General features: G+C 62.9%; 55 protein-coding genes, 1 tRNA gene and 1 pseudogene (1 of these 57 cut by a window edge). 24 read left to right on the top strand and 33 right to left on the bottom strand.

Translation table 11 applies throughout. From position 1 onward, the window contains the following. Positions 1 to 102 precede the first annotated feature (102 nt). Positions 103 to 1059 (bottom strand): hypothetical protein, encoded by a 957-nt coding sequence (locus MB818_RS15250; protein WP_238905647.1) that lies wholly within the window; start codon positions 1057 to 1059, stop codon positions 103 to 105. A gap of 825 nt (positions 1060 to 1884) precedes the next feature. Here MB818_RS15250 and MB818_RS15255 point away from each other — a divergent pair. Beyond that, positions 1885 to 2283 (top strand): annotated as a pseudogene (locus MB818_RS15255) (integrase core domain-containing protein); the annotation flags it as partial. A 9-nt stretch (positions 2284 to 2292) separates the two neighbouring features. Here the strand turns inward: MB818_RS15255 and MB818_RS15260 are convergent. The 3 genes from MB818_RS15260 to MB818_RS22020 all read right to left on the bottom strand — a co-directional run bounded on the left by MB818_RS15260 (position 2293) and on the right by MB818_RS22020 (position 7836). Next, entirely contained in the window at positions 2293 to 4119 is a 1827-nt protein-coding gene (locus tag MB818_RS15260; protein ID WP_238905648.1) for a glycosyltransferase, read from the bottom strand. Positions 4120 to 4624: 505 nt separating this feature from the next. Next, positions 4625 to 7204: a calcium-binding protein gene (locus MB818_RS15265; protein WP_234163307.1), complete on the bottom strand. Its 2580-nt coding sequence runs from the start codon at positions 7202 to 7204 to the stop codon at positions 4625 to 4627. A 380-nt stretch (positions 7205 to 7584) separates the two neighbouring features. Further along, on the bottom strand, positions 7585 to 7836 hold the full coding sequence (locus MB818_RS22020) for an HGGxSTG domain-containing protein (RefSeq protein ID WP_369426333.1): 252 nt from the start codon (positions 7834 to 7836) through the stop codon (positions 7585 to 7587). Here MB818_RS22020 and MB818_RS15270 point away from each other — a divergent pair. Together MB818_RS15270 and MB818_RS15275 are read left to right on the top strand one after the other, a co-directional pair. Next, positions 7817 to 7996 (top strand): hypothetical protein, encoded by a 180-nt coding sequence (locus MB818_RS15270; protein WP_238905649.1) that lies wholly within the window; start codon positions 7817 to 7819, stop codon positions 7994 to 7996. The genes MB818_RS22020 and MB818_RS15270 overlap by 20 nt on opposite strands. Positions 7997 to 8102: 106 nt before the next feature. Beyond that, the gene (locus MB818_RS15275) at positions 8103 to 9038 is read left to right on the top strand and encodes a tyrosine-type recombinase/integrase (RefSeq protein WP_238905650.1); all 936 of its coding nucleotides are present in this window, start codon (positions 8103 to 8105) and stop codon (positions 9036 to 9038) included. Between the two features lie 66 nt (positions 9039 to 9104). Here the strand turns inward: MB818_RS15275 and MB818_RS15280 are convergent. From MB818_RS15280 to MB818_RS15345, 14 genes are all read right to left on the bottom strand, one after another. Beyond that, positions 9105 to 9179, bottom strand: a tRNA-Phe gene (locus MB818_RS15280). Between the two features lie 79 nt (positions 9180 to 9258). Next, positions 9259 to 9441, bottom strand: coding sequence for a DNA gyrase inhibitor YacG (locus tag MB818_RS15285; protein WP_234140119.1), 183 nt, complete (start codon positions 9439 to 9441; stop codon positions 9259 to 9261). Further along, a complete protein-coding gene (locus MB818_RS15290; protein WP_238905651.1) occupies positions 9438 to 10460 on the bottom strand; it encodes a ribonuclease E/G in 1023 nt (340 codons plus the stop codon). Before MB818_RS15290 ends, MB818_RS15285 begins: the two co-directional genes overlap by 4 nt. Next, positions 10457 to 11035 (bottom strand): Maf family protein, encoded by a 579-nt coding sequence (locus tag MB818_RS15295; RefSeq protein ID WP_238905652.1) that lies wholly within the window; start codon positions 11033 to 11035, stop codon positions 10457 to 10459. Before MB818_RS15295 ends, MB818_RS15290 begins: the two co-directional genes overlap by 4 nt. A gap of 10 nt (positions 11036 to 11045) precedes the next feature. Further along, positions 11046 to 11264 carry a translation initiation factor IF-1 gene (gene infA, locus MB818_RS15300; RefSeq protein ID WP_005978431.1) on the bottom strand — a complete coding sequence of 73 codons (219 nt, stop codon included), beginning with the start codon at positions 11262 to 11264 and terminating at the stop codon, positions 11046 to 11048. A gap of 70 nt (positions 11265 to 11334) precedes the next feature. Continuing rightward, complete coding sequence (locus MB818_RS15305) at positions 11335 to 12231, bottom strand: carbon-nitrogen hydrolase family protein (RefSeq protein WP_234163303.1); 897 nt, start codon at positions 12229 to 12231, stop codon at positions 11335 to 11337. A 23-nt stretch (positions 12232 to 12254) separates the two neighbouring features. Further along, a complete protein-coding gene (locus MB818_RS15310) occupies positions 12255 to 12848 on the bottom strand; it encodes a GNAT family N-acetyltransferase (protein WP_234140123.1) in 594 nt (197 codons plus the stop codon). Further along, positions 12841 to 13239, bottom strand: coding sequence for a ketosteroid isomerase-related protein (locus tag MB818_RS15315; RefSeq protein WP_234140124.1), 399 nt, complete (start codon positions 13237 to 13239; stop codon positions 12841 to 12843). The genes MB818_RS15310 and MB818_RS15315 overlap by 8 nt, the downstream gene beginning before the upstream one ends. Then, the gene (locus MB818_RS15320; RefSeq protein WP_144084117.1) at positions 13236 to 13694 is read right to left on the bottom strand and encodes an arsenate-mycothiol transferase ArsC; all 459 of its coding nucleotides are present in this window, start codon (positions 13692 to 13694) and stop codon (positions 13236 to 13238) included. Before MB818_RS15320 ends, MB818_RS15315 begins: the two co-directional genes overlap by 4 nt. A gap of 3 nt (positions 13695 to 13697) precedes the next feature. Beyond that, the gene (locus MB818_RS15325; RefSeq protein ID WP_234140125.1) at positions 13698 to 14177 is read right to left on the bottom strand and encodes a UPF0262 family protein; all 480 of its coding nucleotides are present in this window, start codon (positions 14175 to 14177) and stop codon (positions 13698 to 13700) included. Positions 14178 to 14255: 78 nt separating this feature from the next. Further along, on the bottom strand, positions 14256 to 15044 hold the full coding sequence (locus tag MB818_RS15330) for an ABC transporter permease (RefSeq protein WP_439653292.1): 789 nt from the start codon (positions 15042 to 15044) through the stop codon (positions 14256 to 14258). Next, a complete protein-coding gene (locus tag MB818_RS15335) occupies positions 15041 to 15793 on the bottom strand; it encodes an ABC transporter permease (protein WP_234140126.1) in 753 nt (250 codons plus the stop codon). Before MB818_RS15335 ends, MB818_RS15330 begins: the two co-directional genes overlap by 4 nt. Positions 15794 to 15802: 9 nt before the next feature. Beyond that, complete coding sequence (locus MB818_RS15340; RefSeq protein ID WP_234177050.1) at positions 15803 to 16573, bottom strand: transporter substrate-binding domain-containing protein; 771 nt, start codon at positions 16571 to 16573, stop codon at positions 15803 to 15805. A 32-nt stretch (positions 16574 to 16605) separates the two neighbouring features. Further along, complete coding sequence (locus tag MB818_RS15345; RefSeq protein WP_304622098.1) at positions 16606 to 17388, bottom strand: ABC transporter ATP-binding protein; 783 nt, start codon at positions 17386 to 17388, stop codon at positions 16606 to 16608. A gap of 138 nt (positions 17389 to 17526) precedes the next feature. Between MB818_RS15345 and MB818_RS15350 the strand changes: the two genes are divergently transcribed. From MB818_RS15350 to MB818_RS15365, 4 genes are read left to right on the top strand one after another with little or no spacing between them, the layout of a single operon-like run. Then, the gene (locus MB818_RS15350) at positions 17527 to 18174 is read left to right on the top strand and encodes a TetR/AcrR family transcriptional regulator (RefSeq protein WP_234140128.1); all 648 of its coding nucleotides are present in this window, start codon (positions 17527 to 17529) and stop codon (positions 18172 to 18174) included. Further along, complete coding sequence (locus tag MB818_RS15355) at positions 18171 to 19358, top strand: pyridoxal phosphate-dependent aminotransferase (RefSeq protein ID WP_234163302.1); 1188 nt, start codon at positions 18171 to 18173, stop codon at positions 19356 to 19358. Before MB818_RS15350 ends, MB818_RS15355 begins: the two co-directional genes overlap by 4 nt. Further along, positions 19358 to 20959, top strand: coding sequence for a 5-guanidino-2-oxopentanoate decarboxylase (locus MB818_RS15360; RefSeq protein WP_238905653.1), 1602 nt, complete (start codon positions 19358 to 19360; stop codon positions 20957 to 20959). Before MB818_RS15355 ends, MB818_RS15360 begins: the two co-directional genes overlap by 1 nt. Before the next feature lie 6 nt (positions 20960 to 20965). Next, complete coding sequence (locus tag MB818_RS15365; RefSeq protein ID WP_234217194.1) at positions 20966 to 21748, top strand: dimethylarginine dimethylaminohydrolase family protein; 783 nt, start codon at positions 20966 to 20968, stop codon at positions 21746 to 21748. Between the two features lie 33 nt (positions 21749 to 21781). On the opposite strand, the gene MB818_RS15370 is transcribed toward MB818_RS15365, so the two are convergent. Both MB818_RS15370 and cuyA read right to left on the bottom strand, forming a co-directional pair. After that, positions 21782 to 22768, bottom strand: coding sequence for a YeiH family protein (locus tag MB818_RS15370; protein WP_238905654.1), 987 nt, complete (start codon positions 22766 to 22768; stop codon positions 21782 to 21784). 38 nt (positions 22769 to 22806) lie between these two features. Beyond that, on the bottom strand, positions 22807 to 23826 hold the full coding sequence (gene cuyA, locus MB818_RS15375) for a D-cysteate sulfo-lyase (protein ID WP_234177047.1): 1020 nt from the start codon (positions 23824 to 23826) through the stop codon (positions 22807 to 22809). Positions 23827 to 23937: 111 nt separating this feature from the next. Between cuyA and MB818_RS15380 the strand changes: the two genes are divergently transcribed. After that, the gene (locus tag MB818_RS15380; protein WP_238905655.1) at positions 23938 to 24825 is read left to right on the top strand and encodes a LysR family transcriptional regulator; all 888 of its coding nucleotides are present in this window, start codon (positions 23938 to 23940) and stop codon (positions 24823 to 24825) included. Here the strand turns inward: MB818_RS15380 and MB818_RS15385 are convergent. Continuing rightward, complete coding sequence (locus tag MB818_RS15385) at positions 24820 to 25704, bottom strand: LysR family transcriptional regulator (protein ID WP_234145738.1); 885 nt, start codon at positions 25702 to 25704, stop codon at positions 24820 to 24822. The two genes, MB818_RS15380 and MB818_RS15385, sit on opposite strands and share 6 nt — an antisense overlap. Before the next feature lie 216 nt (positions 25705 to 25920). Here MB818_RS15385 and dctP point away from each other — a divergent pair, with 216 nt between their 5' ends. The 9 genes from dctP to MB818_RS15430 all read left to right on the top strand — a co-directional run bounded on the left by dctP (position 25921) and on the right by MB818_RS15430 (position 37404). Beyond that, a complete protein-coding gene (dctP, locus tag MB818_RS15390) occupies positions 25921 to 26916 on the top strand; it encodes a TRAP transporter substrate-binding protein DctP (protein WP_238905656.1) in 996 nt (331 codons plus the stop codon). A gap of 74 nt (positions 26917 to 26990) precedes the next feature. Further along, positions 26991 to 27500, top strand: a complete 510-nt coding sequence (locus MB818_RS15395) for a TRAP transporter small permease (protein WP_234145736.1) — start codon at positions 26991 to 26993, stop codon at positions 27498 to 27500. Continuing rightward, entirely contained in the window at positions 27500 to 28801 is a 1302-nt protein-coding gene (locus MB818_RS15400; RefSeq protein WP_234140138.1) for a TRAP transporter large permease, read from the top strand. The genes MB818_RS15395 and MB818_RS15400 overlap by 1 nt, the downstream gene beginning before the upstream one ends. After that, entirely contained in the window at positions 28777 to 29559 is a 783-nt protein-coding gene (locus tag MB818_RS15405) for an alpha/beta fold hydrolase (protein ID WP_369426334.1), read from the top strand. Before MB818_RS15400 ends, MB818_RS15405 begins: the two co-directional genes overlap by 25 nt. A 65-nt stretch (positions 29560 to 29624) precedes the next feature. Continuing rightward, positions 29625 to 30566 (top strand): carbohydrate kinase family protein, encoded by a 942-nt coding sequence (locus MB818_RS15410; protein WP_238905702.1) that lies wholly within the window; start codon positions 29625 to 29627, stop codon positions 30564 to 30566. Between the two features lie 195 nt (positions 30567 to 30761). After that, complete coding sequence (locus MB818_RS15415; protein WP_234163298.1) at positions 30762 to 33197, top strand: GcvT family protein; 2436 nt, start codon at positions 30762 to 30764, stop codon at positions 33195 to 33197. Between the two features lie 112 nt (positions 33198 to 33309). After that, positions 33310 to 34005, top strand: a complete 696-nt coding sequence (cuyB, locus tag MB818_RS15420) for a cysteate racemase (RefSeq protein ID WP_234140140.1) — start codon at positions 33310 to 33312, stop codon at positions 34003 to 34005. A 151-nt stretch (positions 34006 to 34156) separates the two neighbouring features. Further along, positions 34157 to 36352, top strand: a complete 2196-nt coding sequence (katG, locus tag MB818_RS15425) for a catalase/peroxidase HPI (protein ID WP_255700163.1) — start codon at positions 34157 to 34159, stop codon at positions 36350 to 36352. Between the two features lie 137 nt (positions 36353 to 36489). Then, positions 36490 to 37404: a LysR substrate-binding domain-containing protein gene (locus MB818_RS15430; protein WP_234140141.1), complete on the top strand. Its 915-nt coding sequence runs from the start codon at positions 36490 to 36492 to the stop codon at positions 37402 to 37404. An 86-nt stretch (positions 37405 to 37490) separates the two neighbouring features. Here the strand turns inward: MB818_RS15430 and gcvP are convergent, their stop codons facing one another. The 3 genes from gcvP to gcvT form a co-directional block, all read right to left on the bottom strand. Next, complete coding sequence (gene gcvP / locus MB818_RS15435; RefSeq protein WP_238905658.1) at positions 37491 to 40349, bottom strand: aminomethyl-transferring glycine dehydrogenase; 2859 nt, start codon at positions 40347 to 40349, stop codon at positions 37491 to 37493. A 56-nt stretch (positions 40350 to 40405) separates the two neighbouring features. Next, positions 40406 to 40771: a glycine cleavage system protein GcvH gene (gene gcvH / locus MB818_RS15440; protein WP_234143734.1), complete on the bottom strand. Its 366-nt coding sequence runs from the start codon at positions 40769 to 40771 to the stop codon at positions 40406 to 40408. Positions 40772 to 40889: 118 nt separating this feature from the next. Further along, positions 40890 to 41987 carry a glycine cleavage system aminomethyltransferase GcvT gene (gene gcvT, locus MB818_RS15445; RefSeq protein WP_234143733.1) on the bottom strand — a complete coding sequence of 366 codons (1098 nt, stop codon included), beginning with the start codon at positions 41985 to 41987 and terminating at the stop codon, positions 40890 to 40892. 379 nt (positions 41988 to 42366) lie between these two features. Between gcvT and MB818_RS15450 the strand changes: the two genes are divergently transcribed. Further along, positions 42367 to 42981: a helix-turn-helix domain-containing protein gene (locus tag MB818_RS15450; protein ID WP_234140145.1), complete on the top strand. Its 615-nt coding sequence runs from the start codon at positions 42367 to 42369 to the stop codon at positions 42979 to 42981. Between the two features lie 45 nt (positions 42982 to 43026). On the opposite strand, the gene MB818_RS15455 is transcribed toward MB818_RS15450, so the two are convergent. The 9 genes from MB818_RS15455 to pcaQ all read right to left on the bottom strand — a co-directional run bounded on the left by MB818_RS15455 (position 43027) and on the right by pcaQ (position 52394). Then, positions 43027 to 43404, bottom strand: coding sequence for a c-type cytochrome (locus MB818_RS15455; RefSeq protein ID WP_234140146.1), 378 nt, complete (start codon positions 43402 to 43404; stop codon positions 43027 to 43029). A 35-nt stretch (positions 43405 to 43439) separates the two neighbouring features. Continuing rightward, the gene (locus MB818_RS15460) at positions 43440 to 43961 is read right to left on the bottom strand and encodes a nitrous oxide reductase accessory protein NosL (protein WP_238905660.1); all 522 of its coding nucleotides are present in this window, start codon (positions 43959 to 43961) and stop codon (positions 43440 to 43442) included. Next, complete coding sequence (locus MB818_RS15465) at positions 43958 to 44779, bottom strand: ABC transporter permease (RefSeq protein WP_234143730.1); 822 nt, start codon at positions 44777 to 44779, stop codon at positions 43958 to 43960. The genes MB818_RS15460 and MB818_RS15465 overlap by 4 nt, the downstream gene beginning before the upstream one ends. Then, positions 44776 to 45669, bottom strand: a complete 894-nt coding sequence (locus MB818_RS15470; protein ID WP_234177034.1) for an ABC transporter ATP-binding protein — start codon at positions 45667 to 45669, stop codon at positions 44776 to 44778. The genes MB818_RS15465 and MB818_RS15470 overlap by 4 nt, the downstream gene beginning before the upstream one ends. After that, a complete protein-coding gene (locus MB818_RS15475) occupies positions 45659 to 46915 on the bottom strand; it encodes a nitrous oxide reductase family maturation protein NosD (protein WP_234177033.1) in 1257 nt (418 codons plus the stop codon). The genes MB818_RS15470 and MB818_RS15475 overlap by 11 nt, the downstream gene beginning before the upstream one ends. Before the next feature lie 3 nt (positions 46916 to 46918). Next, complete coding sequence (gene nosZ / locus MB818_RS15480) at positions 46919 to 48826, bottom strand: TAT-dependent nitrous-oxide reductase (RefSeq protein WP_238905663.1); 1908 nt, start codon at positions 48824 to 48826, stop codon at positions 46919 to 46921. A 14-nt stretch (positions 48827 to 48840) separates the two neighbouring features. Further along, positions 48841 to 51012, bottom strand: coding sequence for a 4Fe-4S binding protein (locus MB818_RS15485; RefSeq protein WP_238905665.1), 2172 nt, complete (start codon positions 51010 to 51012; stop codon positions 48841 to 48843). Beyond that, the gene (locus tag MB818_RS15490; RefSeq protein WP_238905667.1) at positions 51006 to 51404 is read right to left on the bottom strand and encodes a DUF2946 family protein; all 399 of its coding nucleotides are present in this window, start codon (positions 51402 to 51404) and stop codon (positions 51006 to 51008) included. The genes MB818_RS15485 and MB818_RS15490 overlap by 7 nt, the downstream gene beginning before the upstream one ends. A gap of 72 nt (positions 51405 to 51476) precedes the next feature. After that, a complete protein-coding gene (gene pcaQ, locus MB818_RS15495) occupies positions 51477 to 52394 on the bottom strand; it encodes a pca operon transcription factor PcaQ (protein ID WP_238905668.1) in 918 nt (305 codons plus the stop codon). Between the two features lie 92 nt (positions 52395 to 52486). On the opposite strand from pcaQ, the gene pobA reads away from it, so the two are divergent. The 6 genes from pobA to MB818_RS15525 form a co-directional block, all read left to right on the top strand. Next, positions 52487 to 53656, top strand: coding sequence for a 4-hydroxybenzoate 3-monooxygenase (gene pobA / locus MB818_RS15500; RefSeq protein WP_234140155.1), 1170 nt, complete (start codon positions 52487 to 52489; stop codon positions 53654 to 53656). 22 nt (positions 53657 to 53678) lie between these two features. Then, positions 53679 to 54056: a 4-carboxymuconolactone decarboxylase gene (pcaC, locus tag MB818_RS15505; RefSeq protein ID WP_234140156.1), complete on the top strand. Its 378-nt coding sequence runs from the start codon at positions 53679 to 53681 to the stop codon at positions 54054 to 54056. A gap of 44 nt (positions 54057 to 54100) precedes the next feature. Then, a complete protein-coding gene (pcaH, locus tag MB818_RS15510) occupies positions 54101 to 54829 on the top strand; it encodes a protocatechuate 3,4-dioxygenase subunit beta (RefSeq protein ID WP_234143722.1) in 729 nt (242 codons plus the stop codon). Between the two features lie 64 nt (positions 54830 to 54893). After that, positions 54894 to 55514 carry a protocatechuate 3,4-dioxygenase subunit alpha gene (gene pcaG, locus MB818_RS15515; RefSeq protein WP_238905671.1) on the top strand — a complete coding sequence of 207 codons (621 nt, stop codon included), beginning with the start codon at positions 54894 to 54896 and terminating at the stop codon, positions 55512 to 55514. 15 nt (positions 55515 to 55529) lie between these two features. Continuing rightward, positions 55530 to 56369, top strand: a complete 840-nt coding sequence (locus MB818_RS15520) for a 3-oxoadipate:acetyl-CoA acetyltransferase (RefSeq protein ID WP_238905673.1) — start codon at positions 55530 to 55532, stop codon at positions 56367 to 56369. A gap of 31 nt (positions 56370 to 56400) precedes the next feature. Then, positions 56401 to 56638, top strand: partial view of a FluC/FEX family fluoride channel gene (locus MB818_RS15525; protein WP_234177018.1) — the 5' portion only. It continues 143 nt past the right edge of the window; only the first 238 of its 381 coding nucleotides appear in the window; it begins with the start codon at positions 56401 to 56403; its stop codon lies off the right edge, out of view.

Genomic DNA, 56638 nt, shown 5'->3' on the forward strand with positions numbered 1-56638 from the left:
GCGCGGTCGTCTTGTCATGGTCTTCTCCTCGCTCGCAGCATCATGCTGCTGTTGCGCGGAAAATCCACTTATCCCGGATGTTCAGTTTTCCGGAACCGTCTCTCAATGGCGAGGTTCGGAAACAGCGAAGGCCTTCTCGATCTCGTCTTCTTCCGAGCAGACAAAGACGCCCGCCCATTCGAAACGCTTGTCCGCGAAGGACTCGCCGGGCAGATATCGGACAACCAGTTCCACGGGCCGCATCAGTGCAATGGCATGCGCCTGCTGGCGCATCGGGCTCTCCTCGCGCAGCGCCATAAGGTTGCGCGGCGCGTTCAGTCCCCGGACAATCGAGAGACGGCCAAGATCCGCAATCGGTTTGCGACTTCGGATCGTGGTGACTTCCCCGTCACCTTCGCCACGGACGTTTCGCAATGCTTCGGCATAAAGATCGAGTGGCGGGCAAGACTCGGGCTCCGGGATCTCGACTTGTTCGCCTTCGAACTCGATACTTACCTCAATCTTGCGCTCAGGCGACGTGAAGCTGCACATCCTGGGCCAGAAGTTCCAGAGAACAGTTTCCACGAGTTCAGCGCGCAAGTCCTCGCCGCGATCCACGTGGGGAGCAATGATCGCGATGGTCGTACCAGGTCGACTCTCGTCTCGCGATGGAAGCCCAAGGAGTTTGGAGAGTTCAACCGCTTCGGCACCCTGGAGTGGTTCCACACCACCTTCTGCATCGTGACGTCCCCACCAATGCCGCCCGGTGAAGCGGCGACGCACCCCGTCTGTGTCAGCTTCAAAGGCATCGCCCAGGTGGCATCCCATGATCCGGCGAACGGGGCTCCCATCGCACGTGGTCTGGCTGTCTGCGATAATGGTCGAGACGCGGCTCAATGAATAAAGCGAAGTTTTCCCGTAACCATAGGTCCCGCCACCGTGGGGCGTGTCATGCGCTACGCCTACATTGCGCAGGAAATTCACGAAATCGAGGTCTTCTTCACCAATCGCCACATCCGCGCGGGTATCACTACCACTACCTAGACTCGCAACGCCGCCGCTCAGACACGCTCCTGACATTCGAACAGCAACTCCGAAAGCTACCCTGCGGGCAACAAGCCAAGGTCCTGACCTGGGAGAGGCATTCGGAGAAGAGCCCTTTCTCAGCACGGGCAGCAAGCTGGGGCGAAAAAAGAGAGAGAGCGTCTACCAATCATGCATAGGTGACAGCGCCAAACGAAGCCTGAGCGACTTCAAGACGCCCGGCAAGGACGCCGAGGTTGTATGGCCGATTTGAAGGCGAAGTAGTCAGTCAAGCAGGTGGAAGGTCGGTAAAGCTTCGAGACCGAACCGCGAACAAAAAAGTCCCACTTTTGCCCGGACGCGAAAACGGTGGGACGATTTTGCCCCGTAACCCATTGATATCATTAATACTTGGAGGCACTTTGGTGCCCGGGGGCGGAATCGAACCACCGACACGAGGATTTTCAATTTTCGTTCTGGCTTGGAGATGGTATCCGCGGCCGGTAGGAATCGTATGGAATCTCGATAAAAATTCAAGTTTAGACGTTGGTTTCCGATCGATCTGCGTCCGAACAGACCCGGTACATTCCGGTCTGCATTACACACAAATTACACCGCGATGTTCTCCGCGAACTTGTTTTCAAGTGTAGCAGCGTAATCAATCGCTCGCCAACCGCTACGCGAGATAGACAAGTTCCTTCACGTCGAACCTGTCGTCGGGAACGATCTTGTGCGGTCCTGCGGCGTATCGTGCGCGTATCCAGGTCCCATCAGAACGGTAGGTCCAGAAGACATTGCGATACTCACGATGCTGGACCCGGATTTTCTCTATGTTCCGATCCAATTGTAAACGTCCGGTTTCGCCGTCATCCTTGATTTTAATACCGGAGACACAGGATCCTGACCGACAACGGCATCCAGTTCGCCGATCAGCCACGGAACTGCAACACCATCTATTCACGGCAGATGCGCTTCGACATGATCTGCGAAGCCAACGGGATCGAGCATCGCCTGACCAAGTCCAACCATCTGCGGACCAACGGCGAGGTCGAACGAATAAACCGGACAATCAAGGACGCGACCGTCAAACGCTTCCACTACTACAGCCGCGATCAGCTTCGTGGCCATCTCGCCGATTTCATGGCTGCCTATAATTTCGCCCGCCGCCTCGAGACGCTCAGCGGGCTCAGGTCAATCGAGTACACCTGCAAAGTCTGGACTTCAAAGCCAGACAGATTCAATGTCGATCCGGTCCACCAGATGTCGGGACTGAACACCTAACACTACTTGCTATTCGGTGAATTTTGAAAGTTTGGATTCGAAAAATTCCAAGGAGCCAGGGAAGAAAGGCTGGTTTTTATTGCGCGGCTGAAAAAATGCCATGTCTCCTGGGCTCCACGTGTGAAGCGAGTTAGAGGCACGCCTGACGACGATATGGTCGAAGGGGGGGGCCCAGACAATCTGAAAACCAGAAGCGTGCGCGCGAAAGTAGAAATCGCGGTCTTCCCCGAGCAGCAGGTTTTCATCGAAACCAATTTTTTTCGCCATGGATGCCGACGCGAAAAGTGATGAACCGCCGCAAGCAATGTTGGCGGTTTTGGGACGGGGTTGATACGCTTTATTGTACCCTTTCGACACAACAGTGCCTTGGAATTTTTCAAGGTGGATAAAAAGGTCCGGTTTCCCACAGAAATCTGCCCCGAAGGCCTCCATCAGCCGAATTGTCCGCGAAAGATAGCTTTCGAGATATATGTCATCTGCGTCGAAACGCGCCAGATATTCGCCTTCTGCAGCTTCAATAGCTAAATTGAGCGCGGTCGAAACAGTGGTATCTTCTGGTAGCTCGGCAACGGTGACTTTTGCAAAGCGATCGACCTCTTCTAATTCTTGTTTAAGCCGCGCCTTGTTAATGCCCGGTCCATTTGCGATGATGATGATTTCTAGAGATGGATAATCTTGCCTAAGAATCTGTTTCAGCAGGTTTTCTTCGTCAACAGCCCGGTGAATCGGCGCAAGGATGGTTATGAGAGGCATAACCCGGGAAGACGATTTGGCTGATGGGTGAAAATAGGCGTCTGCAATTGCGTAGTCCCTTGCAACCTGCCTCAGCCGGATGGAAATATCTTCATTGTCGTCGCCCCTAGGCACAACTTCAGTAATCTTCAAATATTCATTTAGCGCAAGATAGGCACTATCTTTGGCCAAACCTCTATCTTGGTGCAGTTGCAAGGCGTCATGCTTGGGGACCTTCCCTTTCAGAACATCCTGAAACAGCTTGATCGCTCCAAAGTCCCCAAGCGCGTTCATGCTTTCGTAGCACGCATCTGCCAAGTCGATCCGGCCAATTCTTTCGTAATAGGTTACAAGTCTGAATAGCTCATTATCATCACATGAATGCAGCCTGATCTTTTCGAGAGCGGTCAGTGCATCCATTTTACGCCCCAAGGCAAGCAGACCCTCCGCCAATTTTGTCGTCAGGGCAAAGTCCTGGATCGTGGCCGGCGCAAGAACCTCGAATAATGCAACCTTTTCGGCATATCCTTTTTCAAGATGCGCGCAATCGGCAAGCAATTTGACCGGCCCGATCCGGCTGGGATCCATAAGGTTCGATTTCCGCGCGGCCACCTTTGCTTTTTCGATATTCCCCTCAGCCAGATAGCTCTTGGCAATGATGAGATGATCCCGGAATGTCCCGCTCCCACTCGAAACGATTGTGTCGATCTGTTCTCTGCAAGCTTGATGGTTGCCGATGGAATTCAGGAACTCTGCAAGGTTTCGCCGTACTTCGTGGTTGTTCTTGAACTTGTCGAGATGGCGCGTCAGTAATTTTATCTTTTCCTCCGGCCCCGAAAGCTGCCGGGCAATATCGGAAAGAAAGACTGTCGGAAATGGTAGGCTCGGCTGCAACTTCTGGGCTTCTTCGGCGGAGCGGCGGGCGTTTTCAAGGTCTCCTTCCTTGAGGAAAGCACGGGCATTCACCATGAGTTCCTTGGGAGTCAAAGCAAGTCTTCTGCCGATCTCAACTATTTGCTGGCGCGCTTCAGCGGAGTACCCCTGTTTCAACAATGTCGTTGCCAGATCAAGTCTGGCTGCATCGTTCGTATCTGGATTTTTCAACCGCGTCCTCCTAATGCATTTTTCGCTGACCTAGTCTTCAAAAGGGATCCGGGGGTGTGTCTTGACCGATCATGGCCTGCCTGCCCCTCCGTGCCCTCCGGCTGCGGCCTGCCCGCCGCCTTGGTCATTACCCGGACCAGAGCTGCCTCGTCCCGACGCTACACTAGCCGCCTGAGAGCTCGTTTGACCGGCGACGCCTGCGCCCAGCAGGGTCTCGAGTTTCCCGCGCGCGGTGCGGGACATGACCCCTTTCATCTCATCGTCGCCAGTTGTGTCGATGCTTTGTTCCTGATTGGTATCGTGGTCCTTCGAGAGCGGAGAATCGTCGTCACCCGCCCACGGGTTGGCATGCGCCGCCCAGACGCCCGTCGCAGCCATCTGAAAAAGAGCCAGAATGACCACTGTCATTGGCATTGTCTTCGTCATTGCCTGACCTTCTTTAGGTTTAAAATGAAGAAACTGGCCGACTGCGGGATCACAGCGGCCAGTTCGCAGAGCTCAGCAATCAAGCGAGCAGATCGTACTCGGTCCCGCCGATGGACAGGTTAATGCTGTCCTGTGCAGCCCCGTCGACAAGTGCCCAGAGCACTTGGTTGCCAGGCACATAGGTGATGAATGCTTCATCCACAGTGGCATCGCCCGACCCGGAGGAGGCGAAGCTCACCAAGAAGTCAGACACGTCGGCGGTGCTGTCACCAAAGAGCAGAACATCCCCTTCCGCCGCGTCGTAGTCTTGGACCCAATCGCTCCCGTGGCCTGCGGCTCCCGCATGGTAGAACCGATCCGCACCGTCGCCACCGTTCAAGCGGTCGTTCGCAAACCCACCATTTAGGAAGTCGTTGCCGTCACCGCCAAAGAGCAAGTCGCTGCCTGCCGAACCGGCGAGAACGTCATCCCCACTGTTACCGGCAAGCGTGTCTTCCTGGTAATTGCCGGTCACCGTGTCATTGCCGGCGCCTCCATTCACCAAATCGTTGCCCGAGCCAGCATCAATCATGTCGTTGCCCGAACCACCTTCAATCGAGTCATCGCCGTTGCCGCCATAGATCGTGTCGTCACCGTCAACGCCCTGCAGGGTGTCATTTCCGTCAAAGCCATAGATGCCGTTTTTGCCTGCATCTCCGACGAGCAGATCATCTCCATCGGTGCCCACGATGCCGCCACCACCAAGCGTGGTGTTGCTGAACAGGAAGTCCGTCAACTCAAGCTCTTCGGTCACACCGGTCAGCGATGCAATCTTCTGGCCATCCAGGCTGATCAGCAGGTTTCCATCAGAGACGGTCTGGGTGATTTTGGTATCAAAGGTGACATCGTTAACACCATGGTTGATCAGACCAAGCATATCTTCTCCAGCGGTGAAGTCGGCAATCGTGCTCGAGGCAAAACTGCGGCTTTCAGCTCCATAGGCCAATACAAACAGGTCATTTCCAGCTCCACCCGTGAAGTCGTTCCCGCCTTGGCCGACAAGGTAGTCTTCTCCAGCCGTGCCAACAATCGTCTCACCGGCGTCGAAGATTTCAATCTCTTCGTAGTTCATCAGCAACTCGGTGCTGTAGAGCTCTGCCGGCTTGATGTCCCCTTTGACATAGAACGCCACGTCGAAATTTGTCGTCATGTTGACGCCGTTCCCCGAAACAGTACCGGGGTTATTCATCCAGCCCGCGCTGATCGAAAGCGGCGAGAATGGAAGCTTCCAATCCAGAAGATTGATCACGGTTTGCGTTTCAGCGCCGGTTTCATACTTGATTTCGTCGCGCGTCGGCGGCGGCGGTGCGCTGGGGTCGACCGGAATTTCCACGCCCGGCAGATCCTGCCCGTACTTGTTGGGCTTCAGGCGCCAGCGCGGACCCGAATCCGCGTATTCCGTGCCATTGTCGTTCAACACTGGCTCGAACGGCTCACGATTCATGGTCGTGAACCATGCGTTTGTGAAACCTTCCAGTACATCCTCGGATGCGCCACCAATCGCTGCAAGCGCGGACGCCTGGCCTACACTTGCCAAGAAGTCGTCGCGCAGGATCGTTCCGGCCTCGTAGAGCGTACCATCACCCGCATAGTAGGGATCCGTCGTGACCCAGACCTCGCGCGAACCGTTCCCATCGAGATTGTAGTCGGCGATAATCTCGTAGGTTGGCAACTGACCAATGGCCGCCTCGTTTTCGTAGTCTTCGGGACGGATCTGGTCATTGGGGTTGTTGGTGATCGTGTGGTGGGTCACCAACTCGGCCGCCGTGATCTTGTAAAGCGGCATCAAGCTCGGATTGTCCTCCGAGGGAGTGCTCCACTCATCCGGAAGTTCCATCTCCACCTCGAGACGGACGTCGTTAGGCCGCTTGATCGTATTGCCCCAGCGATACAGGAGCTTGCCGTCATCCTTCAGCGTAACCGAGTAATCGTCGCCATACGCGATGTCGTACTCAATCGTCGACTCGTTCGGATTCATCACGTCACGAATGTCCAGGACACCGTCTTCGTTCCTGTCGGTGACGCCGTACTCTTCTGGATCAGCCAGCAGATCAGCGACATACTGACCGTTCCAGGCCTCGTTCTGGCTCAGCAGGATAAGATTGTCGTCCAACTGATAAACCGCATCTGGATCGTCAGGATACTGCTGGTCGGAAAGCACATTCTGCATCACGCTGTAATGTTCGGTCGATGCCTTTACCGAGTTACCGCCAAGACCCGACAGCCAGGTGCCAAGCACTGCGGGCGTCTTGAAGGTGTCGGTCGGTGCATCGGAGATAACGATGCCGCTCTGAACCCCTGCAATCTCAAGGTTTCCGGCCCAGCCTTCGGCGTAGTCCCCATCAAGTTCTTTCCCTTCAGCGCCGACGAAATCGGTCACGTGAAAACCGAATTCGCTGTCGATAGGATAGAGTGTGACACCTGATTGCGTGGTTTTCGTTCCGTTCGCACCACTTGTATCGAAGACCGATAGAGGATCAGTCATCGACCCGACAGTATCCCCATCAAACGAAACGGTAATGTCGTCTGTACTGAAAACGTGAGTGACACTGTAGGTTGGATCGGTAATCAGGGGCTGGTCGAAATCCTGAACTTCTAAGGGGTTAATTTGTGTCGCCATTGCATTGCTCCCTTTTTTTGGAATGGCATTCGCTTCCAACTGCCCAATGCGTCGCTTTTGGCGCGCACATCGGGAATGTCATATAAGAACACATTCCGATTTCACTATACACACGTTTAGCTATCAGGTAGGGGGCTGCATTGATCTGCGTCAATTCGTCTTCACCAAGGGACAGGACGGGGAATTGAGGAGCGCCAGATTGCGGACCTGCTGGGGCAGAAAACCCCGTCGATGGGAGGCGTCATCGGTCGGCCTCTACGGTAATCCCCCCTTTTTGTGGGGGCTTAGGCATCCTTCATCCGACATTCTCCACGTGAAACGCCGTTTGACGTGGAGATCGCGTGAAGCGGACCGTTGGACAAGCATTACTTGCGCCGTTTTCATCGGTCCACCTCCTCGATAAGCCCGCGCATGAAGCGGATGAGCGTCGCCAGTTCTCTGCGTTCCGCGATCGCGTTAGCAGTGTAGTGACCGTGCTTGCGGACATGGTCATTCCCGATCGGCGCGCCTGGAGACTTGCCCCCGTGCATTCGGCAGCGACCGTTCGCCGTCGCGGGCGACCGGCACGGGGTCCCGCTCCGCGTCCGCGCCCCGCAGCGCGGGCTCAGGTGCATGGGTAATCTGCTTTGCATGGGGTTGTTCCTCCATTTTGCTCTGATCCCTTCCCCCCGGTCGTTCGACCGTGCCGACCAAGGCCTGGCCGTCGGCATGGACGTGGACATGCTCGACGGTCACCTTCTGCTGACCCTTCCCGCGATGCTTGTTCAGCGCGTCCAGCAGCGTCGCCCATGACCGCCAGCGTATTCATCGAGTGATCGGTCGCGAGTCCGAAGGAGTAACGAGGCAGCAGGCGGAAGACTTCGTTGCTCAAGCAAGAACCGATGCCAGGCGTCATCGCTTGGAGTTACCCGAGGGGCGAAAGACGCCATTGAGCTTTGAGGAAGCGGCAGACCGCTATATTCAAAGGCTTCGTGATAGTGATGGTAAGAACATCGACATCAAAGAGCGTCAGCTAAGACAGCACTTAGTTCCGTTCCTTGCAGCCAAGCCCCTGAGCGCTGTCGAATCCTTCGACGTTGAACGTTACAAGAAGGCCCGCTGCTCTGCGGGCGCAGCAAAGGCCACTGTAAATCGGGAACTGGCCACGCTTTCCCACCTACTAAATCAAGCCGTCGAGTGGAAGTGGATCAAGAGCAAGTCGGTTAGGATCAATCGTTTCAAAGAAGATAACCAGCGGATCGTGTACCTTACGGATGACCAGTGCGTTGCGTTGCTAGATGCAGCGGCGTCAGATCACAACGAAAACGTCCATGCTTTCGTGATGGTAGGATTGCACACAGGGATGCGTCATGCGGAGATGCTTGCAATCCGTCGAGAAGACGTCGACCTCGGGAAACGAGTGATATGGGTTCCGCAGGCCAAGGCGGGATCTCGCGAGCAACCGATCACGCGCGAACTAGCCGAGTATTTAGGAAGGCGGATGAAAATGCTGCCGCCGGGCTGCGAATGGATATTCCCCTCTCCGGGCAGCGCCACCGGTCACGTCCACACAATCCGCAAGGCTTTTCGTAGATCCGCTGAACGAGCAGGTCTCGATCCCGATCAAATCACGCCTCATACACTTCGCCATACAGCGGTGACACATCTGGTACAGGCGGGTGTTGACTTGCCCACGGTCCAGCGAATTTCCGGTCACAAGACGTTGTCAATGGTGGCGCGTTACGCGCACCAAAGCGGGTCGCACATCGAAGCAGCAATGGAGCGGCTGGAAGGGCGGGTCAGCGGCACCCAGGAAAACACCATCCGCAAGCTTAAACCGAAAAGTTCGGCCTGATTACACACGAATTACACGTGCAGTTGGCGGTACCGAGCCATAGATCGTACAAGTTATTGATTTTTATGGTGCCCGGGGGCGGAATCGAACCACCGACACGAGGATTTTCAATCCACTGCTCTACCCCTGAGCTACCCGGGCACGGGAACGGCTTCTGCCGCTGGGTGGAGGCCTTCTAGGACGTGGCTGAGGCGGTGTCCAGAGGCTTTTTCAAGTTTTTTCAGTGCCGCAGCTTGGCCTGAGTTTCGGCCTCATCATCAAGGGCTTCGTCTTCCTCTTCAGACGAAGACGGGATCGCATAGGAGCCATTCAACCACTTGGCCAGATCAAGATCGGCGCAGCGTTTCGAGCAGAAGGGACGATAGGCGGGAACGGTTTCGGACCCGCAGATCGGGCAACTCATGACAGCGCCTCCGACACCGGCACCCGACCGCGCTTGCGTTGCAGTTCGTAATGACCCAACGGGGTCCAGCCCGCCAGGGTCGTCTCTTCGCTATCGGCCTTCAACGCGGCCCGCAGGGCGGCTTCGAACCCGCGCCTGTCCTTCTTGGCCATGGGCGCCAGATCCAGCGTGATCTGGCCGCCCAGGCCCCGCACGCGCAGGGCGCGCGGCAGCAGTTTCGCGCAGGCGAAATTGGCCTTTTGACCCGCCGCAAGCGAGGTATCGCTGCCGGTATTCACATCCACCGCCACCAGCGCGCGGGTGGGCTGGATATAGAGGTGGCCGCCGCCCGGCAGTGGCTCGGCAATGCCGCGCACCCGCTCCAGCGCGTCGAGCACGCCACGATCCTCGAACCCGCCCGCCTCGGTCACAACTTCGGCCGGATCGGTCCAGTCGCGCCAGGCCAGAACATGCGGGCCGTCACCTTCGATCAGGGTCTCGCAACCCTTGCCTTTGTCCTCCAGCACCTGCCGGGCCTGAGAGATCATCGCCTCGATATCCTCGGCAATCACCTCGGCCGCGACCTCGGCACAAGACGAGCGCAGGATCAGGCCAAAGCCATGGCCCTCCATCACATCATGCGCGATTTCCAACAGGCGGTCACGCTCGGCCTCGTCGCGGATGCTGCGCGACAGGTTCAGCCCCGGCGCATCGGGCGTGACGATGGCATGGCGACTCTTGAACAACAGCTTGGATGTGACCGGGAGTGCCTTGCCCGGCTCGGGATACCCGGTCACCTGCACAAGCAGCTGCGTGCCGGGGGCCAGCCCCTTGACCTGGCGCAGAAAGGCCGGGCCATCGGGGGTGGTCAGGAACATGCCGCCCTGCCCCTTGACCGGTCGATCGGCGCGGGCGCGATAGATGGTGCCGGGTGGTGGCGCGTCGCCAGCGATCAGGAAATCGTCCAGCTGGCCATCGACCATCAGCGCCGCAGCCTCACGTCCGGCGATATGATCAAGTACGATGGTGCGGCCTTTCATGTGTCACCTTTGAACTTGGGGTGCCCCGCAGCGGCCAGAAGGGCGGCGGTTTCCGCCAGCGGCAGGCCGACGATGGCGCTGAACGAACCCGAGATCCAGGGAATGAACGCGCCAGCCGGGCCCTGAATGGCATAAGCCCCGGCCTTGCCCTTCCAATCGTCAGTGGCGAGATACCGGTTCACTTCGGGATCCGAGAGCCGCTTGACCTTGACCTGGCTTACCACGTCCCGCTCCCACAGGCGGTCACCGCGTCGCACCGCCACAGCGGTGATCACGCGATGCCGGCGCCCGGACAGCGCATGCAGGAACTCGGCCGCCTCTCCCGCGTCTGCCGGTTTGCCCAGGATACGACGGCCAAGCGCCACGGTGGTATCGGCGCACAGCACGATATCGTCCGGCCCGGCCTCGACGGCGGCCACCTTCTCACGACTGATGCGGGTGCAATAGGCGCGGGGCAGTTCGCCCTTGGCCGGGGTCTCGTCGATCTCGGGTGGGCGCACCGCATCCGGCGTGATGCCAAGCTGCGCCAGCAGGTCCAGCCGCCTTGGGCTGCCCGATCCGAGAATGAACGCCATGCGAAAAGCGTTACTTGAAGCGGTAGTTGATCCGACCCTTGGTCAGATCATAGGGGGTCATCTCGACCTGCACCTTGTCGCCAGCCAGAACACGGATGCGGTTCTTGCGCATCTTGCCTGCCGTATGCGCGATGATCTCATGGCCGTTTTCAAGCTCGACCCGGAACGTCGCATTGGGCAGGAGTTCCTTCACGACACCGGGAAATTCGAGCGTATCTTCCTTGGCCATGTTGTCTCCATCATTGCGTTTAGCCCGCGGAATCCGCAGGCACTGGCGCTTAAATGCGCTCATTTCCCCCCTAATTCAAGGGTGCTTTTGCGCGCAGGCAAGAGTTTGTGACCGAACCGACCCGCCCGTCCTGTTCGACCCAATGGCTACGGTTCAGGACACCGCCATCGGCGCGCACATGGGCGATGGCCGACAAGTCGACCTCGGCATAGGTCCAGCCAGGCCGGTTCATCTGTCCTTCGGCCAGAATACCGGTACCGGGAAAGCCCTTGTCAGGCGGGCCGAATATACCGCCCATGCCGGTATTGCGGTCCACCGCCTCGGACCAGTCGTTGTCACCCACAAGCGAGGCCATGGCGGTGACGCACTGGTTTTCCAGCGCCCGTGCCATGGCGCCGATCCGCACGCGGCTGTATCCCGCCAATGCCTCGGTGCAGGACGGGACAAGCAGGATATCGGCCTCGGACAGAGCCCGACCCAAGAGCGGGAATTCGCTGTCATAACAGATCAAAACGCCGATCCTGCCCAGAGCGGTGTTGAACAGTTTCAGCGGCCCGCCCGGCACGATATCCCAATCCTCGCGCTCGAACCGGGTCATGATCTGCTTGTCCTGATGGTCACGTCCTCCGGCGGGCGTGTAAAGCTCCGCCCGGTTCACCGGACGACCTGCACCGGGATCAACCGGCGCTGACGCACCCAGGATATGCACGCCATGTTCCGCGGCCAGCTTCAGGTGCACGGTCGCCGCCTCTTCCATCCGCTCGCTGACCGCGCGGATCGACCCTTCGAGATCGGCAGCGACCGCAGGCCCGGCCAACGTGCTCAGCTCCATGGCGCCGTATTCGGGAAAGACCAGCAGATCGGCCCCTTGTCCGGCGGCCTCGGATACCCAATGGGCCAGCTTGTCCTCGTATTGCGCCCAGCTGTCGAGCCAGTCGAGCGGATAGGCGGCGGTGGCGATTTTCATCTGCGGTCTCTCCAAGGGCGGGATCAGAGATCCCTGAGCCAGAATTGCAGCGGCTTGTCGGTCTCGTGGTCCTGATCCAGATCTTTCCAGCTGAAATGCGCCACGGCTCCGGGCAGTTTCTCGTACCCCCGCGCGCGCCAGAACGCATCGAGCGGGCGATAGCTGTCGGGCTTCAGCGGGTGATCGGCGGGGCGCTGCACGCCGCAAAAGGCGCATTTGGCGAAACCCAGCGCGCGGGCATGGCCCTCGCGCAGGTCAAAGAACCGGTGCCCGACACCATGGCCGCGATACTCGGGCAACAGCACGGATTCGGCGCAATAAAACACCTCCTCCAGTGTCAGGCCGGTACCCTCAAAGGCAGCACCAAAATCATCGGCATGATCGGCCAGCGGCATGCCGGTCGAGGCGCCGATCAACCGATCACCGTCAAAGGCGCCAACCACGATGGCCCGATCACTGTTGCGATAGGCTTGCAGATACTTCCGCTCATAGTCCAGGTCACCGTCGTAAAGATAGGGCCATGCCCGGAACACCGCGATCCGCAGCCGGGCCACATCGTCCAGCGCGGCGTCCAGCGCCGCGCCGGTCAGCGCCCGGACCTCGGTCACCTCAGCCATTCGAGACCTGTTTCACCCAATCGGCCAGGTTGTAGAACGTCGTCACGCGCGAGATCTTGTCACCCGTCAGCGTAAAAAACGACCCCGCCGGCAGGCGATAGGTCTGGCCATGCGCCTCGGGCAGGCCGGAATCGGTTTGCAGATAGGTCCCGTTGACGATGAACTCCGCCGCCGCGCGGGTGCCGCCCTCGGCCTCGAACACGACGATGTCGGTCAACAGCTCTTTGTAGCAGCGGTTCATGTGGGCACAGAAATCGGCGAATTTCTCTTTGCCGACACGGATTTGGCCCTCGTTCACGTGATGGGCCACGTCCTCGGACAGGCAGTCCAGCATGCCCTGCACATCGCCCGCGTTGAAGGCGTCGAAATAGCGTTTGACGGTCTCGCTCATGATCTCTCCGTTGGCTCTCCCCAGCGCTCTTTCAGATGTTTGATGATCTGATCGCGGGTCTGACGATAGTGGTGTAGCTTCTCCGCCCGCGTCTCGCCCAGTCCGGTAGGGTCCATAATTGGCCAATATTCGACATCAAGGTGAAAAAAACGGGTCAGTTCCAGCGCCCGGCGCTGGCTGGCGGGCGACAGCGCCACCACCAGATCGAAAGAGCTGAGGTCGTCACCCCATTCCTGCATCATATCGAAGGATCGCGACCGGTGACGCGCCAGTTCGACGTCGATCTCCTGACAGACGGCGATACAGAACCCGTCGATTTCCATGTCGTTATGAACACCGGCGGATTGCACATAGGTGCCGGTGCCATAGAATTTCTTCATGATGCCTTCCGCCATGGGCGAGCGGACCGCGTTGTGGTCGCAGCAAAACAGGACCGACTGCGGAAGCGGGTGCACCATTCAGCCCCCGAAATGCAGAACGCAGATCAGGGTGAACAGGCGACGCGCGGTGTCGGTGTCGATCTCGGCCTTGCCGTCCAGCCGTTCCTGCAACACCCGGCTGCCCTCGTTGTGGATGCCGCGCCGGGCCATGTCGATGGTCTCGATCTGGCTGGGCGGCAGGGTCTTGACCGCGTTGAAATAGCTTTCGCAGATCTGGAAGTAATCCTTGACCACCTGCCGGAACGGGCCCAGCGACAGGTGGAATTCGGCCGCCTTCTCTTCGTCCTCGGTCTGGATGTCAAAGACCAGCCGCTTGTCGCGGATAGACAGGTTTACCCGGTAGGGCCCGTCTGGCACCGCGCGGTCGTCGCGTGCCGGCAGGGCAAAGCTGTTTTCCTCCAGCAGATCATAGATCGCGACTTTGCGCTCCTGCTCGATCTCGGGCGTGGGCGGGGGAAGGTTGCTGTCATCCAGCTCGATATGAGAAATACGGCTCATCGTCACGGGTGCCTGTTCGATAGATCGGGACAGACCTACACCATGGGTTTGCGATGGGCAACGTGTCGCGATGCGCGATCAGCTGCCGGGGCGCCGCGTGGGTACCCGGTTCTCCAGCCAGCGAAACGCCAGCGCGATCAGCCCCGCGATGACCATATAGACCAGCGCCAGCAACAGGAGCGGTTCGTAGATCACGAACGTGTCCTGCCGCACCCGCGAGGAGACAGCGAAGATCTCGACCACCGTGATCGTCGCCACCAGCGGCGTTGCCTTCAGTTGCAGGATGGTCTCGCCACCCAGCGTCGGCAGCACGTTGTTGATCGCCTGCGGCAGCCAGATGCGGCGGAACAGGGTGAAACGAGGCATCCCGAACGAGCGCGCGGCCTCAAGCTGGCCGCGATTGACCCCCGCGAATGCTCCACGCATCACCTCACCCTCGTACCCGGCAAAGGACAGCGTCAGCGCCAGCAGCGCATAGGGCCAGGCCTGCCGCAGATAGGGCCACAGAACGCTGTCTCGGATACCGTCGATCTGGGGAAAGACCGAACCCAACCCGTAATAAAGCAGCCAGATCTGCAACAGCAGCGGCGTGCCCCGGATCAGGGTGCAGAACACCCGCGCGGGCGTCGACAGGTACCAGGGCCCCACCGCCTGGGCAAAACCCAGCGGCACCGCCAGCAGGAAGCCCAGGAATGTACTCGCTGCGAGCAGCCAGACGGTGCGCCACAGCCCCTCCATCGCCAGCGGCATGTACTTCGGCAACCAGTCCCAGCGCAGCGTCAGCGCGCACCAGACCACCAGCGCCACAGCCAGCCCGATCAGCACCAGCCGGTGCGGCATCAGCATCGGACGGATCATCCGCATCATCGGCCCGCCCCCTTGAGAGAGGGCTGCCCGCGCCGCGACCGCCGCTCGAGCAGCTGGAACAGCGCGGACGACATCAGCGTCACCATCAGATAGAGCGCGCCCGCGGCGAGGAAAAAGGTGAAATAGGCCCGCGTGCTCGACGCCGCCTGCCGGGTTTCCAGTGTCAGCTCGCTAAAGCCCACAACCGCCAGCAGCGCGGTATCCTTGGTGGCGATCAGCCACAGGTTCGCCAGCCCCGGCAGGGCAAAGGACAGCATCGCCGGAATGGTCACCCGCCGCATCAGCATCACCGGCGGCATGCCAAAGGCGCGCGCCGCCTCGATCTGGCCCTGCGGCACCGCCAGAATGGCGCCGCGCAGCACCTCGGTCGAATAGGCGCCCTGCACCACGCCCAGCACCCAGATGCCGGCGGCAACGCCGCTGATCTCAACCCGGCCATATCCCAGCGCCTCGGACGCGCGGTTGATCAGGTCGGTGCCAACAAAATAGAGAATGAGGATCAGCACCAGTTCGGGCACGGCCCGGACAACGGTGGTGTAAATGGCGAGCAGGTCACGGATGACCGGCCCGCCATAAAGCTTGCCATAGGCTCCGAACAGCCCGATCACCAGACCGAAGCCGAAGGCCCCGAACGCGATCTGAAGCGATTTGCCCAGACCGCGCAGCAGGTTCATCCCCCAGCCCGGCGGTGACAGCGACAACAGCTCGGCGCTTTTCGCCAGGCCGAGCAGGTCCAGAAGCCCCTCCATCTAAAGCGGTTATTCGCTGTAGATGGGCGCGGTGAAGTAACGCGCGGTGATCGCCTCGTGCGTGCCATCGGCCAGGATCGCGGCGATGCCCTTGTTCAACGCCTCGCGCAGCGCATCGTCACCCTTGCGCACTCCGGCGCCAACGCCCTTGCCCAGGATCGCTTCGTCATTGGCCACGTTGCCCTTGATCTCGCAGCACTGGCCCGCATCGGTGGCAACGAAATCGGCCATGGCGATGCTGTCGGCCTGGGTGGCGTCGATACGACCGGCATAAAGGTCCTGATTGGCCTCGTCCTGGGTCTGATAGACACGGATCTCGGCATCACCGAAATACGCGTTGGCATAGGCCTGGTGAATGGTCGAAGCCTGCACCCCGATGATCTTGCCGGCCAGCGAGGCGGGCGATGCATCAATATCCAGCGACTTGTCGGCCACGATCACGGCGGGCGTGTTGTAATAGGGGTTCGAGAAGTCGATGGTCTGCATCCGCTCTTCGGTGATCGACATCGAGGCCATGATGGCGTCGATCTGTTTGCCGGTCAGCGAGGGGATGATGCCGTCCCATGCGACGGGGGTCAGCACGCAATCCAGTGCGGCGGCCTTGCAGACGGCGTCGATCACCTCGACCTCCCAGCCGACCCAGTTGCCGGCGGAATCGGGCGAGGCGAAGGGCGGGTAAGGCTCGGCCGCGATGCCGATCTTGACCTCTTCGGCGGCCGCGGCGCCCGCGCCCAGGGCCATTGCGGCCAGACCGGCCAGCAGCGATGTCTTGAAGCTCATATGTTGGTCTCCCTGTTTTTCATTCTTGAGTTTCAGTTGATGGATTTCAGAAACTGTTTCAGCCGCTCGGATTGCGGGTTGCCAAAGATCTGGTCGGGTGGCCCCTGTTCCTCGATCCGGCCTTGATAAAGATACACCACATGGTCTGCGACCTCGCGGGCAAAGTTCATCTCATGCGTGACCACCAGCATGGTGCGCCCCTCTGCGGCAAGGTCGCGCATCACGCCCAGCACCTCGCCAACCAGTTCGGGGTCCAGCGCCGAGGTCGGTTCGTCAAACAGCATCACCGCCGGGTCCACCGCCAGCGCGCGCGCGATGGCTGCGCGTTGCTGCTGACCACCGGACAGGAACAGCGGATAGGTGTCCTCCTTCTCGGCCAGGCCCACCCGCGCAAGCAGGGCGCGCGCCTTTTCGATCGCCTGCGCGCGCGGCACCTTCAGCACATGCACCGGCACTTCGATCACGTTTTCCAGCAGGGTGCGGTGGGTCCACAGGTTGAACGACTGGAACACCATCGCCAGCCGGGTGCGCACCCGCTCCAGCTGCTTGCGGTCGGCAGCGGTGCCATCGGCGCGCATGCGGATTTCCTCGCCGCCGATCACGATCCGGCCCGAGCTGGGGGTTTCCAGAAAGTTGATGCAGCGCAGCATGGTCGACTTGCCCGAGCCCGAGCCACCGATGATCGCGATCACATCGCCTCGGTTCGCGGTCAGCGACACGCCCTTGAGCACTTCGAGATCGCCAAAGGATTTATGCAGATCCTCGATCAGCAATGTCCCCGCCAAACCGCTGGCGGCCCCCGCGTCGGGCGTCAGTTCCTGCGTTGCTGTCACGCCATCCCCCTGACTTTCCGGTTGCCTTTTCGGCCCGGCTCTGTTTATATTTATACAACTGTATAACAACATGAGCGACGCAAATCAAGCCCGCTTTTCACCCCGCAGGAGGCCCCGCCCTTGGACAGCCCACGCCGCAGCTTTACCCGCGAATCCGCCGAACACCGGCGCGAGGCGCTGATCCGGGCGACGCTGACCCTGATCGGGCGCAAGGGTGTGCAGGCAGCGACCGTGCGCGGCATCGCGGACGAGGCGGGCGTGACGCTGGGTCTGATCCGGCACTATTTCGATGGCAAGGACGAACTGATCTATGCCGCCTATCAGGCACATATGAGCCAGCTGACCGATGCCACGATGGAAGGCCCCCGCCGGGCGGGCGAACCGGCGGCGCACCAATTGGCGCGCATTGTGCGCGCCAGCCTGACCCCCCCGGTCAGCAGCCCACAGGCAGTGGGTCTGTGGGCCGGGTTCCTCAACATGGTGCAGCGCGACCCGCGCATGGCCGAGGTGCACAGCCGCACCTATTACGACTTTCGCGACCGCTTGCAGGCACTGATCGCCCCTGCGCTGGAAGAGGCAGGTGAAACCCCCACGCCCGAGCGGCTGCGCGCGCTGGCCATCGCCTGTAACGCCGTCATCGACGGGCTCTGGCTGGAGGGCGGCGCTCTGCCCGATGCCTTTGATCCGGGCGAACTTGTGAACATCGGCCTGACCTCGGTCGGCGCCATTCTGGGACTGACCCTGAACGATCCGGGAGAAGAGGCATGAAAACAACCGCCATTACCCGCCGCCTGGCCGATCTGGGCGGCGCCAAATGGGGCATCTACCTGCGCGCCAAGGCGATGATCGCCCAGGGCGCCGATGTGATCAGCCTGACCATCGGCGAGCCGGACGTGCCGCCACCGACCGAGTTGATGGATGTGGCCGAGGCCGCGATGCGCGCCGGGCGCACTACCTATTCCGACGGCGCGGGCGAGCCGGGCCTGCGCGCGGCGCTCGCCGAACGCTACAGCGCCAACACCGGGCGGGCGATTTCGGACGCGCAGGTCATGTGCTTTCCGGGCACCCAGACCGCGCTCTACGCGGTGTTGATGGGCGTGGCCGAGGAAGGCGACGAGGTGCTGGTGGGCGATCCCATGTATGCCACCTATGCCGGGGTGATCCGCGCCACCGGCGCCGATCTGGTGCCGGTGCCGCTGCGGCCCGAAAACGGGTTTCGCATTTCAGCCGACGATATCGCCGCGCGCATCACGCCGCGCAGCCGCGCCATCCTGCTTACGACGCCCCACAACCCCACTGGCGCCATCCTGACGCCCGAGGATATCGCCGCAATTGGCGACCTCGCCCGCAAGCATGATCTGTGGATCATCTCGGACGAGGTTTACGAGCAGCTGGTTTTCGACGGGCAACGCTTTACGTCGCCGCTTGCCCAACCCGATCTGGCCGACCGGGTGATCGTGGTCTCGTCGATCTCGAAATCCCACGCCGCGCCGGGGTTCCGCAGTGGCTGGTGCATCGGGCCTGAGACGTTTACCGCCGCGCTGCTGCCGTTGTCGGAAACCATGCTCTTCGGCAACCAGCCCTTTATCGCCGACATGACCGAGGCGGCGGTGCGCAACGGCTCCTCTGTTGCACCGGGCATGCGGGCACGGTTCGCCGCGCGGGCGGACCGGCTGGCCGCGCGGCTGAACGGGCAGACCTGCCTGCGCGTGCTGAAACCGCAGGCCGGCATGTTCGCGATGATAGATGTCACCGGCACCGGCATGACGGGCGAGGCCTATGCCGAACACCTGCTGGATCATGCCGGAGTGGCGGTGATGCCGGGCGCCTCGTTCGGCGACACGATCGACGGCTGGGTCCGGGTGGCGCTGACCGCCGGGGACGCGGCCTTTGACACCGCCTGCGAGCGCATCGCCGCCCATGCGGCGCAATTCCAGAGCGAGGACGCCTGATGACAACTGTGGGAGAGGCGCTGGTGGCAGGTCTTGCCGCACGCGGGGTGACCTGTGTGTTCGGCATTCCCGGTGTGCACACGATCGAGATGTATCGCGGTCTGGCTGCTTCGGGCATCCGTCATGTCACCCCGCGCCACGAGCAGGGCGCCGGGTTCATGGCCGATGGCTATGCCCGGGCCTCGGGGCGGCCCGGCGTGGCCTTTGTCATAACCGGACCGGGGGTGACCAACACGCTGACCGCGATGGGACAGGCTCGCGCAGACAGCGTGCCGATGCTGGTGGTTTCGGGCGTGAACACCCGCGCCAGCCTGGGGCGCGGCATGGGGCATCTGCACGAATTGCCCGACCAGTTTGGGCTGGTCTCGCAGGTGGCGCTGGAGGTGTATCGCATCTCGCAGACGGATCAGTTGGCCCCGGCATTGGGATCGGTGTTTGACCGGCTCGCAACAGGTCGCGGTGGTCCCTGTCATATCGAGGTACCGCTGGACGTGGCCGGGATCGATTTCGACGGTGCCCTGCCCGCCGCTGCCCCCGCAAAGCCCGATGAAGCAGAGGCCACGTTGCTCGACACTGCCGCCGCGCGGCTCGACGCCGCGCGACGCCCGGTGGTCCTGATCGGAGGCGGGGCAAAGGGCATTGAAGCGGCTGTTCTGGCGCTGGCCGAACGGTTGGATGCGCCGGTGGTGGAGACGGTGAACGCGCGCGGGTTGATGCATGGCCATCCCCTGACCGTTGCCGCCAGCCCCAGCCTTGATGCGGTGCGCAACCTGATCGCAAGCGCCGACCGGGTGCTGGCCATCGGGACCGAGCTGGGCCCGACCGATTACGACATGTATGCCACCGGCACCATGCCACAGATGGCGGGGCTGATCCGCATCGACATCTGCGACGCTCAGCTTGCCCGCCACCCCGCCGACCTGACGATCCGGGGAGACGCGGGTACCGCTGTGGCGGGGCTGTTGGCGCGGCTGCCCGAGGGTGCGCGCAACCACGACGGCGCCGCCCGCGCCAGCGCCGCCCGGCACGCGGCGCGTGAGGAAATCGGCCCCTATATGCGCAGCATGGTCGAGATGCTGGAAGCCGCGCGCGATGCGGTGCCCGGCGCGCTTATGGTGGGGGATTCGACGCAGCCGATCTATGCCGGCAACCTTGTTTACGACCACGACCGCCCCGGTGCCTGGTTCAACGCCGCCACCGGGTTCGGTGCCCTGGGCTATGGTATCCCTGCCGCCATCGGCGCCGCCATTGCCGCCCCCGAAACGCCGGTGATCTGTATCGCGGGCGATGGCGGAGCGCAGTTCAGCCTGACCGAGCTGATGGTCGCCCGCGACGAGGCGCTGCCCATCACATTCGTGATCTGGAACAGTCGCGGCTATCGCGAAATCGACATGTCGATGCGCGCGGTGGGTGTCGAGGTGGTCGGTTGCGACCCGACCCCGCCCGATTTTGCCGCCATCGCCGCCGCCTGCGGCATGCCCTACAGCATTTGCGCCGCCGACAATCCGGCGGGCTTTGCCTCCGCCCTTGCCAAAGCCCGGCGCCATGCCGGTCCCACGCTCATCGAAATCGACGCACCTTATGCGCCGGAACAGGATTGATCCGCCATGACCGACCCGACCTATGAATTCACCCGCGCCATCACCCGCCGCCCGGCCCCCAGCGTGATCGATGGGCTCAGGGCCCAGGATATCGGCACCCCCGATCTGGCCCGCATGCAAAAGGCGCATGACCACTATGTCGCCACCCTGAAAAGCACCGGTGCCGAGGTGATCGAACTGCCGCCGCTCGATGCCTATCCCGACGCGCTGTTTGTCGAGGATACCGCGCTTTGCCTGCCCAAGGGCGCAGTGCTGATGCGCCCGGGCGCCCCCAGCCGCATGGGCGAGGTGGCCGAAATGGCCCCGGCCCTGCGCGTCTGTTACGCCGAGCTGCGCGAAATCACCGGTCCCGGCCATATCGAGGGCGGCGATATCCTGGTCACCGGGCGCGAGATCCTGGTGGGTCGCTCGGACCGGACCGATGCCGCCGGTGTGGCCGAACTGGCCGATATCGTCGCCGACTGGGGCCATACCCTGCGCGAGGTCTTTACCCCGCCCGGCGTTCTGCATTTCAAGACCGACTGCTCGCTCCTGGATGGCGAGACCATTCTGGCGACCGAGCGGCTGGATGCCTCGGGCTGTTTCGAAGGTTACCGGGTGATCCACACCGCCCCGGGAGAAGAGGCCGCCGCCAACTCGATCCGCTTTAACAATCTAGTGCTGATGCCTGCCGGGTTTCCGAAAACAGCCGAGACCCTCGACAAGGCCGGATTTGAGGTTGTGGAAATCGACAACAGTGAATGCGCCAAGCTGGATGGCGGCATGTCCTGCCTATCGCTGCGGTTCTGACCTTGGAGAAGAGAGGCGCAGAGCGCGCCTCTCTCAAAGCTCGGTCAACAGGACAAAACCGATGGCGATGGCCAGCAGAAACAAGGTTTCAACCACCAGGATCACGCCATAGCTCGGCTTGACATGGGCAATGGTGGCGAGGCTTGTCTTGACCCCCAGGGCCGAGATGGCAATCACAAGGCACCAGCGCGACAGGGTGCCGATGGCGTCGATCACCGCTTGCGGGATCACGCCGGTATTGGCCAGCACCGCCAACACGATGAACATCACCAGGAACCAGGGCAGGGTGACCCGCTGGCTCTGCGCGCCGCGAAAGCTGAACATCACGACCAGCATCACCACCGGCAGCAGCGCCACCCGCACCATCTTGACGAATGTGGCGATGACGCCCGCCTCGTCGCTGATGGAATAGCCCGCGCCGACCACCTGCGCCACGTCATGGATGGTCGCCCCGATCAGGAACCCCGATTGCAGATCGCTCATGCCCAGGCTGGCGAACAGGATCGGATAGGCGATCATCGCGATGGTCGACAGCGCGGTCACCCCGATCACCACGAACAGCGTGTCCTGCTCGCGATCGGCCCGCGCCGGCAGGACCGAGGCGATGGCCAGCGCCGCCGACGCCCCGCAGATTGCCACCGAACCGCCCGCCAGCAGGCCAAAGGCCATGCGGCGGCCAAAGAGATAGGACAGCATGGCGCCACAGGCGAGCGTGGCCAGCACAAAGCCCCCCACCGCCGCCACGGCGCCCAACCCGATGCTTTCCACATCGCCGATGCTCAGCCGCAGACCCAGCAACCCGACCCCGAACCGCAACAGTGTCTTGGCCGAGAAATCGAGGCCGGGGGCAAAGGCGGCATCGCGATGCAGAAAGTGAAAGGCCATGCCGATCAGCAGCGCGAACAGCATGGCCGGCGCCCCGTAATGCTCGGACAGAAAGGTAGCGGCGGCGGCCACAACGCAGACCAGAAGAATGCCACCAAAGTGGGTGTCCCAACGGGACTTGAGCGCCGATACCATCGGTTATGTCCTTGGCAGGAAGGGGGGTAGGGGTGGCCTTAGGCCACCCAGCGTCCCGAATAGTCAAACGCGTTGTCATAGCCGAACAGCGCCACCGCGCCGCCGGTATGCAGGAACACAACCCGCTCGCCCTTCTTGAAATGCCCCTTGCGGATCAGGTCGATGAAGCCCGCCGCCCCCTTGGCCGAATAGACCGGATCAAGCAGGATCGCCTCAAGCTCGGCAAACATGCGGATCGCCTCCAGCCCGCTTTCGGTGGGAATGCCATAGCCTTCGCCGACATAGTCGGTATTGGCGACCACGTCCTCGCGCGAGACGACACCGGGGCAGCCCAGCTTCTCGGCGGTGGCGCAGGCCAGGTTATAGACATTCTCTTCCTGCTTGGGCTTGGGCGCACGCACGCCGATGCCCAACAGCGGGATCTGTGCGTTCATCGCCTGAAGCCCGGTGATCAGACCGGCCTGGGTGCCCGCGCTGCCGGTGGCGTGCACGATATGATCCACCTTCAGCCCGCGCTCGTTGAACTGGTTCAGCATCTCGAAGGCACAGTTCACATATCCCAGCGCGCCGGTCGGGTTCGAGCCGCCACCGGGGATGGTATAGACCTTGCGGCCGTCGGCGCGGAACTTCTCGGCGACCTGTTCCATCTCGGCATTCATGTCCAGACCGCTGCCCGGACGCTTTTCGGTGGTGGCGCCATGCAGATGGTCCAGCAGCACGTTGCCGTTGTTGTTGTAGTTGGCGTTGTTCGAGCCGGTCCGGTCCTCAAGCAGGATATGGCAATCCATGCCCAGCTTGGCGGCGAATGCGGCGGTCTGGCGAGCATGGTTCGACTGGGTCGCGCCCTGCGTCATCACCATGTCGGCGCCCTGCAACTCGGCCTCGGCCATCAGGAATTCCAGCTTGCGGGTCTTGTTGCCGCCGGTGGACAGGCCGGTGCAATCGTCGCGCTTGATCCAGATCTCGGGCCCGCCCAGTTCGGCGGTCAGCCGGTCCAGCCGTTCCAGCGGCGTCGGCAGATGGGCGATGAAGCGGCGGGGATAGCGGGCAAGATGCATGGTGTTAACTCCTGAATTGGGTTTAAGGCAACTTACCCTCGAATTTCCGGGCAATCTAATGCAAACTGCGCGGGATAACATGCATGATCGGCATATTAGAGGGGCAGGGCGATGCAACTGGACTGGATCGACGATATCCTGGCGGTGATCGACACCGGGTCGCTTGCGGCGGCGGCGGAACGCCGGCTGTTGACCCAGCCCGCCTTTACCCGCCGGGTGCGCGGGATCGAGGAGCGGATCGGCGCGGCGCTGTTCGACCGCAGCCGCAAGCCGGTGGCGGTGCTGCCCGGCGTACTGACACTGGAACCCGAACTGCGCGAGTTGAGCGGCCGCTTGCGACGATTGCAGCAGGATCTGCGGGTCTCGGCCGAGGATGCCCGGCGCGGGGTCACCCTGGTCTGTCAGCATGCGATCACCACCACCATCTCGCCCCGGATCGTGCGGGATCTGACCGCGTCTCAGGACATCTCGGTCCGGGTGCGCTCGGGCAACCGGGACGAATGCCTGATGCTGCTGTTGTCGGGCGAGGCCGATTTCGCGGTCGCCTACGAGGTGCCGGGCGAGCGTGATCCGATGCTGCCACAAGCCTTTGACCGGGCCGAGCTGGAAACAGACCTGTTGGTGCCCGTGCACGCATCGGGGCTTGAGACGGCAGAGGCCCGCACCGAGATGCCGGTAATCGGCTATCCGCCGGATGTGTTCCTGGGGCAGGTGTTCGACCGCTTCGTCGCGCCGCGTCTGCCGGCGGGATTCACCTATGAGGTGCGGGCCGAGACCGCACTGACGCTCGCGGCCTGCGAATACGCATTGGGTGGCATCGGAGTGGCCTGGTTGCCGTTGACACTGGTGGCACCACATCTGGCGGCGGGGCGACTATGCCGGGCCGAGGGCCTGCCGGACCAGCCGCTGACCGTTACCCTGATGCGGCTGTCGGGTGGCAGCCCACGCCGCAGCGATCAAAGCTGGCAGATGCTCAGCGGCCAGCCCGGCCCATCATAGGGCGTTCCACACTTTCTGGCCGGTCTCGTCCAGACGGTCGCGCGAACAGAACAGCGACAGGGTCAGCGGCGCCTGCCAGTCCGGGCCGCCGATGATGGTGACCCGCCCGGCGGCCAGTTCCTCGGCAATCACGCTTTCGGGCAGCCAGGCCATGCCGCTTCCCGACAGCACCCGCCGCTTGATCGCCTCGGTCAGCGCATCCATGTAGCGGATCGCCAGCGGCGGGGTACGATTGCCGATGGTCTGATCGACCACGGTGCCCAGGAAGCTGCTCGGGTCGTAGCTGAGATAGGGGATCGGCTGACGCCCGTCGCCGTCCAGATCCCAGCCACCCGCCCGCGCGGCGCCGCTCTCGGCCACCGGATACATCAGCTCGACCCCGATATCCTTGCGCGCGAACTGCTTCTCCTCGAACACCGGCTGCACGTCCTGATGCCGATAATAGAGCAGGAAATCGCAGGTGCCGTCCGACAGCAGCTGGCAACAGGTGCGCAGGTTGTCGGAATAGACCCGCACCCGCAGGTTGGGGATCAGGTCCTCGAACTCGGCGATGCGCCGGGTCAGGTAATTGACCGAGATCGTGTGCAGCACCGCAAAGCGCTGGAACGCGGTCACCCCCTGTTCCTGTGCGCGCAACACCTGCCGGATATCGGTCAGGCTGGCGATGGCTTCCTGTGCCACCGGCAGGAATTGCTGCCCCGCCTCGGTCAACTGAACCGGATAGGTCGAGCGTTTGATCAGCGGGATTCCCAACCAGTTTTCCAGCGATTTGATACGGCGACTGAAGGCGGATTGGGTGATGTTGCGCTCTTCCGAGGCGCGGGTGAAATTCAGCGTCCGCGCCAGGCAGGTGAAATCGCGCAGCCAGTTGATATCCATCTTTGCGCCCCCGTTTTCACCATAATTGCCTGATTTCGCTTATTTATGCAACATTCGCATAGTTTAATGATGTATTTGAGTTGGCCATAACGCCCGACCCGTGCCTAGCCTTTTACCAGCATCCGACCGTCACCAGCTGAGGACGCGGAGCACATATGCGGGGCAGACGGCATCAAGAACCGAACCACCCCCGCCCATCCAACCGGGAGACACTGAATGACCCTGAACCTGAAAACCGCAACCGCAAGCGCGCTGGCCCTGACCTGTGGCCTGGTGGCGGGCACGGCCTCGGCCGAAACCACGCTGCGGCTGAGCACCTATGTGAACGAAGCCGATATCCGCTACGCGGGCTTTACCCATTTCGCCGATCTGGTCGCTGAAAAGACCAGCGGCTCGGTCAAGGTCGAGGTGTTCCCCTCGGCCACGCTGCATGGCTGGTCCGAGGGCGTCGATTCCGTCCAGGGCGGTGTGTCCGACATCAGCTGGATCAATGCCGACAACCGGCTGCCCTGCTATGCGGTCACCTCGCTCTATCCCGCCGAGGTGAGCCTTGAGAACCAGACCGGGCTGGACGCCGCCTATGCCGAACTGATCCGCGACGAGGCTGCCAATGCCGGGTTGGTGCCGCTCTTTAACTCCAACTACTCCTACGATCAGGAATGGTGGTTCGAAGAGCCGGTTGCCGATATCGGCAATCTGGACGGCAAGCTGGTGCGCTCGATCGGGCCGCTGGTCTCGATGATGATCGAAACCTGGGGCGGCGAGCCGGTCTTTGTGGCCCCCAAGGAAGTGTTCCAATCCGCCGAGCGCGGCGTGGTCGACGGCATCAACATGGGCGTGGCCACCTATTCCTCGTGGAAGCTGTGGACCGTGATGCCCTATATGGTCAACGCCAACCTGTTCTATGGCAACATCCAGTACATGATGAACAAGGCCAAGTTCGACGCGCTGAGCGCGGATGAGCAGGCCGCACTTACCGCCGCGGCGGCCGAGACCGAAGCCTGGCTTCAACCCCGCTACGAGGCCTGGGTCGACCAGCAGGTCGGCAATGCCGTCATGCAGGGCGGCGGGGCGGCCGTATCCATCTCGGACGACCAGCGCGCCAGCCTGATCGCCAGCGTCAAACCCAAATGGGACGAGACCGTGAACAATGCCTGCGGCAACGAGCTTGCCGACAGCATCCGCTCGCTGCTGGCCAGCCACGCGCCCTGATCGGCGGATAATCCCTGTGGCCCCGCCTGACCGGGGCCACAGTTGCCGCTTAATCAAAACCTGAGAGGTCTGTCATGAGTGACGGAATCGACCGCCTGATCCGGGGTGTCGAGCGCGGCGTCGTATGGCTCGCCGGGCTGGGGGCCGTCATCGTTCTGGTCCAGATGGTCTGGATCACCTACGGCGTCTTTGTCCGCTATGGTCTGGGCAAGCCCGACCGGATGGTGACCGAGGCCACCGCGCTGTTGCTGTTCCCGGTGGCCTTTGCCGGGCTCGCCTTTGCCCTGCGCGAGGATGCCTTTCCCAAGGTGACCATGATGACCGACCAGCTGCGTCCGGGGGCGCGGCGGTTTTTTGACATTCTCAATCACCTGCTGATGCTGGGGGTCGGGGGCTTTTTTGCCTATGCCGGTGTCAGCGCCACGATCCGCTCGTTCAACTCGGGCGTGGCCTCCGAGATCTTGCACTGGCCCCGCTACATGTTCTGGGCACCGGGCGCGGTCGCGCTGGTCCTGTTCACCCTCTACACCGCATTGCGCCTGATCCGCCTGATCATGCGTCCGGCCCCGTCGGGAGACCTCTAATGGAATGGTATGTTGTCGGCCTGGGACTGCTGGGCCTGTTGATGCTCTTCATCTCCATCGGGTTGCCGATCCCATTTGCGCTGGCCGCAGCCTCGCTGCCGTTTCTCTGGCAGATCCAGGGCTGGAAAACCTCGATCGTGTCTTCGGAGTTGAAGCTCTGGGGCGTCTGGATTGACTATATCCTGCTGGCGGTGCCGCTATTCGTGTTCCTGGGTGAGCTGATAGGCAAATCGAATATCGGGCCGAACCTCTATCAGTTCCTGCATCAGGGCGTGCGGCTGCGCGGCTCTGCGGCCTATGGCTCCATCGGGGCCAGCGCCGGGTTCGGTGCGGTCTGCGGTTCCTCGATGGTGGGCGCGCTCACCATCGGCGGCGTGGCCCTGCCCGAGATGCTGCGGCTGGGCTATGGCAAGCGCCTTTCGTCGGGTGTGCTGGCCGCCGGTGGCACCCTGTCGGTGCTGATCCCGCCCAGCCTGATCCTGCTGTTCTATGGCATCGTCACCGATCAGAGCATCGGCGACCTGTTCATCGCCGGTGTCATCCCCGGCATCATCCTGGTGTCTAGCTTTGTCGTCGTGGTGCTGATCTGGGGCATGCTGCGCCCCGAAGACATCCCCGGCAGCGAGGATGCCGCCAAGATGCCGATGCGGATGATCCTGGCCACGGTCGGCCCGGTCGTGCTGATCGGCCTGGTGATCACGGTTGCCATCTATGCCGGTATCGCCACGCCCACCGAGGCCGCCGCCGTCGCCGCCTCGCTGACGGTTCTGCTGGCCTTCTGGGTCGGCGGGCTGACCTGGCAGGGGTTCAAGGAGGCGATCTTTTCCACCATGCGGACCATGGGCTATCTGGGTCTGCTCTTGTCGGCGGGGGTGCTGTTCGGTTTCGTGCTCACCTATTACCGGGTGCCGCAGCAATTTACCGAGCTGTTCTTGTCCTTCGACCTGTCGCCCTATACCGTTCTGGCCATCGTGCTGGTGTTCTACATCATCCTGGGGATGTTCCTGGAGCCGGTGTCGATGACCTTCATCACCCTGCCGACCATCTATCCGCTGATGAGTGCCGCGGGCTTTGATCTGATCTGGTTCGGCGTGGTCTACACCATCACCATGGAAATCGCGGTGCTGACGCCACCGGTTGGGCTGAACCTCTACGTGATCCAGGCGATCAGCCGCGATCAGGTCACCATCGGTGACGTGATCATGGGCTGCCTGCCCTTCATCGCGGCGATGATCCTGCTGATCGCGGTGCTGATCATCGCACCCGATGTGGCGCTGTGGCTGCCGGAGCAGATGCGCTGATGCCGGGCCTGCCATATCTGCGCGAAGGGTCCGGGCCGGTTCTGGTCTTTGTCCACGGCTACCTGGGCGGTGCCGCACAGTGGGCGCAGGAAATCGCCCGGTTCAAGGACGCGTTCGACGTGATCGCGCCCAACCTGCCGGGCTTCGGCGCTGCCGCCGACCGGCCGGGATGCGCCAGCATCGAGGAGATGGCCGCTGCGGTGCTGGGTCTGCTGGACGAGCTTGGCATCGCCGAGTTCCTGCTGGTCGGCCATTCCATGGGCGGCATGATCGCGCAGCAGATGGCCGCCGACCGGCCCGATGCGGTCAAGCGGCTGGTGCTTTACGGCACCGGGCCGCTGGGGCTGATGCCCGACCGGTTCGAGCCGATCGACACCTCGCGCGAACGGCTGCTGGCAGATGGGGTCGAATGCACCATCCGCCGGATCGGGGCCACCTGGTTCAAGGCCGGTGCGGCGGCGGCGGGCTATCCGCTGCTGGTCGAAATCGGCGCCCGGGCCAACCCGCAGGCGGCAATGGCCGGGCTGGGGGCGATGGCCGCCTGGGACGGGCGCGCGGCACTGCCCCGTCTGAGCATGCCGACCCTGGTCCTGTGGGGCGACAGCGACAAATCCTATCGCTGGCCGCAGGTCCATTCACTCTGGTCCAACATCCCCGATGCGCGCCTGTCGGTGGTGCCCGGCACCTCGCATGCGGTGCATCTTGAGAAACCGGGCTTCTTCCACGCGATTCTGGCCGATTTCCTGACCGAGACCTGATACCTCTGGCCAGCCACCCCTATTTGCGCTGAAATGCCCGCGCATCAGGCGAAACGGGGGTGGCGATGATCCTGTGCTGCGGCGAAGCGCTGATCGACATGATCCCGGCCCCCACTATCGGTGGGGCACGCGGTTTCCTGCCTCAACCGGGGGGCGGGGCGCTCAACACCGCGATTGCGCTGGGGCGGCTGGGACAGCGGGTCGGACTGGTCACGGCGCTGTCACGCGACATGTTCGGCCAACAGCTGGCCGAGGCCCTGCATGCCAGCCACGTGGACCTGTCGGGCGTGGCGCGGGTGGATCGGCCGACCACGCTTGCCTTTGTGCGGCTGCGCGATGGCCAGCCTGAATATGCCTTTTACGATGAAAACAGCGCCGGGCGGATGCTGGATACCGCCGAACTTCCCCCTTTACCAGAGGCAGCCAAGACCTTGTGTTTCGGAGGCATCAGCCTTGCCTGCGAACCCGGCGCCGACGCCTATGCCGATCTGCTGAGCCGCCACGGGGCAGGGCGGGTGGTGCTGATCGACCCCAATATTCGGCCCGCCCTTGTCGAGGACGAGGCGCGCTATCGCACCCGGCTTACCGCGATGATGGTGCGGGCGGATATCCTGCGCCTTTCGGACGAGGATCTGGGTTGGCTTTACCCCGAGGCGCCCGATCTGCGCACCGGGGCGCGGTCCCTGCTGGCTCTGGGTCCGGCGCTGGTGGTGGTGACGCGCGGCGCGGCGGGCGCCACAGGTTACCTGCCGGACGGCTCCGATGTTTCGGTGTCCGCACCCAGCGTCACCGTTGCCGACACCGTCGGCGCAGGGGACACGTTCATAGCCGGGCTCCTAGTCTCGTTGTTGAAACAGGGTCTGTTAACTCCGGCTGCGCTGAAGGAACTGCCCCCCGATGCCCTGACGATAGCACTGAACTTTGGCGCGCACGTGGCCGCACTTGCCATATCACGCCCTGGGTCAAACCCGCCTTGGGCTCATGAACTGGGCTTTCTACCGGATTGAGGTCAACGGTCCGGTCTACAGGTCCCTGTGTGATAATAAGGATTATGGTATATTTACCCCAATCCATTTTCGGCCTGCCACTCATATTTCAGACATCGAAAACTCGTTTTGCTGTTCGTTGATCCGGCGATCGCCTATTGCCGGAAGAAGATTGCCTCCCCCCTAATGCAGGTGGAGTTTTCGGAGACATCACATATGAAAACGCGTACTCGGGTTGTTGTCATCGGCGGCGGCATCGCCGGATGTTCAACGCTATATCATCTGACACAAGAAGGCTGGACCGATGTGGTTCTGGTCGAACGCAACGAGTTGACCAGCGGTACCACCTGGCATTCGGCGGCACAGGTGACCAATTTCGGCATGAACCAGACCATGGTGGGCCTGAAAAGCCATTCCATCGCGCTCTACAAGGCGCTGGCCGAGAACCCGGAATACCCGATCAACTATCACCATGGCGATGGCGGCATCCGGCTGGCCAACACGCCTCAGCAGATGCAGGGCTATCGTCATTTCGCCTCGATGGCGCGCGGCATGGATGTGCATTTCGAGGTGATCGACGCCGCCGAATGCGCCCGCCGCCATCCATTGATCTCGACCGAGAACCTGCTGGGCGGGCTGTGGGATCCGCTGGATGGCGATATCGACCCGGCCCAGCTGTGCCAGGCGCTGGCCTATCACGCGCGCAAGGCCGGGGCCGAGATCTATCGAAACACGCCGGTGACCGCGCTGACCCAGCACAAGGACGACACCTGGACCGTGCATACCGAACACGGTGATATCGACTGCGACATCGTGGTGAATGCCTGCGGCTACCGCGTCAACGAGGTGGGCGCCATGATGGGCGTGCATCACCCGGTCGCCTCGATGGAGCATCAGTATTTCCTGACCGAGGATATCCCGGAAATCGTGGCGGCAGGCCACCGCATGCCGCTGATCCGCTGCCCGATCTCGGACTACTATTGCCGGCAGGAAAAGAACGGGTTGCTGATCGGCTTCTACGAGCAGGCGTGCAAGACCTGGGGCATGGACGGGATCGACCCGAATTTCGTCAACGCCCTTTGCCCCGACGATGTGAATCGGGTGATGGACGTGCTCGAAGGTGCCTTTGCCCGCATGCCCGCCCTGCGCGAGACCGGCATCCGCGCCATCGTCAACGGCCCGATTACCTATACGATCGACGGCGCCCCGCTGATCGGCCCCATTCCCGGCAAGCGTAACGCGTTCTGCGCCATCGGCCTGCGCGCCGGTCTGGGCGAGGGCGGCGGTCATGGATGGCTCTTGGCGCAGATGATCGTACATGGCGAGGCCTGCTATGACACCTGGGTGATCGACCCGCGCCGGTTCACCGGACACGCCAATGTGGAACTGACCGCGCTGAAGGCCGTTGAGGACTATCAGAACGAGTTCCGCTTTCATTTTCCGCATGAACACCGCCCCGCCGGACGCCCCGCCAAGACAACTCCACTGACCCCGGTTCTGGCCGCCGAGGGCGCCGAATTCACCGTTGTCAACGGATGGGAGCGGGTGGATTACATCAAGCCTGCGCCCGATTTCCACCCAACGCTCGGCTTTACCTTTGACGAGACCTTTGACCTGATCGGGGCCGAGGTGCACGCGGTACAGTCCGGCGTCGGCCTGGCCGAGGTGAACGGCTTCAACCGGATCGAGATCACTGGTGCCGACCGGCACGCCTTTCTTGACCGGATGATCTGCGGCGCCGTACCCAAACGCGCGGGCCGGGTCGGGCTGTGCTATCTGCTGAACCATCACGGCAGGATCAAGGGCGAGGCGACGGTGGCGAACCTGCCTGCCTCGGATCGGGGTCCTGACCGGGTCTGGTACGGATCCGCCGCCGCCAGCGAGTTTCATGACATGGATTGGCTGCAAAGCCACCTGCGCGCGGATGAGGACGTGCATCTCCGCTCGCTCACCAATGACCAGACCATCCTGGTTCTGGCCGGTCCCCGGGCGCGCGACGTGCTCTCATCCTGCGCCCGGGGCGACTGGTCGCGCGCGGCCTTTGCCTGGCTGTCGGTGCGTGAATGTTTCATCGGCTTTGCGCCTGCCACTGTGCTGGGCGTCAGTTTCTCGGGCGAATTGGCCTATGAGATCCACGTCCCCAATGCCGCGCTCTATGCCGCCTATCTGGCGCTGCGAAAGGCCGGAGAGGCGCATGGCCTCACGCTTTTTGGCGCGCGCGCGGTCGACTCGATGCGCATGGAGAAAGGGTTCCTGCACTGGAAAGCCGATCTGATCACCGAATTCGATCCGTTCGAGACCGGGCTCAGCCGGTTCGTCAAGCTCGACAAGGGTGATTTCATCGGCAAGCAGGCGCTGCTGGACCGGCAGGGCAAGGACCCCGGCAGAAAGCTGGTGACCCTGCATGTCGATACGACCCACGCCCCCGCGCATCCGGGCGCCTCGCTGATGCAGGGGCAACAGGTGGTCGGGACCGTGACGTCCGGCGGCTGGGGCTATCGGATCGGCAAGAACCTGGCCTATGCCTTTGTCGATCCCGCGATGGCGGCGCCGGGCAGCAGCATGATGCTGGATCTCTGCGGTGACATGGTGACCGCGCAGGTGATCGCGCCCTCGCCCTATGATCCCGACCATGCCCGCATGCGCGGCTGACCCTTGCCTATCCGCCCGGTTGCGGCTTTCGTTAGCGCAGCCCCCTGATGCTTACGAACCGAAAGGACACCGACATGCCCAGCCTTCTCCCCTGCCCTGACCGGTGCCCGGCATGACCCGGCGCGTGGTCGGTATCCTTGGCGGCATGGGCCCCGAGGCGACGATCTTGCTGCAACAGCGGTTGCTGGCAACGGTAACGGCGACCGATGATGCCGATCATCTGCCGCTGCTCATCGACATGAACCCGCAGGTGCCCTCGCGCATCGCGCATCTGATCCAGGGCACCGGCACCGATCCCGGCCCCACCCTGGCGCAGATGGCGCAGCGGCTGGAACAGGCCGGTGCCACCGCGCTTGGCATGCCCTGCAACACCGCCCATCACTATGCCCCCGCGATCGAGGCGGCGGTGTCGATCCCGCTGTTGAACATGGTGACCCTGTCAGTTGCACGCGCGCGCGCGCTGCTGGCACCGGGCGCGCGGGTCGGTCTGCTCGCCTCGCCCGCCGTGCGGATGGCGGGCGTCTTTGACGCTGCCCTCGACGAGGCCGAACTGACCCCGCTCTGGCCCGAGGATGGCGACCGCATGCTGACCGCGATTCGCACCATCAAGGCCGAAGGGCCGGTGCCCGCCGCGCGCGCGATCCTGACCAGCGCGGCAGAGGAGTTGGCAGAGAAAGGCGCAGCGCTCATCTTTGTCGCCTGCTCTGAGTTCTCCCTGATTGCCGACAGCTTGCCCAGTACCCCGCCTGTCATGGACACGGTCGATGTGCTGGCCGAAGCGATCCGCGATCATACACGCGAAGAGTAATAGTTTTTCATTATGAAATAGATCGGAAAATGCAACTTATTCCGATCAATTTCCTTTGCTAGTCTCCTCTCATGACATCAGAATGCCCCGGCCAGTGCCGGTTCCTTCTGGTGCTTGAACCCATTCTATCAACTCACGATCGGAGACAGACATGGACGGAAACGACGCCCCCAGCGCAGGCCAGTGCCCGGTGATGCATGGACATGCCGCAGGCAGCGGCATGCGCAACCATCATTGGTGGCCCAACCAGATCAATCTGAAACTGCTGCACCAGCATTCGTCCAAATCGGATCCGATGGGCGCGCATTTCAGCTATGCCGAAGCGTTCAAATCGCTCGATCTCGACGCTCTCAAAGCCGATCTGACCGCGCTGATGACCGACAGCCAGGACTGGTGGCCCGCCGACTATGGCCATTACGGCCCCCTCTTCATCCGCATGGCATGGCACAGCGCGGGCACCTATCGCCTGGCCGACGGGCGCGGCGGTGGCGGCACCGGCAACCAGCGCTTTGCCCCGCTCAACAGCTGGCCCGATAACGGCAACCTCGACAAGGCCCGCCGCCTTCTCTGGCCGATCAAGAAGAAATACGGCGACAAGATCTCGTGGGCCGACCTGATGATCCTCGCTGGCAACGTGGCGCTGGAATCGATGGGCTTCAAGACCTTCGGTTTTGCCGGCGGCCGCCCCGACATCTGGGAACCCGAAGAGGACATCTATTGGGGATCCGAAGGCGAATGGCTTGCCACCTCGGACAAGCCCAACAGCCGCTATTCGGGCGATCGCGATCTGGAAAACCCGCTGGCCGCCGTGCAGATGGGCCTGATCTACGTGAACCCCGAGGGCCCGGATGGCAACCCCGACCCCATCGCTTCGGGACGCGACGTGCGTGAAACCTTTGCCCGCATGGCGATGAATGACGAAGAAACCGTGGCACTGGTTGCGGGCGGCCACACCTTCGGCAAGGCGCATGGCGCGGGCGACGCCGCCCATGTGGGCGCCGAACCCGAGGCGGCCCCGGTCGAGGCGATGGGCCTGGGCTGGCTCAGCACCTATGGCTCCGGCAAGGCCGGTGACGCGATCACCAGCGGCATCGAAGGCGCCTGGAAACCCAACCCCACCAAGTGGGACATGGGCTATTTCGACGTGCTGTTCGGCTATGAGTGGGAACTGGTCAAAAGCCCGGCAGGTGCAAACCAGTGGCGTGCCAAGGACGTGAAGCCCGAGCATATGGTTGTCGATGCCTTTGACCCGGACAAACGCCACGCGCCGATGATGACCACCGCCGACATGTCGCTGCGGATGGACCCGGAATACGAAAAGATCTCGCGCCGGTTCCATGCCAACCCCGACGAGTTTGCCGATGCCTTTGCCCGCGCCTGGTTCAAGCTGACCCATCGCGACATGGGTCCGCGCGCCCGTTATCTGGGCAAGGAAGTGCCCGCCGAGGAATTGATCTGGCAAGACCCGGTTCCCGCCGGTGCCCAGATCGACGCGGCGGATGCCGCTGCGCTCAAGGCACAGATCCTGGCCTCGGGCCTGAGCGTGTCCGACATGGTGTCGACCGCCTGGGCCTCGGCTTCGACCTATCGCGGTTCTGACATGCGCGGCGGTGCCAATGGCGCCCGTATCCGCCTGGCCCCGCAAAAGGACTGGGACGTCAACGAGCCCGCGAAACTGGCCCGCGTGCTGGGCGTGCTCGAAGGGATCCAGGCCGGGTTCAACAGCGGCGGTAAATCGGTGTCGATGGCCGACCTGATCGTGCTGGCGGGCTGCGCCGGTATCGAGCAGGCGGCAAAGGCCGCCGGTCACCAGATCGAGGTGCCCTTCACCTCGGGCCGGGGCGATGCCAGCGCCGAGCAGACCGACGCCGAGAGCTTTGAGGTGATGGAACCGGTGATGGACGGGTTCCGCAACTATCAGGCGCGCGAGCTTTCCACCTCGCCCGAGGAGATGCTGGTCGATCGTGCCCAGCTTCTGGGTCTGACCGCGCCGGAAATGACGGTTCTGGTCGCAGGTCTGCGGGTTCTGGGCGCCAATCATGGCGGTTCGTCCCATGGGGTCCTGACCGACCGTCCCGGCGTGCTGAGCACCGATTTCCTGACCAACCTGCTGGACATGGGGACCGAGTGGAAACCGTCGGGCAAGGGCGTCTACGAAGGCCGTGACCGCACCAGCGGGGCGCCGCGCTGGACCGCGACACGGGTTGATCTGGTGTTCGGCTCCAACTCGCAGCTCCGCGCGCTGGCCGAACGCTATGCCCAGGACGATGCCGAGGCCAGCTTTGTGGCCGATTTCGTCGCCGCCTGGGTCAAGGTGATGAATGCGGACCGGTTCGACCTGACCTGATCTGGACACAAAAGAGCAAAACGGGGCGGCCCCTGCCGCCCCGTTTTGTTTTGTATTATGCAGTGATGACCCCCTCGTATTTGGTCAAACCCTGACTTAACCTCGTGACGTTTGGAACCACCTGAGTTGAAGCTGTCATGCGTTCGCATCCCCCCGCCCTGCCACATGTCACATGGCTCCGGGCCTTCGAGGCTTCATCGCGGCATCAGAGCTTTTCGGCCGCCGCCGACGAACTGGGTATGACCCCCGCTGGTGTCAGCCAACAGATCCGTCTGCTGGAACGGCATCTTAAGGCCGAGTTGTTCCAACGCCTCCCCCGAGGCGTGACACTGACAGACATCGGCCAGGCCTATGCGCAGACAATTCGCAAAAGCTTTGACGAAATGGCGGCGGCGACGGGTGGGTTATTCGGGGTGCAAGGTAAACGGGTCGTACAGGTCCGCGCGGCGATCTCTTGCGCCGCGCTGGTCATCGCGCCGCAGTTGCACCGGTTTCAGGACGAGCATCCCGACATATTAGTGCAGTTTTCGACCTCGGTATGGGCGGACCGGTTCGACACCGCCGCACTGGACATGGATATCCGCTGGGGACTTGGCAACTGGGACGAGAGCCTGATGCAGCATCTGGGCCACGAATCCGCGATCCCCGTCTGTCACCCGGATTTCGCGGCAAGCCTTGGCGACGCGCTGGACGCACAAGCACTTGCCGGGTCGCGGGTGGTGCAAATCGTCGGGTCGGAAACCGATTGGGGCAAATGGTCGGATCTGCACGGGCTGGGGATCGGCGCCACTGCAGACTGGATGCGGGTCGATAACTCGCTGAACGCACTGCAGATCGTTGCTGCGGGCCAGGGAGTCACGATGGTGCTGGAGAGCTTTGCCCGACCCTATCTTGATCAGGGTGATCTGGTTGTACCGCTCGACCTGCGCCTGCCCAAACGGCGGGCACATTACCTTGTGACCCGCGACACCGCTGCCCGGCGAGAAGAGGTGCGTCTGTTCTCTGCCTGGATCACCGCGCTCTACCGCGAGACGCTGACACCCAGGACATGACACGCAAAAGGGCCGCACATTTTGTGCGACCCTTGTGCAGAACCTATGGTGCAGAGCGAGCGCCCCTGCCCGCCCCGGTCGATCCCCTATTCGGCAGCCTCTTCATAGGCATCCATCGGCGGGCAGGTGCAGACAAGGTGGCGGTCGCCATAGGCATTGTCGACCCGGTTCACCACCGGCCAGTATTTGTCGACGCCCAGGTTACCCGGAGGGAAACAGGCCTGTTCGCGGCTATAGGGCCGATCCCAGTCGCCCACCAGATCACGCACCGTATGAGGCGCGTGTTTCAGCGGGTTGTTCTCGGCGTCGATCTTGCCGTCGATGATCTCCTGCGCTTCGGCCCGGATCGACAGCATCGCGTCACAGAACCGGTCCAGCTCGTCCTTGGGTTCGGATTCCGTGGGTTCGACCATCAGCGTCCCCGCCACCGGCCAGCTCATCGTCGGCGCGTGGAACCCGCTGTCGATCAGGCGCTTGGCCACGTCGTCCACCGTCACGCCCGCCTCGTCGTTCAGCGGCCTTGTGTCGAGGATGCATTCATGCGCCACCCGCCCCGTCGCCGAGGTGTAGAGGATCGGATAGGCATCCTTTAGCCGCGCGGCGATGTAGTTGGCGTTCAGGATCGCCACCTTGGTCGCCTGGGTCAGGCCCGCACCGCCCATCAGCAGAACATAGGCCCAGCTGACCGGCAGGATCGAGGGCGAGCCGAAGGGCGCCGCCGAAACCGGACCCACGGCGGTGCCGTATTCCGGGTGGCCCGGCAGATGCTCGGCCAGATGCGCCTTGACCCCGATCGGACCCATGCCGGGGCCGCCGCCGCCATGCGGGATGCAAAAGGTCTTGTGCAGGTTCAGGTGGCTCACATCGCCGCCGATCTCGCCGGGCTGCGCCAGACCCACCATCGCGTTCATGTTGGCCCCGTCGATATAAACCTGGCCGCCATGTTCATGGGTGATGTCGCAGACCTCGCGCACCGTCTCCTCGAACACGCCATGGGTCGAGGGATAGGTGATCATGCAGGCCGCCAGATTGGCGCTGTGCTGCTCGGCCTTGGCGCGGAAATCGGCCAGGTCGATATTGCCGTGATCGTCCGAGCGGACCGGCACCACCTGATAGCCCACCATCTGCGCGGTGGCCGGGTTGGTGCCATGCGCCGAAGTGGGGATCAGGCAGATGTTGCGGTGCCCCTGCCCCTGAGCCGCGTGATAGTTGCGGATGGTCATCAGGCCTGCATATTCCCCCTGCGCGCCCGAATTGGGCTGCATCGAGATCGCGTCATAGCCGGTGATCTGGCACAGTTTCTCGGACAGGTCGTCGATCATCTCGAGATAGCCATGCGCCTGATCCTCGGGCACGAAGGGATGCAGGTTGGCAAATTCCGGCCAGGTCACCGGGATCATCTCGATGGTCGCGTTCAGCTTCATCGTGCAGCTGCCCAGCGGGATCATCGCCCGATCCAGCGCCAGGTCGCGATCGGCCAGACGCCGCATATAGCGGGTCATCTCGGCCTCGGCCCGGTTCTTGTGGAAGATGGGATGGGTCAGATAGGGCGTATCGCGCAGCGCGTAATCGGGCAGGCGATAGGCGCGGTTCTTGACGCTGTCATCCTTCTTGTCGATGCCAAAGGCGCCCCAGACCGCCTCGATGGTCTCGGAGCGGGTCTGTTCGTCGAGCGAAATGCCGATCCGGTCGCTGCCCACCTTGCGCAGGTTGACGCCACGCGCCACGGCGGCCTCGATCACCGTCTTTTGCAGCGGGCCGACATCGACGGTGATGGTGTCGAAGAACACGTCGGGTTCAACCTTGAACCCGTGCTCTTCCAGCCCGGCAGCCAGGCGCGAGGTCTTGCGATGTACCGATTGCGCGATCGCCTTGATCCCGTCGGGTCCGTGATAGACCGCGTACATCGAGGCCATCACCGCCAGCAGAGCCTGGGCGGTGCAAACGTTCGAATTGGCCTTTTCGCGGCGGATATGCTGTTCGCGAGTTTGCAGCGCCAGGCGATAGGCCTTGTTGCCGCGCGCGTCGATGCTGACGCCGATGATCCGGCCCGGCATCGCCCGCTTGAGCTTGTCCGTGGTGGCCATATAGGCCGCGTGCGGGCCGCCATAGCCCATCGGCACACCAAAGCGCTGGGTCGAACCGATGGCGATATCGGCACCCATCTCGCCGGGCGATTTCAGCAGCGCGAGCGACAGGATGTCGGCGGCAACGATGGCGATGGCGTTATGTTCGTGCAGCGCCGCGATTTCGGCGGTGTAGTCGCGCACATGGCCATAGGTGCCCGGATACTGGAAGATGGCGCCAAACACCGCGCCGGCCTCCAGCTCGGACGGGTCGCCCACCTGCACATCCACGCCCAGCGGCTCGGCCCGGGTGCGGATCACCGCGACGGTCTGCGGGTGGCAGTTCTTGTCGACGAAGAAGGCCGCGTTGTTGGCCTTGGACCGGCTGGAGCGTTTCGCCATGGCCATCGCCTCGGCCGCCGCGGTGGCCTCGTCCAACAGCGAGGCGTTGGCCACGTCCAGCCCGGTCAGGTCGCTGACCATGGTCTGGAAGTTCAACAGCGCCTCAAGCCGGCCCTGGCTGATTTCCGGCTGATAGGGGGTATAGGCGGTGTACCAGGCCGGGTTTTCCAGGATGTTGCGCAGGATCGGCGCCGGGGTGGTGGTGCCGTAATAGCCCTGGCCGATCAGCGAGGTCAGAACCTTGTTCTTCGAGGCCACCTGTTTCATGTGATAAAGCGCGTCGCGCTCGGTCATGGCGGGGCCCCAGTCCAGCGCCTCTTTCTGCCGGATCGAGGGCGGCACGGTGGCGTCGATCAGCTGGTCAAGCGTCTTGAAGCCGATCACCTGCAACATATCGGCCATCTCGCGCGGGCTGGGTCCGATATGGCGGCGGTTGGCGAAATCGTAGGCTTCGTAATCGGTGAGTTTGAAGGCCATGGCTCTGGGTCCTCGTCAGGCGGTTGGCGCCGCCGGCAGGGCCGGCGGCCGGCGGCTTAGCCGATCATGTCGTTATAGGCGGCGAGATCCATCAGGCCGTCAAGCTGCGACGGATCGCTGAGCTTGATCTTGTAGATCCAGGCGTCGCCTTCGGGGCTGTCGTTCAGGGCACCGGGATTGTCGGCCAGGTCCTCGTTCACCTCGACCACCTCGCCATCGACCGGGGCGTAGATTTCCGAGGCGGCCTTGACCGACTCAATGACGCCGATCTCGTCACCCTGGGCAAAGTCGTCACCGGCCTCTTTCTGCTCGATGAACACCACCTCGCCCAACTGGTCGGCGGCGTGTTTGGTGATGCCCAGCGTGGCGATCTCGCCCTCGACGCTGAGCCATTCGTGATCTTCGGAGTAATAGATGGTCATTTGGTCGATCCTTCAGATGGTGTGTTTCAGTTACCTCGGGCGGGGACAAGGTTTTGAAAAAACCTTGTGAACAAAGCCTTTACAAGGCTTTGCGCCCCTGCCGCGTGGCAGGGGTGTGTTAGCGTTTGTAGTTTTGTGCAACAAAGGGCAGCGAGACGATTTCGGCGGGCTGGGCCTTGCCCCGGATGATCAGGTTGACCTTGTCGCCCGGTGCCGCATGAGCGCTGGCGACATAGCCCATCGCCACCGGCGCGCCAACGGTGGGGCCAAACCCGCCCGAGGTGATCTCGCCGATGGTCTCGCCGCCCAGGCTCTGGATCTCCACATGCTGGCGGGCGGGCGCCCGGCCTTCGGGCCTGATGCCGACCAGCTTGCGCGGGGCGCCCTCGGCGATTTCCTTCAGGATGCGTTCGGCGCCCGGAAACCCGCCTTCTTCGCGGCGGCGTTTCTGGATGGCCCAGAGCAGGCTCGCTTCGATGGGCGAGGTCTCGTTGTCGATATCATTGCCGTAAAGGCAAAGCCCCGCCTCCAGCCGCAGGCTGTCGCGCGCACCCAGACCCGCCGGTTCGCAATCCTCATGCGCCAGGAACAGGCGCGAGATGCGGATCGCCTCGCCTTCGGGGATCGAGATTTCGTAACCGTCCTCGCCGGTATAGCCCAGCCGCGAGATGCGGCACTCGACGCCGTCGATCTGGCCCAGCATCGTCTCCATGAACTTCAGATCGCGCGCTGCGGGGCAGAGACGGCCCACCACATCCTCGGCACTGGGGCCCTGCACCGCAACCAGCGCGCGGTCGAAGATCTCGGTCACCTCGACCCCGTCCAGATGCGCCGCCATATGCGGAATGTCCTGATGGCGCAGCGCCGCGTTCACCACCACAAAGAAATACTCGCCCGCATTGGACACGATCAGGTCATCCATGATGCCGCCCTGGGCGTTGGTGAAGAAGCCATAGCGCGCCTTGCCTTCGGGCAGGGTGGAAAACACCTGCGGGCAGAGCTTTTCCAACTTGGCGCCAATATCCTCTCCGCGCAGGATCACCTGCCCCATGTGGCTGACATCGAACAGAGCCGCCTTTTCGCGGCACTGCTTGTGCTCGCCCATGATCCCCATCGGGTATTGCACCGGCATTTCCCATCCAGCGAAATCCACCATTTTGCCGCCAAGCTCGACATGCAGATCGTAAAGCGGGGTGCGTTTGGGCGTATCGGTCATGACTGGGGGACCCCTTGGGCTGAAAGACAGGATGCGGCGGAGAAGAGACCGTTCCGGCCCGGATCGACCCAGGCCGGGAAAAGGAGAGAGGGGCCAGCGGCGCGACCGGACCGGAACGGCAGTTTTTTGGAGGTGAACCCGTGGCCCACGGCTGGGGCGCGGTCTGGCCGACGCTCCCTCTTGCAGATCAGTGACGAAACGCGCTCGCTCACGAGAACCCCCCTGAATGCCCTGCTGGCGCGACATTTGTATCCCGTCGCACACAAGGTAAGTCTCCTATAGGAAACTTTTCCCCTATTAGCAACAAAAGATTTGCATGAGAAAATTCGAATGGGTTAGGCTGCCTTGCAGGGAGATCGGGAAAACAAGGACAACTGCGATGGAGCCGATACAGGCCGACGACGAGGGGATGAGCCCCGACATGCTGGAAGCGCCCGATGGCGAAACGCTGGGCAAGATGATTCGTGACGCCCGCAAGGACAAGGGCCTGACGCTGGAGGAAGCGGCGCGGTCGGCCGCGATCGGCCGCTCGACCCTGTCCAAGATCGAGAACAACCAGACCCGGCCAAGCTTCGACATCATCCGCCGCCTGATGCAGGCGCTGGATCTGGAGACGCCACAACTGTTCGTGCAATCGGGCAAGAGCGACATCTCGGGCCGCCGCGATTTCACCCGCAAGGATCAGGGCGAACATCAGGTCACCCGCACCTATGATCACGAACTGCTGTGCACCGAACTGACCAGCAAACGAATGTTGCCTTATATCAGCACGATCAAGGCCCGCGATGTCAGCGAGTTCGACACCTGGGTGCGCCACCGGGGGGAGGAGTTCATGTTCGTGCTGAGCGGCGAGCTGACCCTTTATACCGAACATTACCGGCCCCTGCCGATGAAGGCGGGCGACAGCGTCTATTACGACAGCGGCATGGGCCATGGCTGCGTCTCGACCAGTGACGAGGACGCGCGGGTACTGTGGGTCTCTCTCGAAGGCTAGTTCCTGAACCTCAGGGCGGGACGGCAACCGCCCCGCCCGAAAGGCTCAGAACTCTTTCAGATAGGCGATGACGTTCTCGATCTCATCCTCCTTCTTCAGCCCGGCAAAGGACATCTTGGTGCCTTTCATGAAATCCTTGGGCTTGGCCAGAAAGGCGGCCAGGCTTTCATCGTCCCAGACCAGCCCACCTGCGGCGGCCTCGGTCAGGGCGTCGGAATACTTGAACCCTTCGACCTGACCGGCAGCGGCGCCGATGATGCCGTTCAGCTGCGGCCCGACCTTGTTGGCCGCGCCCTCGCCAACCGCATGGCAGGCCTTGCACTTGTTGAACACCTTCTTGCCCTTGTCGGCATCGCCATCGGCCAGGGCGGGCAAAGCCAGCCCGGCGGCCAGAACGGTCAGGATCAGTCGGTTTTTGAACATGGGTTTCTCCTTCTCTCGGGGTTGCGGGTGCGGGGTTACAGCACCGGTGTCGCCAGCGGCTGGGCCAGGTCGACCGGACCCAGTACCGCGGCATCGGGAATGTCGTTGAGGGGCAGCGCCTGACCGCCATGGCGCGCAATGAACCGCGCGGCGGCCTCGGGCGTGGCAAAGGGCACAAGTTCAGGCGCGCCCATACCGCCCGCCACCCGGGCGCCGGTGACGAACAACGCGCCGTCGGCGGCGATCCAGTTGCCCGGCCCCGGCTCGACCCAGCTGAGCGCGGCGCCCATGTCGCTGACATAGACGGCGGTGATCTCGGCCTCGCGCTCGGGGCTTTTGAGATAGGCCACCATGTCGCGCACCTGGGCAAAGAACAGCGGCGCCGGATGCCCCTTGAGGTGGATTTGCCCCTTGGGCCCGCCATGTTCGGCGACGTTCATCTGACAGAAATAGCTAAGCGCGCTTTCGGTCAGATCGACCGGTGCGGGCGGCGCGGCGGCCTCGTCCTCCTTGCAGGCGGCCAGCGCGATCAGCACGATCAGGGCAAGGGTTCTCATGGTTCGACCCTCCGGAACGCAGCGCGGGCCAGCCACAGCCCCAGCACCGGCCAGATGAGCAGCGAGGCAGGCGCGGCCCAGACCGGCAGCGCCTGCGCGGCGCCGGTCATGCCCGAGGCCATGGCGACCCCTTCGGTCGCGGCGATGTTCCACAGCCGAAAGGCGTCGGCCGGGTTGGCCACCATCACCCAGGGGAAGACAGATTGGGTGAAGGTGCCGCCCTTGTCCATGACCACGGCCCCCAACAGGCCAAGATCGTAGAGGACGACGAAAACCAGCCAGAGCCCGGCCGACAGACCCGCCGCCGCGGCCGAGCCTCGGGCGGTCGCGGACAGCAGGTATCCCAGCGCCAGAAAGGAAGCGCCCAGCAGGATCGAGGTGAGAATGAGGCGCAAGAGCGCCATCAGGCTTTCAGGGCCCGCACCACCGAACCAGGCCGCCACCGCTCCGGCGGTGCCAAATCCGACGGTCATGGCAAAGGCCAGCGCGGCCAGATGCGCGGCGAACTTGCCCAGCAGGATCTCGCCCCGCCCCGCTGGATAGGACAGCAGCAGGGGCAGGCTGCCCCGGTCCATGTCGCCCGCCACCGCGTCGAACGAGATCATCAGCGCCAAGAGCGGCGCCAGATAGACGCTGAGCGTGGTCATCGAGGCAACCGAGACCGTCAACATATCGACCCCCAGCGTGCCAGTAGGGGCGCTGCCCGCGAATGTCAGCGCCAGCGCGAACAAGACCATGATCAGGGTCGCGACCAGCAGCCAGCGGTTGCGGCGCAGGATCAGCATTTCGGTTTGGGCAACGGCAAGAAAACGGGTCATTGCAGCGTCTCCTTTGCATAGTGGCGATAGAGGTCCTCCAGCCGGGGCGGGGTCATGTCGACATCGACAACCGCCTCGCCCATGGCGGCGATGCTGCGCAGCGCGGTCATCTTGTCGGCGGGGTCGCACAACAGCTCGACCGAGGCACCGTTGACCCGGCTGCCACCCAGCCGGGCGGCCAGCGCATCGGCGTTTTCGCGCGCCCTGACCCGCAAGCGGATCGGCAGACCCGCCAGCGCCGACAGGTTGGCCAGCGTGTCATCGGCCACCTTGACCCCCTTGCGCAGGATGGCGATGCGGTCGGTGCGGGCCTCGACCTCGGTCAGGGCGTGGCTGGCGATCAGCACCGCCGCCCCCTGCCCCGCCAGTTCGTCGATGATGGCATAGAGATCCTGCCGCGAAATCGGGTCGAGACCGCTGGTCGGCTCGTCCAGCAGCGCCACGCGGGGCTTGCCCAGCAGCACCTGAGCCAGGCCCAACCGCTGCCGCATCCCCTTGGAATAGGCGCCGATGCGGCGGTCCATCGCGTCGGCCAACCCGACCCGCTCCAGCAGACCGGGCACATCGGCCCGCTCGCCGGACAGGCGGGCGAACAGCGTCAGTTGCTCGCGCCCGGTCAGGGCCGGGTGGAACGAGACCGCTTCGGGCAGATAGGCAATGTCGCGCCGCGCCTGCGCGCTGCCGGGCGCGGCATCACCGATGCGAATGCTGCCGCCGTCGATCCGGGTCAGGCCGAGGATGGATTTGATCAGCGTCGATTTGCCGGCACCATTATGGCCCAGCAGCGCTACGCGCTCACCTGGGACCAAGGTCAGGTCGATATGGTCCAAAACGCGCGCGCTGCCGCGATCCTTGACCGCCTGATGGATGATCAGGGCCTTATCCGTCATGGGGCACCTTCTTCAGGGCTAAGGGTTCGGGGGCATGCATCAGCGGGTTGCTGTCGATCACCCCACCCGGCAACAGCGCCGGAAAGGCCGATTGCGACCAGCGCACCAGCTGCACGGCGGGGGAGCCAAGCAGCAGCTTGGCTGCCGGTTGGGTCCACAGCACATGGTCCATGCTGTCGTTGGGGCGATAGGGGGCGTCGGCAATGCCGTCGCCATTGACGTCATAGGCGGCAAAATCGGACCAGTAATTGCCGCGCCCGTCCTCGGACCACTCGACCCATTTGGTCGAGACATACTTGACCTGTGTCCGGTTGCCGACAAAGGCGTTGCCGACGATCCGGTTCCGCTCGGACCCGGCGGTGAAATGGATTCCGATGCCGCAGCCTTCGAACCAGTTGTCGGTGAATTCATTCTTGTTGGCATTGTAGAGGAAGGTGCATTTCTCCTTCGCCCCCTTCACCACATTGCCCGAGATCACGCTGTCATTGGCATAATTCAGCATGACCCCGTGTTCACGGTCGCCGATCGAGACGTTGTTCAGCACCTTGACCCGGCTGGTGAACATCACCGCATAGCCCAGATCGTTGCCGATCGAGACATTGCCCGAGACCTCGGAATTGTCGGCATACATGTAATGCACGGCAAAGCGCAGATCGCGGAACAGGTTGCCGCGAAAGATGTTGCGGCGCGAGGAGTTCACGAAGATACCGTCGCGGCCGTATCGGATATCGTTGTCCTCGACCACCGCGCCGGGGGCGTTCCAGACATAGACGCCGTTGCCGCGCGCGTTCATGTGGCGGTCCTGGCGGCCCTCGATCCGGTTGCCCTTGACCAGCGCATCCTTGGCGCCGTGGATATCGACGCCGTAGAGATTGCCGATCAGCACGTTGTTTTCCACTACCGGCGCGCGGGCGGTCTTGGTCAGCTGGATACCGCTGTCGATCCCGTCGTGATCCGAGCCCGAGCCGATCACGGTCAGCCCGCGCAGGGTCACGCCGGGGCCGGTCACGGTGATCACGCTGCCGGTGCCTTGTCCGTCAATGGTGGCCTGCCCCATCCCGTCAAGGGTGACGGGCCGGGACAGGACCAGGGTTTCGGCATAGATGCCGGGCGCCAGGCGGAGGGTGTCACCATCCGCCGCCTGGGCCAGTGTCCGGGCGATGGCCCCCGCCCGGTTGGGCACGTCCCAATCAGCCGCCCAAAGGGGCGTGGCAAACAGGGTCGCAATCAGCAGGGGCCAGCGCATGAGTTATGCCCCCCGCGGTTCGACAAACATCCGGCCACGCATTTCCATGTGCAGCGCGTGGCAGAACCACTGGCAATAGAACCAGTGCACGCCCGGACGGTCGGCGATGAAGGTGACCGAGGCGGTGGCCTGCGGCGCCACTTCCATCGCGATGCCAAAGTTGGCCATGCACAGCCCGTGGGTCACGTCATCCACATCATCGAGGTTGGTGACATAGATCGTCACCTCGTCGCCCTGTTTCACCGTGAACTTCTCAAGGCTGAAGGTCGGCGCCACGGACGTCATGTAGACCCGCACCTTGTTGCCGTCGCGGATCGGTTCCTCGGCGCCTTCCTCAAGGTCGACGCCATCGGCGGCGGCCTGCTGGCGGGCGTCTTCCCACATCGGGTCGTTGCGATCCCAGACGTTGACCGGGTTCACCTTGGACCGGTGCACGATGATGCTGTCATGCGGCTCGGCAAAGGTCGGGCCATCATGCACCACCTTCATCTTGTCGCCCGAGATGTCGATCAGCTGTTCGTTTTCGGGCTTCAGGGGGCCGACATTCAGGAACCGGTCCTTCGAGAACTTGTTCATCGAGATCAGCCATTTGCCGTCGGCCTCGGCGGTTTCGCCCATCGAGGTCGAGTTGTGGCCCGGCTGATACTGCACATCGACCTTGTCGAGGATCGGGTCGACATCGGCACCAGCATAAGCCTCGATCGCCTTCTGGATGTCCCACTTCACCACCTGGCTGTCCAGGAACAGGGTGGTATAGGCGTTGCCCTTGTTGTCGAACGCGGTGTGGAGCGGCCCAAGACCCAGCTGCGGTTCGGCCACGATGGCCGAGCGCGGATCGGCATTGTCCGAGAACAGCGCATCGACCTTTTCGACGTCGATCACCGAGACGGTGGGCGACAGCTTGCCGTTGATCATGATGTGGCGCTTGTCGGGGGCGGCGTTACAGCCATGCGGGCTGTTGGGGATCGGGATATAGCGGGTATAGTTCTTGCCCGCGCCCTTGCGCCCGTCGACAACCTTGACGCCGTTCAGCTCCTGATAGTCGCCCGCGGCGATGCCGGCCTCGATTTCCTTGAGGTTGAACACGACCACATGGTCCTGCTCGTTCTCGGTCATCTCGGCAAGGTTCATACCCATTTCCGAGTTGTACGAGGTCGAGAAGGCGTATTTGCCCTGATAATCGCAATCGGTGTTGTCGAGGTTGCCCGACACGATCACCTGCCAGGCGATTTCCATGCTGTCGCCGTCGATCGCGGTGAAGATGTTCACATATTGCGAGGGATCGTCGAGGATCTGGCCGTCATTGACCAGCGGCGCCTCATGCTCGCCATTGGCAAAGACATAGCCGGTGCGCGGGTATTTCTGCGGACGCAGGCCGTGGATGTCATGCGCGTTGGGGATCTCGATGATCTTGTCGCATTTCATCACATCGCAGCGCACGCGCGCCACGCGGGTGTTGGCCTTGTCGTTCATGAACAGGTAGCGCCCGTCATAGGTGCCTTCGGTGAACGACATATGCGGGTGGTGCAGGTCGCCGTTGTCATAGGTTTTCTTGCCATTGGCGGCGAGGTACTGCTTGGTCTCGGGCAGCAGGCCCTCGGTCAGCACCTTGAGCGACTCGTTGGTCTGGCCCCAGCCGGTGGCCGAGCAGCGGTTGAACACCGGTACCCGCATCAGTTCGCGCATTGAGGGGATGCCGAGGATGCGCAGCTCGCCGGTCTGGCCCGAGGACCAGAAGCCGTAATATTCGTCCAGCTCGCCTGGCTCCAGATTGGCCTTGGCGGCGGCGGATGCCTCCCGCGCGGTCATCAGGGTGGCCCCCAGCCCGGTGCTGGCGAGAACGGCCCCGGTGGCTGTCGCGCCCAGCAGGCCGCGGCGGGTGACGCTCAGGTTGTTTTCGTGGTCCGACATGATCGTTCCTCCTTTCAGGAAGCTTCTTGCGGTTTGGCGTTTGGATGGTTCGCCGGTGGGTGTCCGAGGGTCAGTTTCGGATCGACCGTCCCTGTGCGCGCCCGCCGCTTGATCTGGCGGATGACGACGGGGCATTTGGCCTCGGACTGATAGAGCACCTGGCAATGCAGGCAGGTGATGCATTCGTTCGGGTTGATCTCGCCCGTGGGGTGGATCGCCTGAACCGGGCATTCGTTGGCGCAGGTCTGGCAGGGGTTGCCGCAATCCTTGTAGCGGCGCAGCCAGTCGAACATGCGGATACGGGCGGGGATCGCCAGCGCCGCGCCCAGCGGACACAGGTAGCGGCAATAGAACCGTTCGATGAAAAGGCCGATCAGCAAGAGCAGCAGCGCAAACACCACAAACGGCCAGTCGCGCATGAACTTGAGGATGATCGCGGTCTTGAACGGTTCGATCTCGGCATAGGTTTCGGCCAGCGGGATCGAGACAAAGCTGAGACCGAACAGACCCAGGAAGATCATGTATTTCACCGGCCATAGCCGCTCGTTCAGGCCCCAGGGCAGGGTCCATTGCGGCAGGCGCAAGGCGCGGGCGACCTTGTTGGTCAGCTCTTGCAGCGCGCCAAACGGGCAGAGCCAGCCGCAATAGGCGCCCCGCCCCCAAAAGATCAGCGCGGCGGCCACGGCGAACCACTGGATGAACACCAGCGGGTCGAGCAGGAACGCGTCCCAGCTGAACCCCGTGCGCAGGCTGCCGGCAAGTGCCATCAGGTTGACGACGCTCAGCTGGGCATTGGCGTACCAGCCGATGAAGAACAGCGTTGCGGTCAGATAGGCAATGCGGAACCAGTAGAAGACGCGCGCGTTCATCGTGGCCTGGAACTGGAAGAAGAAGGTCGCGGTCAAAAGCAGCAGCATCGCGCTCAGGATGCCGATCTCGACGGTGCGGTCCTTCCAGATCCGTTGCCACAGCGCGGCCTTGGCGGCGGCCTCGTCGCTCGCATCCTCGACCACCACAGGGGCGGCGGCAGGCAGCAGGAAGCGTTCCGGCAAGCGGTAGCCCAGATCGAAGGTGAGGAAGCTTTTCTCCACCGCACCCACGGCACGCTGCACCAACAGTTGCAGGCGGAAGGGGGCGGCGGGGTCGAATTCGGCATCGGCGGGGATCTTGAAGAGGTCAAGCTCGGTAAAGCCGGGCGCGTCCTCAGCCGCGACCGCACCCAGACGGCGCTGTTGTCGATCAAAGAAGCGCACCGCACTGTCGCCCTGGATCAGCTGGATCCGGTCGAAGATGCCCCCACGCACATAGCCCGATCCCTTGAAGCTGTAGGCGCCGCGCCCGAGTACCAGAATGGCCTGCTCGCCTGGCTCAAGCCAGTTTTGCAGGTTGGCGTATTCCGCCTCTCCCAGCAGGGTGCGGCCGATCTCGGGCACCGAGACCAGCGCCAGGTGCATGTCGATGAACGTGTCTTCGGGCTGGCCGGGCTCAGGGCGCTTGATGGCACGGGCGTCCCCGGTGGCCTCAAAGGCCGCGTTGACCTGTCCGATATCCAGGGTCATCCGCCGGACCGAGCCGTCGCCCGACAGGGTGAACCAGTCACTGGTCCCGGTCTGGTCCATGTCGATCTCGCGACGCGGGCCTTCGGGGGTGGCGGGCGACAGGCCGCCCAGCCCCAGCGCGCGCGCCACCTTGAGCCCTGCGCGCACCAGACTGTCGTCGATCACCATGATGGTGACCGTGGCGCCCGAGATGATGTCGAGATCATGCCCCTCGCCGCCGGTCTCGGCCTCGCGTTTCAGGTCAAGACCCTGATAGCCCTCGGTCAGGGCGACCATCCTGGAATTGGGGATGCCGATCAGCACGATCGGTTCGGAATGTTCCACCAGCTTGACGCCGGTCAGCACCGCGTCGGCGTCGATGGCGGCGATCACATGGATCGGCTTGCCGGAATAGCCGGTGGTGCCCACGAAATCCGAGGTGAGAAAGGCCCAGGCAACGGTCTCGCCACCCTTGAGCACCGGCGCCACCGGCACATCCTCGCGCAGCGGGCCAAAGCCATCGGCGCCGGGGGCCAGGTAGGCGGGCGCAAGCGCGGCCAGAAACCGGGGCAGGTCGCTGGCCTGCCCCGGGATGGGGGCCAGGAACAGAAGGGTCAGCAGAACCCGGATGACGCGTGTGATCAGCACATCGCACCTCTCTTGTCTTGGATTGGGGGGCCACGGGTCTCGGGCCAGAGCCGGTTCCGCACCGCCCAAGCCGACACGTCGGTTCGGGTCGGTTGCCGGGCGTCGAGGAGGACCGGTTCGACGACCCCGCCATAGGCAGGCGTCATGAAATCAACCCCTGTCGAACACATCAGGCAATCGCCGCAATCGGGGCAGGGATCATCCGTGCCCTCGACCGGCATCTGGATCCAGACCGCGCCCTCTTCCGAGCAGATCTCGATCCACGCGCCCTCGCCTGCCTGGGCCAGCTGCGGCGCCAGCAGTTGCAGCACCATCAGCACGATGCCCAAGACACCGCCGACGCGGCGCAGGGCGCTGCGGATCGGGTCCGGTATGTCGGTCTGGCGGGGCATAAGCACCTCGGGCACGGGATTGCGTCTGGCCCGAGTCCTATGCGTCCCGCCGCGCCGCTTACTTGACTTTGGTCAGGCCCCCACCTCGGCTGCGATCACATTCCGCAACGCCAGCGCAAACAGCTGCGCCACCGCGCTATCCGGCCGGTCGGGCCGCGTCATCAACCCCACCGGCCCCCTGGTCAGCCCGGTCTGGAACGGCAACGCCACCAACCGCCCCTCGGCAATCTCGTTGGCAACCACCCCGCGCGAGATGATCCAGACCGCATCCGAGCGGCGTGTATGAACCCGGCCAAAGGCGCCCGAGACGGTTTCCAGCCGGTTGGGAAACTCGCCGATCCCGTTTGCGATCAGCATCTGTTCGACCAACGGCCGTATCGCGGCGCCGGGCGGCGGATAGATCACCGGCCAGTCGGCCACCCGCGCCAGATCGGGCGCGGCCAGCAGCGGATGACCGGGGCGCACCACAAACACCACCTGTTCCTGATAGAGCTGGGTGAACGAAAGCCCCTGCATTGTCTCGGGCGGCCCCATCCGCCCGATCACCAGATCCAGCGTCCCCAAACGCAGCCGTTCGACCAGATAGCCATGCGGCCCGTCCTGGATCCGCAACAGCGCATGCGGTGCCAGTCGTGCGAATTCGCCCACCGCGCGCGGCATCAGATAGGCCGCCACGCTGGGCAAGGCCCCCACCGACAGGGTTTCCCGCTGACGGCGCCCCTCGGTCTCGATCCCGTCAAGCCCCTGTTGCAGGCTGGCCAGCGACATCCGTGCGAAATGCAGGAACACCTCTCCGGGCTTGGTCAGCTCCACCCCCGCCCGGCTGCGGCGCATCAAGGTGGTGCCGGTGATCTCTTCCAACTCCTTGAGAGTTTTGGACATTGCCGGCTGGGTCAGGAACAGTTTCTCCGCCGCCGTCCTCAGACTGCCCTCGCGCGCGATTTCCACAAAGCACTGGATGTGGCGGAACTTGATGCGACGGTCGATCATTTACTTTCCCATTTTGGAAACTAAACTGCCTCTTTACTCATTTTACATCACGCATTCAATCATTCATCCTGTTCTCAACGGGAGGAGACACGATGCGCACGCAAATAGTGATTGTCGGAGGTGGCCCCTCGGGCCTGCTGCTGGGGCAGCTGTTGCATCGCAAGGGCATCGACACGGTGGTACTGGAACGCCAGTCACGCGCGCATGTGCTGGGCCGCATCCGGGCCGGTGTGCTTGAGGCGGGATTCGTCAACCTGATGCGCGAGGCCGGTGTCGCCGAGCGGATGGACCGCGAAGGTTTCGTGCATCACGGCACCATCCTGGCCCATGGCGAGGAACAGATCCGCATCAGTTTCGAGGATCTGATCGGGCGACACGTGGTGGTCTATGGCCAGACCGAATTGACGCATGATCTGTATGACGCCCGCGATGCTGTGGGCGGCAAGACGGTGTTCAATGCCGAGGGTGTCACGATCCACGATGCCGACAGCGACGCGCCCTATGTCACCTACAGCAGTGACGGCACCGAACACCGGATCGACTGCGATTATGTTGCGGGCTGCGACGGGTTCCACGGGATCAGTCGACAAACCATTCCGGCCGGCATCCGCAAGGAATATGAACAGGTCTATCCGTTTGGATGGCTGGGGCTGTTGTCCGAAACGCCACCTGTGAGCGACGAAGTGCTCTATAGCTTGTCCGAGCGCGGCTTTGCCCTCTGTTCCATGCGAAACGCCACGCTCAGCCGCTACTACATCCAGTGTGCCCTGTCCGACAAGGTCACGGACTGGAGCGATGATGCCTTCTGGACCGAGTTCCGCCAGCGGCTGCCACGCGCGGTGGGGGACCGGCTGGTTACCGGGCCATCGATCGAGAAATCCATCGCACCGCTCCGGTCCTTTGTCTGCGAACCGATGCGCTGGGGGCGGCTGTTCCTGTGCGGGGATGCGGCCCATATCGTGCCGCCAACCGGCGCCAAGGGGCTGAACACGGCGGCGAGCGATATCCATTACCTGTATCACGCGCTGGTGCAGGTGTTCGAGACCGGCGAGACCGAGGGGATCGATCGCTATTCCGAACAGGCACTGGCCCGCATCTGGAAAACCCAGCGGTTCAGCTGGTGGATGACCAAGCTTTTGCACCGTTTTCCCGAGCAGACCGAATTCGACCTGCGCATCCAGCGGGCCGAGCTGGAATTCCTGCGCGACAGCCGCGATGCGCAAACGGTGCTTGCACAGAACTATGTCGGTCTGCCCTACTAGGGCGTGGCGGAAAGGAAGACGAATGTCAGAACGCTATGACAACGGAATGAAGGTACGCCGCCAGGTGCTGGGTGACGCTTATGTCGACCGGGCCGAGGCGAACCGGACCGAGTTCGAAAGCCCGTTTCAGACCCTGATCACCGAAGGCGCCTGGGGCACGGTCTGGGCCAGCGACGGGATCAGCGACCGGGAACGGTCGATGCTGACGCTGGCGCTGTTGGCGGCGCTGGGGAATTTCGACGAAATTCCCATGCACATCCGTGCCACCACGCGGACCGGCGCCAGCAAGCAGGACGTGCTCGAGGCCTTCCAGCATGTGGCGATCTATGCCGGTGTGCCGCGCGCCAATCAGGCGCTGAAGCTGGCGCGGCAGACCTATGACGAGATGGAAGCGGAATGAGCGGACCGGAGCGCGAACGGCCCAGCCAAGAGGAGACAGCCCAGATGACCAAACCCGGCGAATTCTACCAGCGTGACCGCGCCTGGCATCCGCCCGCGCATGTCCCCGACTACAAGACCTCGGTTGCGCGCTCTCCCCGGCAGGCATTGATCAGCCTCGAGAACACGGTGAGCGAAATCACCGGCCCGGTTTTCGGCCACACCGATATCGGCGCCGACGACAATGACCTGATCCACAACTACGCCCAGACGGGCCAAAGCGCCATCGGCGAGCGGATCCTCTTGCATGGGAGAATTTTCGACGAAAATTCTCGGCCTGTGCCGAACACGCTGGTGGAAATCTGGCAGGCCAATGCAGGCGGGCGGTATCGCCACAAGAAAGATACCTATCTGGCCCCCATCGATCCCAATTTCGGTGGTTGCGGGCGCACCCTGACCGACGAGAACGGCTATTACTACTTTCGCACAGTAAAACCCGGCGCCTATCCCTGGCGCAACTGGGTCAATAGCTGGCGACCCGCCCATATCCACATGTCGATCTTCGGCACCGCCTTTGCCCAGCGGCTGATCACCCAACTCTATTTCGAGGGCGACCCGCTGATCCACAAATGCCCGATCGTCAACACCATCCCCGACCCCGCCGCCATCGACCGCCTGATCGCGCCGCTCGACATGAATGCCGCGATCCCCTTCGACTGTCTGGCCTATCGCTTCGACGTGGTGCTGCGCGGGCGCCGCTCGACCCTGTTCGAGAACCGGCTTGAGGGAAACTGATGCGTTTCCACTGGAAGCGAAACCCGGTTTTCCGGTTCGCAAACGCGACAACGAGGAGAGGATCATGGTCCAGAAGCTCGACTATCTGAAGGAAACTCCGTCCCAGACCGCAGGCCCCTATGTGCATATAGGTCTGGCCCCCGGCGCCGCCGGTTTTGACATCTATGACCAGGAACTGGGCTGGGACATCGCCGGACCCAATGCCGCCGGAGAGCGTATCCGGGTCGAGGGCCGGGTGATCGACGGCACCGGCAGCCCGGTCAAGGATGTACTGATCGAGGTCTGGCAGGCCAATGCCGCCGGCATCCATGCCCATCCCGAACACGCCGGCCGGGTCGAGGACGGGTTTCGCGGCTGGGGCCGGGTGATTACCGATTTCGAGACCGGCGAGTGGGGTTTCGACACCGTCAAACCCGGCCCGGTGCCGGGGCGCAACGGCGCGACACAGGCACCGCACCTGAACCTGTGGATCGTGGCGCGCGGCATCAATATCGGCCTCAACACCCGGCTCTATTTCAGCGACGAGGCCGAGGCCAATGCCGCCGACCCGGTGCTGAACCTGATCGAATGGGAAAACCGCCGCGCGACCCTGGTCGCTGTCCGAGGCGAACGCGAGGGCAAACCGCTCTACCGTTTCGACATTCACCTGCAAGGCCCGCAGGAAACCGTCTTTTTCGATATCTGAGACCGGAGACCGCCCATGGACAAGCCCTGCATCATATGCGTTGCAATCACCGGCTCCGTTCCCACCAAGGCCGACAATCCCGCCGTGCCGATCTCGGTCAGCGAACAGATTGAGAGCACACATGAGGCGTTCGAGGCTGGCGCCACCATCGCCCATTGTCATGTGCGCAATGATGACGGCACCCCCACCAGCGATCCAGACCGTTTTGCCCGGCTCATGGAGGGGCTGCACACGCATTGCCCGGGCATGATCGTGCAACTCTCGACCGGCGGTCGGTCAGGGGCCGGTCGGGCGCGCGGTGGCATGTTGCCACTGAAACCTGACATGGCCTCGCTCTCGGTCGGGTCCAACAACTTCCCCACGCGGGTCTACGAGAACCCGCCCGACCTGGTCGACTGGCTGGCCTCCGAAATGCGGACCCATCAGGTCACCCCGGAAATCGAGGCCTTCGACCTCAGCCATATCCTGCGCGCCATCGACATGCACGGACGCGGGCTGCTCCACGGCAAACTCTATTTGCAATTCGTGATGGGGGTGAAGAACGCGATGCCTGCCGATCGCGAAGTGTTCGATTTCTACGTCCGGATGATGCAGACGCGTGCGCCGCAGGCCGAATGGTGCGCCGCCGGTATTGGCGCCAATCAACTGGCGGTGAATGAATGGGCCATCGCTGCGGGCGGACACACCCGCACGGGGCTAGAGGACAATATCCGTCTCGACCGGCACACGCTTGCCCCCTCCAACGCCGCGCTGGTACGGCGCTGCGTCGACCTTTGCGAGAAATACCAGCGCCCCGTCGCCACCTGGCAGCAGGCACGTGAGCTTCTCGACCTTCCGGCAACGGCGCGGAATTGAAAACGGGCGCACACCCCGCTATGCGGACCCGATGAGACAAAAGGCGGGCAGCTATCTGGCGGTATTCGCGGGCGGGGCAATCGGCTCTGTCCTGCGCGAGGTGCTGGGTACCCAACTGCCAGGACTACCCTTCCTCACCGCCACATTCGGCATCAACACCGCCGCCTGTTTCGTGCTCGGCTGGCTTTTTGCCATCCGCCACCGGCTGCACCCCCATCTGCTTCATCTGGGCGCAGTGGGGTTCTGTGGCGGTCTTTCGACCTTTTCCT

The organism is Ruegeria alba (genome assembly GCF_022321465.1).
Lineage (GTDB): Bacteria > Pseudomonadota > Alphaproteobacteria > Rhodobacterales > Rhodobacteraceae > Ruegeria_B > Ruegeria_B alba.

Coding starts and splice junctions, on each gene's coding strand:
- MB818_RS15250 (WP_238905647.1), bottom strand. CDS start 1,059: ATGTCAGGAGCGTGTCTGAGCGGCGGCGTTGCGAGTCTAGGTAGTGGT.
- MB818_RS15265 (WP_234163307.1), bottom strand. CDS start 7,204: ATGGCGACACAAATTAACCCCTTAGAAGTTCAGGATTTCGACCAGCCC.
- MB818_RS15270 (WP_238905649.1), top strand. CDS start 7,817: ATGGGTAATCTGCTTTGCATGGGGTTGTTCCTCCATTTTGCTCTGATC.
- MB818_RS22020 (WP_369426333.1), bottom strand. CDS start 7,836: ATGCAAAGCAGATTACCCATGCACCTGAGCCCGCGCTGCGGGGCGCGG.
- MB818_RS15285 (WP_234140119.1), bottom strand. CDS start 9,441: ATGAGTTGCCCGATCTGCGGGTCCGAAACCGTTCCCGCCTATCGTCCC.
- MB818_RS15290 (WP_238905651.1), bottom strand. CDS start 10,460: ATGAAAGGCCGCACCATCGTACTTGATCATATCGCCGGACGTGAGGCT.
- MB818_RS15295 (WP_238905652.1), bottom strand. CDS start 11,035: ATGGCGTTCATTCTCGGATCGGGCAGCCCAAGGCGGCTGGACCTGCTG.
- infA (WP_005978431.1), bottom strand. CDS start 11,264: ATGGCCAAGGAAGATACGCTCGAATTTCCCGGTGTCGTGAAGGAACTC.
- MB818_RS15305 (WP_234163303.1), bottom strand. CDS start 12,231: ATGAAAATCGCCACCGCCGCCTATCCGCTCGACTGGCTCGACAGCTGG.
- MB818_RS15310 (WP_234140123.1), bottom strand. CDS start 12,848: ATGGCTGAGGTGACCGAGGTCCGGGCGCTGACCGGCGCGGCGCTGGAC.
- MB818_RS15315 (WP_234140124.1), bottom strand. CDS start 13,239: ATGAGCGAGACCGTCAAACGCTATTTCGACGCCTTCAACGCGGGCGAT.
- MB818_RS15325 (WP_234140125.1), bottom strand. CDS start 14,177: ATGAGCCGTATTTCTCATATCGAGCTGGATGACAGCAACCTTCCCCCG.
- MB818_RS15330 (WP_439653292.1), bottom strand. CDS start 15,044: ATGATGCGGATGATCCGTCCGATGCTGATGCCGCACCGGCTGGTGCTG.
- MB818_RS15335 (WP_234140126.1), bottom strand. CDS start 15,793: ATGGAGGGGCTTCTGGACCTGCTCGGCCTGGCGAAAAGCGCCGAGCTG.
- MB818_RS15340 (WP_234177050.1), bottom strand. CDS start 16,573: ATGAGCTTCAAGACATCGCTGCTGGCCGGTCTGGCCGCAATGGCCCTG.
- MB818_RS15355 (WP_234163302.1), top strand. CDS start 18,171: ATGAAAACAACCGCCATTACCCGCCGCCTGGCCGATCTGGGCGGCGCC.
- MB818_RS15360 (WP_238905653.1), top strand. CDS start 19,358: ATGACAACTGTGGGAGAGGCGCTGGTGGCAGGTCTTGCCGCACGCGGG.
- MB818_RS15365 (WP_234217194.1), top strand. CDS start 20,966: ATGACCGACCCGACCTATGAATTCACCCGCGCCATCACCCGCCGCCCG.
- MB818_RS15370 (WP_238905654.1), bottom strand. CDS start 22,768: ATGGTATCGGCGCTCAAGTCCCGTTGGGACACCCACTTTGGTGGCATT.
- cuyA (WP_234177047.1), bottom strand. CDS start 23,826: ATGCATCTTGCCCGCTATCCCCGCCGCTTCATCGCCCATCTGCCGACG.
- MB818_RS15380 (WP_238905655.1), top strand. CDS start 23,938: ATGCAACTGGACTGGATCGACGATATCCTGGCGGTGATCGACACCGGG.
- MB818_RS15385 (WP_234145738.1), bottom strand. CDS start 25,704: ATGGATATCAACTGGCTGCGCGATTTCACCTGCCTGGCGCGGACGCTG.
- dctP (WP_238905656.1), top strand. CDS start 25,921: ATGACCCTGAACCTGAAAACCGCAACCGCAAGCGCGCTGGCCCTGACC.
- MB818_RS15395 (WP_234145736.1), top strand. CDS start 26,991: ATGAGTGACGGAATCGACCGCCTGATCCGGGGTGTCGAGCGCGGCGTC.
- MB818_RS15400 (WP_234140138.1), top strand. CDS start 27,500: ATGGAATGGTATGTTGTCGGCCTGGGACTGCTGGGCCTGTTGATGCTC.
- MB818_RS15410 (WP_238905702.1), top strand. CDS start 29,625: ATGATCCTGTGCTGCGGCGAAGCGCTGATCGACATGATCCCGGCCCCC.
- MB818_RS15415 (WP_234163298.1), top strand. CDS start 30,762: ATGAAAACGCGTACTCGGGTTGTTGTCATCGGCGGCGGCATCGCCGGA.
- cuyB (WP_234140140.1), top strand. CDS start 33,310: ATGACCCGGCGCGTGGTCGGTATCCTTGGCGGCATGGGCCCCGAGGCG.
- katG (WP_255700163.1), top strand. CDS start 34,157: ATGGACGGAAACGACGCCCCCAGCGCAGGCCAGTGCCCGGTGATGCAT.
- MB818_RS15430 (WP_234140141.1), top strand. CDS start 36,490: ATGCGTTCGCATCCCCCCGCCCTGCCACATGTCACATGGCTCCGGGCC.
- gcvP (WP_238905658.1), bottom strand. CDS start 40,349: ATGGCCTTCAAACTCACCGATTACGAAGCCTACGATTTCGCCAACCGC.
- gcvH (WP_234143734.1), bottom strand. CDS start 40,771: ATGACCATCTATTACTCCGAAGATCACGAATGGCTCAGCGTCGAGGGC.
- gcvT (WP_234143733.1), bottom strand. CDS start 41,987: ATGACCGATACGCCCAAACGCACCCCGCTTTACGATCTGCATGTCGAG.
- MB818_RS15450 (WP_234140145.1), top strand. CDS start 42,367: ATGGAGCCGATACAGGCCGACGACGAGGGGATGAGCCCCGACATGCTG.
- MB818_RS15455 (WP_234140146.1), bottom strand. CDS start 43,404: ATGTTCAAAAACCGACTGATCCTGACCGTTCTGGCCGCCGGGCTGGCT.
- MB818_RS15460 (WP_238905660.1), bottom strand. CDS start 43,961: ATGAGAACCCTTGCCCTGATCGTGCTGATCGCGCTGGCCGCCTGCAAG.
- MB818_RS15465 (WP_234143730.1), bottom strand. CDS start 44,779: ATGACCCGTTTTCTTGCCGTTGCCCAAACCGAAATGCTGATCCTGCGC.
- MB818_RS15470 (WP_234177034.1), bottom strand. CDS start 45,669: ATGACGGATAAGGCCCTGATCATCCATCAGGCGGTCAAGGATCGCGGC.
- MB818_RS15475 (WP_234177033.1), bottom strand. CDS start 46,915: ATGCGCTGGCCCCTGCTGATTGCGACCCTGTTTGCCACGCCCCTTTGG.
- nosZ (WP_238905663.1), bottom strand. CDS start 48,826: ATGTCGGACCACGAAAACAACCTGAGCGTCACCCGCCGCGGCCTGCTG.
- MB818_RS15490 (WP_238905667.1), bottom strand. CDS start 51,404: ATGCCCCGCCAGACCGACATACCGGACCCGATCCGCAGCGCCCTGCGC.
- pcaQ (WP_238905668.1), bottom strand. CDS start 52,394: ATGATCGACCGTCGCATCAAGTTCCGCCACATCCAGTGCTTTGTGGAA.
- pobA (WP_234140155.1), top strand. CDS start 52,487: ATGCGCACGCAAATAGTGATTGTCGGAGGTGGCCCCTCGGGCCTGCTG.
- pcaC (WP_234140156.1), top strand. CDS start 53,679: ATGTCAGAACGCTATGACAACGGAATGAAGGTACGCCGCCAGGTGCTG.
- pcaH (WP_234143722.1), top strand. CDS start 54,101: ATGACCAAACCCGGCGAATTCTACCAGCGTGACCGCGCCTGGCATCCG.
- pcaG (WP_238905671.1), top strand. CDS start 54,894: ATGGTCCAGAAGCTCGACTATCTGAAGGAAACTCCGTCCCAGACCGCA.
- MB818_RS15520 (WP_238905673.1), top strand. CDS start 55,530: ATGGACAAGCCCTGCATCATATGCGTTGCAATCACCGGCTCCGTTCCC.